The sequence below is a fragment of the Methylophaga lonarensis MPL genome, from assembly GCF_000349205.1.
GTDB lineage: Bacteria > Pseudomonadota > Gammaproteobacteria > Nitrosococcales > Methylophagaceae > Methylophaga > Methylophaga lonarensis.
Genome location: NZ_APHR01000031.1, coordinates 1 through 42885, shown reverse-complemented (window position 1 = coordinate 42885; position 42885 = coordinate 1). Strand labels below are relative to the sequence as shown.

41 protein-coding genes, 1 tRNA gene and 1 pseudogene are annotated in these 42885 nt (G+C 49.8%); 10 read left to right on the top strand and 33 right to left on the bottom strand.

Features of this window, described 5'->3' with window-relative positions; genetic code table 11:
* Positions 1-128 precede the first annotated feature (128 nt).
* From MPL1_RS06280 to mutM, 6 genes are read left to right on the top strand one after another with little or no spacing between them, the layout of a single operon-like run.
* Entirely contained in the window at positions 129-659 is a 531-nt protein-coding gene (locus MPL1_RS06280; RefSeq protein ID WP_235045542.1) for an EAL and HDOD domain-containing protein, read from the top strand.
* A 5-nt stretch (positions 660-664) separates the two neighbouring features.
* Positions 665-1603 carry an ABC transporter ATP-binding protein gene (locus MPL1_RS06275; RefSeq protein WP_009726283.1) on the top strand — a complete coding sequence of 313 codons (939 nt, stop codon included), beginning with the start codon at positions 665-667 and terminating at the stop codon, positions 1601-1603.
* Positions 1596-2345, top strand: coding sequence for an ABC transporter permease (locus tag MPL1_RS06270; RefSeq protein ID WP_009726282.1), 750 nt, complete (start codon positions 1596-1598; stop codon positions 2343-2345). Before MPL1_RS06275 ends, MPL1_RS06270 begins: the two co-directional genes overlap by 8 nt.
* Positions 2342-3706 (top strand): GldG family protein, encoded by a 1365-nt coding sequence (locus MPL1_RS06265; protein ID WP_009726281.1) that lies wholly within the window; start codon positions 2342-2344, stop codon positions 3704-3706. Before MPL1_RS06270 ends, MPL1_RS06265 begins: the two co-directional genes overlap by 4 nt.
* Positions 3703-4593, top strand: coding sequence for a DUF4340 domain-containing protein (locus MPL1_RS06260; protein WP_009726280.1), 891 nt, complete (start codon positions 3703-3705; stop codon positions 4591-4593). The genes MPL1_RS06265 and MPL1_RS06260 overlap by 4 nt, the downstream gene beginning before the upstream one ends.
* The gene (gene mutM, locus MPL1_RS06255) at positions 4586-5410 is read left to right on the top strand and encodes a bifunctional DNA-formamidopyrimidine glycosylase/DNA-(apurinic or apyrimidinic site) lyase (protein ID WP_009726279.1); all 825 of its coding nucleotides are present in this window, start codon (positions 4586-4588) and stop codon (positions 5408-5410) included. Before MPL1_RS06260 ends, mutM begins: the two co-directional genes overlap by 8 nt.
* A 52-nt stretch (positions 5411-5462) precedes the next feature.
* Here the strand turns inward: mutM and MPL1_RS06250 are convergent, their stop codons facing one another.
* Entirely contained in the window at positions 5463-5753 is a 291-nt protein-coding gene (locus tag MPL1_RS06250) for a c-type cytochrome (protein WP_009726278.1), read from the bottom strand.
* A 78-nt stretch (positions 5754-5831) separates the two neighbouring features.
* On the opposite strand from MPL1_RS06250, the gene rluD reads away from it, so the two are divergent.
* The 3 genes from rluD to MPL1_RS06235 all read left to right on the top strand — a co-directional run bounded on the left by rluD (position 5832) and on the right by MPL1_RS06235 (position 8747).
* On the top strand, positions 5832-6797 hold the full coding sequence (gene rluD, locus MPL1_RS06245) for a 23S rRNA pseudouridine(1911/1915/1917) synthase RluD (protein WP_009726277.1): 966 nt from the start codon (positions 5832-5834) through the stop codon (positions 6795-6797).
* 42 nt (positions 6798-6839) lie between these two features.
* Positions 6840-8021, top strand: a complete 1182-nt coding sequence (gene chrA / locus MPL1_RS06240) for a chromate efflux transporter (protein ID WP_009726276.1) — start codon at positions 6840-6842, stop codon at positions 8019-8021.
* Between the two features lie 207 nt (positions 8022-8228).
* Complete coding sequence (locus tag MPL1_RS06235) at positions 8229-8747, top strand: sigma-70 family RNA polymerase sigma factor (protein ID WP_009726275.1); 519 nt, start codon at positions 8229-8231, stop codon at positions 8745-8747.
* 9 nt (positions 8748-8756) lie between these two features.
* Here the strand turns inward: MPL1_RS06235 and MPL1_RS06230 are convergent, their stop codons facing one another.
* The 28 genes and pseudogenes from MPL1_RS06230 to MPL1_RS06100 all read right to left on the bottom strand — a co-directional run bounded on the left by MPL1_RS06230 (position 8757) and on the right by MPL1_RS06100 (position 37449).
* Positions 8757-9326 carry an energy transducer TonB family protein gene (locus MPL1_RS06230; RefSeq protein ID WP_009726274.1) on the bottom strand — a complete coding sequence of 190 codons (570 nt, stop codon included), beginning with the start codon at positions 9324-9326 and terminating at the stop codon, positions 8757-8759.
* The gene (locus MPL1_RS06225) at positions 9271-9660 is read right to left on the bottom strand and encodes a hypothetical protein (protein ID WP_009726273.1); all 390 of its coding nucleotides are present in this window, start codon (positions 9658-9660) and stop codon (positions 9271-9273) included. The genes MPL1_RS06230 and MPL1_RS06225 overlap by 56 nt, the downstream gene beginning before the upstream one ends.
* Before the next feature lies 1 nt (position 9661).
* On the bottom strand, positions 9662-10093 hold the full coding sequence (locus MPL1_RS06220; RefSeq protein WP_009726272.1) for a biopolymer transporter ExbD: 432 nt from the start codon (positions 10091-10093) through the stop codon (positions 9662-9664).
* Complete coding sequence (gene exbB / locus MPL1_RS06215) at positions 10090-11073, bottom strand: tonB-system energizer ExbB (RefSeq protein WP_009726271.1); 984 nt, start codon at positions 11071-11073, stop codon at positions 10090-10092. The genes MPL1_RS06220 and exbB overlap by 4 nt, the downstream gene beginning before the upstream one ends.
* 3 nt (positions 11074-11076) lie before the next feature.
* Positions 11077-11463, bottom strand: a complete 387-nt coding sequence (locus MPL1_RS06210) for a YbaN family protein (protein WP_009726270.1) — start codon at positions 11461-11463, stop codon at positions 11077-11079.
* The gene (locus tag MPL1_RS06205; protein ID WP_009726269.1) at positions 11463-12086 is read right to left on the bottom strand and encodes a biliverdin-producing heme oxygenase; all 624 of its coding nucleotides are present in this window, start codon (positions 12084-12086) and stop codon (positions 11463-11465) included. Before MPL1_RS06205 ends, MPL1_RS06210 begins: the two co-directional genes overlap by 1 nt.
* An 85-nt stretch (positions 12087-12171) precedes the next feature.
* Entirely contained in the window at positions 12172-13497 is a 1326-nt protein-coding gene (locus tag MPL1_RS06200; RefSeq protein WP_009726268.1) for a tetratricopeptide repeat protein, read from the bottom strand.
* 12 nt (positions 13498-13509) lie between these two features.
* The gene (locus MPL1_RS06195; protein ID WP_009726267.1) at positions 13510-14895 is read right to left on the bottom strand and encodes a surface lipoprotein assembly modifier; all 1386 of its coding nucleotides are present in this window, start codon (positions 14893-14895) and stop codon (positions 13510-13512) included.
* A gap of 225 nt (positions 14896-15120) precedes the next feature.
* Positions 15121-15951, bottom strand: coding sequence for a Slam-dependent surface lipoprotein (locus MPL1_RS06190; protein WP_009726266.1), 831 nt, complete (start codon positions 15949-15951; stop codon positions 15121-15123).
* Between the two features lie 91 nt (positions 15952-16042).
* A complete protein-coding gene (locus MPL1_RS14105) occupies positions 16043-17845 on the bottom strand; it encodes a TonB-dependent receptor domain-containing protein (RefSeq protein WP_051057023.1) in 1803 nt (600 codons plus the stop codon).
* 71 nt (positions 17846-17916) lie between these two features.
* On the bottom strand, positions 17917-19179 hold the full coding sequence (locus tag MPL1_RS14100; protein ID WP_051057021.1) for a TonB-dependent receptor: 1263 nt from the start codon (positions 19177-19179) through the stop codon (positions 17917-17919).
* A 139-nt stretch (positions 19180-19318) separates the two neighbouring features.
* Entirely contained in the window at positions 19319-20275 is a 957-nt protein-coding gene (locus tag MPL1_RS06180; protein WP_051057019.1) for a FecR domain-containing protein, read from the bottom strand.
* A gap of 212 nt (positions 20276-20487) precedes the next feature.
* Positions 20488-22584, bottom strand: coding sequence for an elongation factor G (gene fusA / locus MPL1_RS06175; protein ID WP_009726264.1), 2097 nt, complete (start codon positions 22582-22584; stop codon positions 20488-20490).
* 187 nt (positions 22585-22771) lie between these two features.
* Positions 22772-23077: a DUF2818 family protein gene (locus MPL1_RS06170; protein WP_009726263.1), complete on the bottom strand. Its 306-nt coding sequence runs from the start codon at positions 23075-23077 to the stop codon at positions 22772-22774.
* A gap of 2 nt (positions 23078-23079) precedes the next feature.
* Entirely contained in the window at positions 23080-24513 is a 1434-nt protein-coding gene (nuoN, locus tag MPL1_RS06165; protein WP_009726262.1) for an NADH-quinone oxidoreductase subunit NuoN, read from the bottom strand.
* A gap of 10 nt (positions 24514-24523) precedes the next feature.
* Positions 24524-26038 carry an NADH-quinone oxidoreductase subunit M gene (locus tag MPL1_RS06160; RefSeq protein WP_009726261.1) on the bottom strand — a complete coding sequence of 505 codons (1515 nt, stop codon included), beginning with the start codon at positions 26036-26038 and terminating at the stop codon, positions 24524-24526.
* A 7-nt stretch (positions 26039-26045) separates the two neighbouring features.
* Positions 26046-27986, bottom strand: a complete 1941-nt coding sequence (nuoL, locus tag MPL1_RS06155) for an NADH-quinone oxidoreductase subunit L (protein WP_009726260.1) — start codon at positions 27984-27986, stop codon at positions 26046-26048.
* A 3-nt stretch (positions 27987-27989) separates the two neighbouring features.
* The gene (nuoK, locus tag MPL1_RS06150; RefSeq protein ID WP_009726259.1) at positions 27990-28295 is read right to left on the bottom strand and encodes an NADH-quinone oxidoreductase subunit NuoK; all 306 of its coding nucleotides are present in this window, start codon (positions 28293-28295) and stop codon (positions 27990-27992) included.
* Positions 28292-28906, bottom strand: coding sequence for an NADH-quinone oxidoreductase subunit J (locus MPL1_RS06145; protein WP_009726258.1), 615 nt, complete (start codon positions 28904-28906; stop codon positions 28292-28294). The genes nuoK and MPL1_RS06145 overlap by 4 nt, the downstream gene beginning before the upstream one ends.
* 14 nt (positions 28907-28920) lie before the next feature.
* Positions 28921-29409: an NADH-quinone oxidoreductase subunit NuoI gene (nuoI, locus tag MPL1_RS06140; RefSeq protein WP_009726257.1), complete on the bottom strand. Its 489-nt coding sequence runs from the start codon at positions 29407-29409 to the stop codon at positions 28921-28923.
* Positions 29409-30449 (bottom strand): NADH-quinone oxidoreductase subunit NuoH, encoded by a 1041-nt coding sequence (gene nuoH, locus MPL1_RS06135; protein WP_009726256.1) that lies wholly within the window; start codon positions 30447-30449, stop codon positions 29409-29411. The genes nuoI and nuoH overlap by 1 nt, the downstream gene beginning before the upstream one ends.
* Positions 30446-32803 (bottom strand): NADH-quinone oxidoreductase subunit NuoG, encoded by a 2358-nt coding sequence (gene nuoG, locus MPL1_RS06130; protein WP_009726255.1) that lies wholly within the window; start codon positions 32801-32803, stop codon positions 30446-30448. The genes nuoH and nuoG overlap by 4 nt, the downstream gene beginning before the upstream one ends.
* Positions 32797-34101 carry an NADH-quinone oxidoreductase subunit NuoF gene (gene nuoF, locus MPL1_RS06125; protein WP_009726254.1) on the bottom strand — a complete coding sequence of 435 codons (1305 nt, stop codon included), beginning with the start codon at positions 34099-34101 and terminating at the stop codon, positions 32797-32799. Before nuoF ends, nuoG begins: the two co-directional genes overlap by 7 nt.
* The gene (nuoE, locus tag MPL1_RS06120) at positions 34098-34607 is read right to left on the bottom strand and encodes an NADH-quinone oxidoreductase subunit NuoE (RefSeq protein ID WP_009726253.1); all 510 of its coding nucleotides are present in this window, start codon (positions 34605-34607) and stop codon (positions 34098-34100) included. The genes nuoF and nuoE overlap by 4 nt, the downstream gene beginning before the upstream one ends.
* A pseudogene (locus MPL1_RS06115) lies at positions 34604-35858 on the bottom strand (NADH-quinone oxidoreductase subunit D). The gene nuoE and the pseudogene MPL1_RS06115 overlap by 4 nt, the downstream one beginning before the upstream one ends.
* 86 nt (positions 35859-35944) lie before the next feature.
* The gene (locus tag MPL1_RS06110; RefSeq protein WP_009726252.1) at positions 35945-36604 is read right to left on the bottom strand and encodes an NADH-quinone oxidoreductase subunit C; all 660 of its coding nucleotides are present in this window, start codon (positions 36602-36604) and stop codon (positions 35945-35947) included.
* Positions 36605-36610: 6 nt separating this feature from the next.
* Positions 36611-37102, bottom strand: coding sequence for a NuoB/complex I 20 kDa subunit family protein (locus tag MPL1_RS06105; protein WP_009726251.1), 492 nt, complete (start codon positions 37100-37102; stop codon positions 36611-36613).
* The gene (locus MPL1_RS06100) at positions 37093-37449 is read right to left on the bottom strand and encodes an NADH-quinone oxidoreductase subunit A (protein ID WP_009726250.1); all 357 of its coding nucleotides are present in this window, start codon (positions 37447-37449) and stop codon (positions 37093-37095) included. Before MPL1_RS06100 ends, MPL1_RS06105 begins: the two co-directional genes overlap by 10 nt.
* Before the next feature lie 312 nt (positions 37450-37761).
* On the opposite strand from MPL1_RS06100, the gene MPL1_RS13235 reads away from it, so the two are divergent.
* Entirely contained in the window at positions 37762-39960 is a 2199-nt protein-coding gene (locus MPL1_RS13235; RefSeq protein WP_009726249.1) for an ATP-binding protein, read from the top strand.
* On the opposite strand, the gene MPL1_RS06090 is transcribed toward MPL1_RS13235, so the two are convergent.
* The 4 genes from MPL1_RS06090 to MPL1_RS06075 form a co-directional block, all read right to left on the bottom strand.
* Positions 39957-41930: a putative bifunctional diguanylate cyclase/phosphodiesterase gene (locus MPL1_RS06090; protein ID WP_009726248.1), complete on the bottom strand. Its 1974-nt coding sequence runs from the start codon at positions 41928-41930 to the stop codon at positions 39957-39959. The two genes, MPL1_RS13235 and MPL1_RS06090, sit on opposite strands and share 4 nt — an antisense overlap.
* A 187-nt stretch (positions 41931-42117) precedes the next feature.
* Positions 42118-42202: transfer RNA gene (locus MPL1_RS06085), tRNA-Leu, on the bottom strand.
* Positions 42203-42219: 17 nt separating this feature from the next.
* Positions 42220-42528 (bottom strand): preprotein translocase subunit SecG, encoded by a 309-nt coding sequence (gene secG / locus MPL1_RS06080; protein WP_009726247.1) that lies wholly within the window; start codon positions 42526-42528, stop codon positions 42220-42222.
* Positions 42529-42536: 8 nt separating this feature from the next.
* The coding region (locus MPL1_RS06075) for a triose-phosphate isomerase (RefSeq protein ID WP_009726246.1) at positions 42537-42885 on the bottom strand (349 nt) is incomplete at its 5' end.

The window sequence follows — 42885 nt, the reverse complement described above, 5'->3', positions numbered from 1 at the left end:
TTCGAGCTGTTCCAGGGCTATTACTTCAGCCGGCCAATATCATCGAAGACAAGCCTGTTCCTGTGATCACGAAAAACTGTTTCAAATCATAGAAAAGCTGCAAGATCAGGATGTTGAGTTTCGCGAAGTTGAAGGCCCTGATTATTCAGGATGTCACACTCAGTTATAAACTGCTGAGACTACTCAACTCAGCCGCCATGGGATTGCGACGTAAAGTTGAATCCATTCAACAGGCCCTGGTGATTCTTGGCTTGGGCGCGATTCGAACCTGGACAACGCTGATTGCAATGAATGCCATCGAATCTGTCCCTCCTGAATTAATGATGAACGCGCTGATACGCGCCAAGATGTGTGAAAAACTGGCTTCTGAGTATGGCTTTCAAGAACAAACCGGTTTTCTGACCGGCATGCTGTCCAATCTGGACGTCATGATGGGAATTTCCATGGAAAACTTGATGACAAGCTTACCGCTCAGTGGCGAGATCAAGCTCGCATTAACACATGGCGGAGGCCCACTTGGCAGTCTGCTCAAAGCAGTGGCGCTTTACGAACAGGGTGAGTGGGATAAAATACAGGACTCTCATTTGACTCTATCGCAGATGAGCGATGCATATGTAGAAGCAACCGATTGGGCAATTCAGGCTAAATCCGTTCTGTAGACATCATGACAAAACTGCTGGAAGCAAATAATCTCGGCAAGAGATTCGGCCAACAAACCGCTGTCAGTGATATCAATATTCACCTGTCCCGCGGTGAAGTACTGGGATTTTTAGGTCCTAACGGTGCCGGCAAGTCGACCACGATGAAAATGTTAAGTGGCAATCTTGCGCCCACGAATGGGCAAATTCTCATTAACGGTGTTGATCTGCTTGAACAGCCCAAACAAGCCAAAGCACATATCGGTTATCTGCCTGAAACCCCGCCGCTTTATCGTGAACTGACTGTCAGGGAGTTTCTGGTTTTTTGTGGTCGGCTGAACCTGCTGGCCGGAAAGCCACTGCGGATCGCCGTTGATAGAGTAATAGAGCGTTGTGGACTTGGCGATGTACAGCATCGTTTGATAGGCCAGTTATCAAAAGGCTTTCAGCAGCGAGTCGGCATTGCCCAGGCGATTGTTCATCATCCTGCTGTGGTGATTCTTGATGAGCCAACTTCGGGCCTTGATCCCATCCAGATCCGCGACATTCGTCACCTTATCCGCGAAGTTGCCAACGAACACAGCGTCATACTATCGACTCATATTCTGCCGGAAGTGCAAATGCTGTGTGACAGAGTACAAATCATCGCTCATGGGCAATTACTGTTCAGCGACAGTATTGATGCGTTGAGCAAACAAATGCATGCATCATCATTGCAAGTCCAGTTAGCCAATGCCCCGTCAGTGAGTGAATTGTCAGCAATAGCCGGCGTGGTCTCCGTACAAACGATTGCCGACTCGACTTTTCGCCTGCACTATCAACCCGACAATGATCCTACCGAGCGACTGGTCAGCCTGGCAGTTGCAAACGGCTGGCAACTGCGCCAACTGGTCGCGGAACAGCATAGCCTCGAAGATGTGTTCATGAAAATTGTGCAGAGAGAGGAAAACAGCAAAGATGCTTAATCTTGCCCGCAATGAACTCTATCGACTGTTTCTATCACCGCTTGCCTGGGTCATTCTCGCGTTGAGTCAGGCTTTACTGGCTTACTTGTTTTTGAGTCATCTCGATTATTTTATGCAGATTCAGTCACAAATCGCAGCCATTCCTGGCGCGCCTGGTGTCACCGAAATGATCGTTGCCCCCTTGCTTGGCAATGCCGCCATTGTCCTGCTGCTGATCAGTCCGCTAATCACCATGCGTTTACTGGCTGAGGAACGTCGTAACGAGAGTTTACCGCTGCTGACATCGGCACCATTGACTGCTGCCGGTGTCGTCATGGGTAAGTTTCTCGGCAGTTTTGCTTTTTTACTGATACTGCTGTTCATGGTGTTACTGATGCCACTGAGCCTGCTGCTTGGCAGTCATATTGACCTCATGCAACTTGCTTCTGGTGCCTTGGGTCTGCTGCTGCTAATCGCAAGTTTTATGGCCATTGGCTTGTTCCTGTCTTCGCTGACCCGGCAACCTGCCATCGCTGCGGTAGCCACTTTCAGCCTGTTATTTTTTCTGTGGATCGTCGACTGGGCCGGTCAATCTGGTCATGATGATGCCGGCTGGCTTGGTTGGCTGTCACTGCTCAAACATTTTGAACCTATGCTGCAGGGAGAGCTTTATACCGCAGATGTTGCCTACTATTTAATTGTGACATTAACATTTCTGTTGTTCGCGATTCGAAAACTCGACAATGAGCGACTGACGGGATGAAGCTGAATCGACAATACATCCGCATGTTTACAGTGCAAAAGTGGCTGTTTTGGGCATTATTGGTTGTCGCCGTCATTGTACTGGCACAACTGGCAGAACATACCAATACACGCTTTGATCTGACCGCCAGCCAGCGTCACAGTCTAAGCCCGACCACGCTGAGCTTACTGCAAAGTCTTGAGCAGCCCGTCGATGTCGAAATTTTTATCAGCCACAATCATGAATTTCGCGATCTGGCCAGCAGTATTCTCAAGCGCTATCAAACCGCCAGTTCGCAACTAAATGTGCGTTTCACTGATCCAGAGCAAGCACCTCAGCGTGTTCGTGAACTGAATATTCGTCAGCAGGGTGAAATCGTGATCAGCACGGGCATTCGCAGGCAGCATGTGCTGGACTTTTCCGAGCAATCCATCACCAACGCACTGCTCAGTGTTGCCAGACAGCAGCAGCCGCTGATTCTGTTTGTGGAAGGACACGGTGAACGCAGTCCCTTTAGCGATGCCAATTTTGGTCTGTCACTATGGTCGGATTATCTGCAAGCAACCGGGGTACAGATTGAATCTTTAAATCTAGCCGCCAGCCCCGTCATTCCCGAAAATACCAGTGTCATTGTCATTGCCAGCCCCCAACGCGCATGGCTTGAAGGTGAGATCACGCTGATACAGCGTTATATCGATAATGGCGGTAACCTGCTGTGGATGGCAGAACCGGAACAACACTTGCTGCTCAGCCCTGTTGCAGAACAACTGGGACTGTATTTCAACAGTGGCCGGGTATTGGATGTCAATGCTCAACTGCTGGGGATTCAGGATCCCGGATTTGTGGTCATCGCAGACTATGCCAATCATCCGGTAGCGGCGGCGACACCCTCGGTCACATTATTTCCTGATGCCGTCGCCATTGAGCAAAATACGGCGGTCGCCACTGATTGGAACTACACAAGTCTGCTGCATACGGGTGCTCAAAGCTGGATTCAAATGAACACTGATGCAGATGACACATTGGTGCCCGAGTTCAACGCCAATACCGACATGACTGGGCCATTCTCTATCGGCTATTTGTTGGAGCGCTGGCCTGACAGCGACGATAATCCCCAGCGTATCGCAGTACTGGGTGATGGTGACTTTGCCTCTAATACCTATGTTGGTAATGCCGCCAATCTTGATTTTGCCAATGCCCTCATCAACTGGCTGACCGAGGATGATGCCTTAATTGAGATACCGCTCAGAACAACACCGGACAATCAGCTAAAACTTTCCGATGTTCAATCGATGTTACTTGGCATCGGTTTTCTATTTGTATTACCGCTGTTATTGGCTGGAACCGGCTTATTACTCTGGTGGCTGAGGCGCAGACGATGAAACGTCAGCTGCTGACCAATCTGTTGTTGTTGATTGTCATCTTACTGGCGTTCTGGGCGTTGCGCGTCGCAATGCAAGGTCCCAGTTACAACACTCTGGCTGATGTCACTGGCAAGCACACTGTCTCCAGCATCATCATTCGACGGCCAGACAGTCCACCGGTAGGCTTGATTGAAAAATCAGGGCAATGGCATATGCAACAACCTCGACCGGCACGCGCCAGTGATCATCGCGCCGCGCTGATTCTGAACTTGCTTTCCAGCCCGGTTTACAGTGAGTTCTACCCTTTTGACAGCAGTGGGCTTCAGGCTTTCGGTCTGGCACAGCCCAGATTGACCCTTCAGCTTGATGACGCCTTGTTATTGTTCGGTGATACCGAATCGCTCAGTGGTCGACGCTATGTCATGCACAAAGGCGTGATTTATCTCATCGACGATGATATTTCTCCGCTACTGCAAGCAGCTGCGGGCAGTTTTGTTGAACCTCGTATACTGCCAGAAGGTGCGCAGCTACAACGTATGACCTTGCCCATGCTCAATGAAGGGCAACCTGATCCGCGACAAACCATTAGCCTGATTCAACAACAAGGCAGCTGGCGCAGCGATATCAAAAACCCGTCTTTTAGCAGTGATGACCTGGTTCAATTAATACAAAACTGGTCAAATGCCTACGCTATGCAAGTGGCGATTATGCTAGACAACGCTGTCCCTGAAAATGCAGTACCTGTTCGAATCTGGCTACGCCATGAAGATCAACCGGTAGTTTTGTGGGTAGAAGTTTCAGCCAATGGACTGCTGATCAGTCATCCCGAAGCGGGCCTGCGCTACCTTTTTCCTTCGGGCATGCTGCAACAACTGTTTTTACAGGGCTCATCAACGGATGCCTGAATTACCTGAAGTCGAAACCAGCCGACGCGGCATAGCGCCCTTTCTGGAACAACAAAATATTGCTGAAGTCATCGTTAGAGACCACCGCCTGCGCTGGCCGGTGAACCCTGACCTGCCACAGATATTAGCTGAGCAGCGAGTGCATCAAATACGTCGTCGCGCCAAATATCTGCTGTTTGACTGTGATAGCGGCACCTTACTCATACATCTGGGCATGTCCGGGCGTTTACGAGTGCTTGATGCCAGTCAGCCGTTGCAACCTGACAAACATGATCATGTTGATATTGTCTTTGAAAATGGCTATCGACTGCGTTATACCGACCCAAGGCGATTTGGCGCTGTTATCTGGACGCACGAACCTGTAGAACTGCATCCCTTATTGTCGCATCTTGGGCCGGAACCACTGGAAGCTGATTTTGACGCTGACTACCTGCTTGATAAGGCGTCCAAACGCCAAGTTGCCATCAAAACATTCATTATGAATGCTGAGATCGTGGTCGGTGTTGGCAATATTTACGCCAGCGAAGCTCTGTTCATGGCGGGCATTCATCCCAAAATGATCACCGCCCAACTCAAAAGAAATCAGGCATTCAAACTGGTTGAGGCCATCAAGGCAGTGCTTGGCAAAGCGATTGCTGCAGGAGGCACTACCTTGAGAGATTTTCGTGACTCCGAGGGAAACCCCGGATATTTTGCTCAGGAATTACAGGTCTACAACAGGGCGGGACTGGGCTGCAGGCAATGTGGTCATCCGATAGAGCTTTTCCGGCAGGCAAACCGCGCCACCTATTTTTGTCCCGCTTGCCAGGGGCTCTGATCAAAGCCCGCTTAACCCTTCATAGCCAGAGGCCATGAGCGATCAACTGTGCCTATTCCTGCTCAGAAAAATATCTGGCTAGTTTGGCAATTTCTTCTGCGGTATATCCGGTGGCATGATGCATCATCACGGTAGCAGGCCGCTGTCCTGTCTGAAACTGCAACATCTGCTCAATGAAGTAGCTTTGCTCAAGGCCTGCCAGTCGCGGCATGCCGCCGACACTACGTCCCTCGGTTCCGTGGCAAGCAGCGCAGGTTGACGCCAATAACACCACATTTTGCTCAGCCTGCACCGCTGGCATTGCTAGAAATATGATCATGGCTACCAATAGCTGCTTTTGCATTATCACTCCCCAGATACATGAAGGTCATCTCAGGCGCATAGGCTATAATGCTGCTCTGATTTCATTAAATGATACCCCATGTCCGAAACAATAAAACTCCATTGCGAAATTCCTGATGAACTGACCGGCATGCGCCTGGATCAGGCGCTGGCACAATTATTCCCCGATTATTCCCGTGGTCAGTTAACCAAATGGATCAAAGCCGGTGAGGTAATGGTTGATAACACGCAACGCCGCCCCCGAGACAAAGTACACAGTGGTGAACAAATTCAGATTCGCGCCACGCTTCAAGTGCAGGATGACCATTGGCAGGCTGAAGCACTGCATCTGGACATTGTCTACGAAGATGAAGAAGTACTCATCCTCAACAAACCGGCCGGCATGGTGGTGCATCCAGGCGCGGGTAATCATCAGGGTACTTTGGTTAATGCCCTGCTCAACCATGCACCATCACTGATACATATACCCCGTGCAGGTATCGTGCATCGTATCGACAAACAAACCACCGGTTTGTTGATGGTTGCCAAAACGCTCAGAGCTCACAACTCACTTATCGGCCAGCTTCAAGAACGCACTGTATTACGCGAATATCAAGCGGTCGTTGGTGGTGTGTTGACCGCAGGCGGAACGGTGGATGCTCCGCTGGGTCGGCACCATATTGATCGTAAACGCATGGCGGTGACTGACAGTGGCAAACCCGCGGTGACCCATTACCGGGTGATTGAGCGCTTCCGAGCGCATACTCACATTCGCTGTAAACTGGAAACGGGGCGAACCCATCAAATCCGGGTTCACATGGCCTACATTCGTCACCCTTTGGTCGGCGATCCTGTCTATGGCGGTCGAATGCATGGCAAAGGCCTGAGCGAGGCCTGTCGCGAGGCAGTGACCGGGTTCAGGCGCCAGGCTTTACATGCAGGTGTATTAGGATTTGAACATCCCGCCAGCGGTGAACTGGTCAGTTGGGAAGTGCCCATTCCGGATGATATGCAACAACTGATTCATGCTTTGCAGACCGATATGACAATCACAGAATCGTCATAATGCCATGACAGAATAGCCATACATGATTTAGGAAACACGTTGATGTCTGCCGCAATCGAAGTCTGGAAGTCCTTTATCAAACTGGGTTTTACCGCCTTTGGTGGACCAGTGGCGCATATCGGTTTCTTTCGTCAGGAGTTTGTCGAACGTCAACGCTGGCTCACTGACAACCAGTTTTCACAACTACTGGCCATTTGCCAGTTTTTGCCTGGTCCCGCCAGCAGTCAAATGGGCATGGCAATCGGTTTGATACGTGCAGGTTGGGCAGGTGCATTTGCCGCTTTTATTGCCTTTACATTACCGTCAGCCATCGTTCTGTTTGGCTTTGCCGGCCTTGCCATGTATCTGGATAACGCAACCGGTATTGCCATCATCAACGGGCTCAAACTAGTGGCTGTGGCCGTGGTTGCCCATGCACTTTTAGGCATGAGTAAAACACTGACGCCCGACTGGACACGTCGTGGCATCGCATTTGCCGCCGTTATTATTCTGCTGCTGGCAACTTCGACATGGATGCAGTTACTGGTGATACTGCTCGGCGGCATTGTCGGTATTTGGCTTTGCCAAGCCAGACATCTGGAAAGTAGCGAAATCAAAGTGCCCTATTCACAACGCAGCGCCGTAGTGCTTGGCATGCTGTTCACAGCCCTGCTGTTGGCCAGCTTTTTAAGCACCACCAGCTCGGAAAGCACTCCCTTCAACCTGTTTGCCAATTTTTATCAGGCCGGCGCACTGGTGTTTGGTGGCGGCCATGTCGTACTGCCTTTGCTGGAACAAGGCACAGTCGGCAATGGCTGGATGACCACAGACACCTTTCTGGCCGGCTATGGCGCTGCACAAGCGGTGCCCGGACCATTGTTTACCCTGTCTACCTATCTTGGTGCCAATATCGATACCGGCCTCGCCTCAGGCTGGTCAGCACTGATCGCCACACTGGCAATTTTTCTGCCCGGTTTTTTGTTATTGCTGGCCTTACTGCCTTTCTGGGGAAAGCTGACCGCCACCCCGAAAGCAGCTGCCGCGGTGGCCGGTGTCAATGCCGCAGTTGTCGGCCTGCTGGCGGCTGCCTGGTATGACCCGGTGATCACCTCAAGCATCAAAAGCTGGGCCGATATCATCATTGCCATTGCTGGATTTATGATCCTCGCCGTACTGAAAAAATCAGCGCTGTGGACCGTGTTGTTTTGCGTGCTGGCCTCGCTGTTGTTCAGTGTTCTGATGTGAGCATTGTTTCGTCGGGTTCATCGTTTAATCGATCTGACAAAACCACTAAATCTCCACTGTTCCTAAGCCTTAGCTGAAGCATGTTTTAAAGGGACTTTTTCTTTTATACGACTCAATTGATCAACAAGCTTATTTGCATAAACCTGCCCTTTTAATGATAATGATACGCATTATCATTAATGAGTAACGATCATCAGGAGTTTGTTCATGACTGCAATCAGCAATCAACATGCCAGACAGGTTGAACAACTGTACCTTGAAAATCACAGCTGGTTGTCCATGTTCATTCAGAAACGGCTGGGCTGCCCTGAAGATACCGCCGACATGATCCATGACACCTATATGCGCATCATGGTCAGTGGTCGCTTGCCTGAAAAGCAAGAATCCAGACGTTTTCTGACGCACATCGCTAAAGGTCTATTAGTAGACAAATTTCGCCGCAAACAGCTCGAAAAAGCCTATCAGGAATATCTGCAAGATCTTCCAGAGTCTCATGCGCCCTCGGCTGAGCAACATGCACAAATGATTGAGTCGCTGGTAGAGCTTGATGCCATGTTGCACCGATTACCCGCGAAAGTCCGTGAAGCCTTGCTGCTCAGACAACTGGATAACCTGAGTTATAAGGAAATTGCACAACGCATGAATATCTCGGTTTCCTCCGTGGAAAAATATATTGCCAAAGGTCTGCAGGCCTGTCTCGAAGCGGCATTTGAAGATCGCGTTTAGTCAGCCTGTTCACAGCGAATAGTTAATTGGCACTGTCAATGTCAGCTGTGAACCCGTTATTTCTTCAGGCAAGGCAGGCAAAGGCTCTGCCTGGCGGATAAGTTCCAAAGCCGCCAAATCCAATGATTCCGTACCACTGCTTTGCACCAGCCAGACATCAATAACGGCACCGTTTCTGTTCATGATAAAAGCGACTCTCGGCACCCCTTGATGTCCTCGACGACGCGCATGTGCCGGATATTGTTTAAATTGATCCAGATGCGCATGCAAACGAAATTGCCAGTTATCTCGTGCCTGTAATACACGTTGTTCACTGAATCTGCCTACCCTGGGGGCTGCCGCTTCCGCATGATTCTCTGCCTCTACCACTCTTGGTGCCGCAGTCTCTGGCGCTGAATAGTCACTACTACTCTCCGTTACTCGAGGATTCACTGGTTCTTGCACGAGTTCTGGCTCTGCAGATTCAGGTTCCTGCTCAGGCTCAGGCTCAGGCTCAGGCTCAGGCTCAGGCTCAGGCTCAGGCTCAGGTCTCRGGGTTCGGGTTCGGGTTCGGGTTCGGGTTCGGCGGTTCAACTGCATTGTGCAGATCAGCCTCATCTTCAGTGGCAAAGGCCTGAATCTCGCTTTTTTCCGATCTTGTATGATCAGGCGTGACAGGTGGCGAAACCGACCTTTCGACACTGGCTTCTGACAGCTGAGTATCATCAGGCAAGTCAGGCATGATTGGTTGGTCAGGCACGGCAATAAATGGCGCAACCATGGCAATTTCTATTGGAATCGCATCAGGTATAAGCAGAGGTCTGGACACTGGTTGCCATAAAAAAAACCACAACAAGGCAAGATGCGCCAGGATGCTGAACGCAACACCAACCGAAAATGACATTCGCCATGAACAGCGTTTCAAAGCTGGCATTTCAGACTCCGCTGGATTGCTCTAGTCCGACCAATGCAATCTTCACATATCCGGCATTTCCCAAGGCAGTAATGACCTTCATTAGCTCTTCATAACTAAGGCTTTTATCGGCACGCAGAAAAATTCGGGTGTCTTGATCCGGCACCAATCTCTCAAACTGCTGCTGCAAATCGTCCAGCGTGATCCGCTCATCATCATTAAGCGTCAACGTCATATCAGCTTCCACAGACAGAAACACGGGCTGCTGTTCAACTGAAGGCGGCTGCACAGAGGTTGTCGGCAAATCAATTGGAATACTGGCTGTGGCTAGCGGCGCCGCCACCATAAAGATAATTAATAGCACCAGCATCACATCAATAAATGGCGTGACATTGATTTCATGTGTTTCGGTCAGATCCTGCTCTGCCGGATTATTTGAAAATCCTGTTTTCACTCGCCCACCGCCGCTTTTTTGATCATTGAGACATCAGCGATATCCGCTTGACTAAAGCTACTCTGCCGGTCCAGATCACGGCTAACCAGAATCAACAAACTGGTAGAAAGATTGCCGAGCATTGAACGATATGCCGAAATCTTTCGGGTGAAATGGTTATAGATAACCACTGCCGGGATCGCCGCAACCAGCCCCATGGCAGTCGCCAGCAGGGCTTCAGCGATACCGGGAGCAACCACTGCCAGATTGGTTGTTTGTGACTGGGCAATGCCGATAAAGGCATTCATGATTCCCCAAACAGTGCCAAACAAACCTACAAAAGGCGCAACCGAGCCCACCGTTGCCAGCACGCCCATGCCTGTCGTCATTGAAGTGGCTTCGGCGTTTTGAATAGATTCTAATCGGCTGCTAATCCGTTGCTTAATCCCCTCATCCACCCAGGCACTCTCGTCGCGGGACATCTTGAGTTCCTGTTCCGTAGCCTCAATCAATGATCTACCAGCACTTGCCTCACCAAATTGCAGCTGACTTGCCTCATCAAACCGATGTTGTGTTATCACCTGTGCCAAAAGCTTGTTGAGCTGCTTTCTGGCAGATGCCAGCTGCAACCATTTCGCCATCCAGATAGCCCAGGTCACGATGGATGCCGCCAGCAGCAGTATCATCACTGACTTCACCACCCAATCCGCAGCTTGATACATGCCATAGGGCGAAAGATCGTGCGCCAATGTCCCCATGATCGACCCAGCTGAGGCTTCAGGACTTTCCAGCAGCTGTTCAGACTCAGCAGCAATTGACGCCTCACCGTCTTCTATATTGAAAAGCCTATTGTCGGCGCTGGATGATTCCTCCAGCACTGCTGTATCAGATGACCGTGATGCATCATCAGTGACTAGCGGATTTATGTCTTCCTCTGCCATCACTGCAACAGTGATAGTCAGTCCCAGACACAAGGCAAACACTTGTTTCCATAACTTCATCTATTACTTCTCACTTTCACATGCCAGTGTTGGCATCTCGGGTCTGCGCACCAGCCAGATCATCACGAGCGCCATCACGACTGGCACGGAATATTTCACCCACATGGGCGCATTGCTGGTAATCAGCAAAGCGGCACTCACCAACATGCTCAGCAAGGCAATCCATTTGGCTCGACGCGGAATAGCTCGATGTGTCTGCCATTGTGTGATCATGGGTCCAAACCGGGGATGCGCCAACAGCCAGCGATGCAATCTCGGCCAGCCATTAGCTGACGCCCAAACCGCCAACAGTACAAACTCAGTGGTAGGAATACCTGGCAGGATCAGCCCGATAAAAGCTAAGCCAAGAAAAAACAGTGCCAGCAAGCGCCATAAAGCTGTTTTCAACATCAGCCAGTCACTTCTTTTTTTTCCGTGCCCATCAGTTCTTCGACTGCTTCAGTCACAAAATAAAATGCCTGTTTGGCAGCATCCAGTGCTTGTTTTCGTTGCAGATCATTCAGATCCAGGTTATCCAGAATTGCCTTGAACTCACGCCAGTGCGTTGCCCGACCATCGCTGTGAGCAGCCATATGACTGGCGCCAAAAGTCTCGGACAGGTTTAGTGAATTTTTAACGTGCTTGAGCAACATGGCAGCGCCCAATGTTGAACCTTCAATCGTGTACAACCAGCCAAGGCCGGCATAACTATCTGTAATCGTGAACTGCTGACCAAGCTGCTGATCATGCTGTTGCAGCTCCGTTGCAATATTCAAATCAACACAATCCTGTAACACGGCATTGAGACGACTGCGTTGTTTGAGTTCAGGAATAAGCGTATTTAATTGCGCATTCTGATACACCTGCTCTCCCGCCGCATGCAGGCGAAGTTGCATTCTCAAAAAGCCCTGATAATGCGCATTATCAGCAAAAGGATTGAGCTGCATAATGCGTTTATCCAGTTGCTCGTGGATCGCACTGGTTCCATTTTTGAGATAGAGCGAGAATGTTTCTGAATCTGTTGTTTGAGGCATGACAGTATCCGTTAATTGTGTGGGGATACTTCATATACCGAATGAGATGACGATTTCCGTAAAAAATAATAGCTAAGATTCGTATTTATTGATTTCTAAGCGCTCTGGCACGATTGCTATAGAGCCTTGCTTTACCGGTTTTCCCCCAGGCGTTATAGAGTGTTGCCAGGTTATCCAGTGCAATCAAAAGACTCTCTTCATTCACATCAGCCACGCTGTCCAATAACGCCAATGCCTCCAAAAACAAAGGTTCAGCTTGTGCATACTGGCGTTGATTGTAATAAATCGTTGCCGCATAGCCCGCGATTCTGGATGCATCCAGAGGCCGTTGATTAAGCTGCTGATGCAAAGCGAAACTCTGCTCAAACAACGCTAACGCTGTGCGAGTTTCTCTCTGCAATAATTTGAGACTTGCCCGATTACCCAAAATCAGCGCCTGCTCAATCGACTCGTTTTGATCTAGCTCAGCCAGCAAACCCAGTGCCTGCTGGTAGAAATCATCGGCCTCGGCAAAGTTTTCATCCTGCTGAAAGCGCATGGCCAGTTCGTTAAGATGCATCACACTGGCCAAACTTGGCGTGGTTTGCTGTTGGCGGATTTTCAGTGCCTGCTCACGCAATGGCAAGGCTTTACTGGCTTGCTGAGTGTCTTCATAAGCCGTCGCCAGCAGTTCCAGCAGCCATAATTTTTGTTCCTCATTCTGCGTTGTTTGCTGCTGTAGCAACTGCCTGCCTTGTTCAAGCACGGCAATCGCCTGCTGTGTCTGCTGCTGTGCCAAGTGTGTTTGTGCCAGCAGCACACGTAAGTCGATTAAATCTTCAATAGCGTCAGGCTGATGCGTAAATTGATCCTGGCCGGGAAATCCGTTCAAGGCGTTTTTAAGCAATTGCTCGGCTTCGACAAACTGATGACCGGCCATCAAAAGCTGTGCCTGTGCCAGGACGGCCTGCCACAAAGTGCCATCACCCTCACTGTTAAATGCAAGATGGCTCTGTATCGACTGCTGATACGCTGCAGAGGCCAGCTCCAATTGATTAGCCTGTTGCAATAACTGCCCCTGATTGAACAACAGGATCCCCAACTGTTCCTGGTGTTGTTCAGATGCCTGTCTGCTTAGTTGCACCGCTTGTTCAATCGCATCCAGCGCCTGATCAGTTTGCCCCTGGGCGGCATATATGTAAGCCAGCATATTCAAACTGCTTGCCTGATAAGCATCGCCATTGTCAGCTTTTTCGGCCAAAGCAATGGCCTGCTGAATCAGTTGTTGTGCCAGCAGATAATCACTGTCGTGATAAGCCTGCGTCGCCTGCGTCTGAAGCTGCTGCCAGTCATCTGAACCCCTGGCCTCAGATTGACTGAACGCTGATGTAGACAGCAGCAATAAATACACTGAAATCAGTCTCAGCATCATGATCTTTAATCCTCAGAAGTTTTTTTGCAGTTTCAGGCTGACACTGTTGCGTTCATAGGCATACAGCCAGTCAATGTTGCTATCGACCTTGCGGTGCTTGAAAGTCAGATTGGGTTCCATGCCATACATGGCAAGACCGGGGAAGCGCACAATCAAGGTATAGTTTTGTTCTCGATCCTTGCGTTGTTCACCAAACAATGGGCTAAACGCATCATGTTCACGCTCACGATACGAAGCAAACAACACGGCATTGACGTACTGATTAAAGGTTTTGGCCACACCCGCTCTGACCCCCAGCTGTTCGTAGGCGAGTTGTTTGATTTGGGCTTTTTTCCGGGTCCAGTCCAGGCCACCAAACACTGTCCAGTTATTCGGTAAGACATACCAGGCGGTCGCAAACGCAGACCAGATATCGCCATCATACTGATCGGCAAGTACGCTTTTCCGGTACTGCTGATCCTTATAACTTGTCTCCAGTTTGAACATCACTTTATCGCTGAAATAGTGCTGCCACTCTGCATTCAGACCCCAGGCACCATAAAGCGAATCATTGCCGTAACGAGAAAACTCAAAGGTGGGAGCCAACGAATACTGGTTACGCATATTGTGGTAGCTGTAACCGAACTGCGTACTGATTTGGCTTTCGTTATAAATAGAATGCTCTTTATAACTTTGCCCAAACAACAGCCCGCGAAAAAACACACCATGATGCCCCGACAATGCAAAGCGCCTGTTCAAGGTCATCTCATAATCAAGCCCATGCGCTTTGATAGCATCTGGCGTCTGGCGTTCAAACAGACACACTGAACCGTAATAGAGCAGACAGGTATAACTCTCGGATGTCTGATTCAGGTTATCTGACCAGACCGCACCCATCGCAACAGAGCCCTGCCAGGATTGGCGTCTGTCAACCGCCTGCAAAAAACTGTCTACCGTTGTCAACACGCCCTGATGACGAGCATCAGCGGGATCCAGAGTCACGGCAATCTGCTGAAACATGGCTTCGGAATCGGCATCTTTACGGTTTTCAAATAACACCCGCGCCAACTCCAGCTGTCCGAGCAGAAAATCAGGCTGAATATCAAGCAGTTTTCTGAACTCGCTTTCCGCCAGCTTCATCTCGCCTCGTAATCTGGCCAGCGAACCTTGTGCATAGGCAATCAGCATCGGATCTGCATCAGGGAATGTCAGATATTCATCCAGAAAATACAGCACCGCTGGCCATTGCCGCTGTTGAATAGACAAATACAACGCCCGTCCAACATCATTGACGTTGTGTTCGATGGTATGGGTCGTACCGTCAATGGTCAGGGTGGGCCGCTGCCCTCGCAGATACTCTTCATCCTTGAGAATTTGCCTTTCCTGCTGGCTGGATTGCAGCTCAATACTTTGATTCAATCGTAGCGAAGTATCCTTATCATTAGCCCAACCACTCAGGCTAATGAACTGACAGCAAAAAAATGCGGCGAGAAGCATCCGTTTGCAACGAGATGCAACTAATAATCGTGATTCAGGTGACATAGTCCGGTGGCTTTCAGCAGAAAAAGGAAGCAAGCGCCTGAACACAGGCGCTTGCTTGTTGAAGCACTACTTAACTGATTTCCCTATCAGTCAGGCAGTGTATTACTGTGCTTGACCACCAAAGGCAGTGTCGTACTGTGTACCAGCGAAGTCGATAATCCCCGCTACAGCATCATGGTTATTGAAGAAATTGCCTGATATGGCACCACCAGTCGCCAGAGTACCGCTGTTATCAGACGCAACCGCACCAGAACCGGAAATCGCGGCTGAAGATGAAATCTCAGCAGTCCCAATATCAATTATGAATCCGGCAGTATCCTGGATATCACCAGTCAATGTGCCGTAAACACCATAGAAGTTGGCCTCAAACTCACCAGCCATCACACCTACTGTGCTGAACTGGTTGTTAATGCCAGTTACGTTATATTTAATTTGTACCGGCGAAGAGAATGAACCTGGAATTGACTGATCTGCATTATCGCCATGGTAGTAAACCTGACGCCCGTTGTAGGTGGTGCCACCAGAAACAGTATTACCATTTTCTGACCATTCACCAAACCAGACATCGCCATCACCCGCCCGAGCAAAACTAAATACACCCAACTCGTCATGCGTTTCTGGCGCTTCGGTGATTGCAAAGTCCAGATGATAGATTGGACCTGTTAAATCATTGGTCAGTCCCTCAAAGTCAACTCTTGCTGTGACACCCAGCAAAGGAAAGTTGGATATACCAATACCTGCATTACCCCAGGAGTGAGGACCAAAAGGTACATTTGAAACACCAACCTGAATATATTGATAGCCACTCACCGCTGCGCTCTGGGTACCGGCCCAGGGGGCTGCCTGCACTTGGGCAGCTGCCATTAGCAGGCTGCTAGCCAGCGCGATATTGCCAGCCAGTTTGGCGTGTTTGAAAAAATCTTTTGTTTGCATGGTGAAACTCCTTGTTATCAACATTGAAAGTTGGCATGCAGAAAACCTCCGCTTGCCGTCTATTGGAGCGTTGCCCCAATTCGTAAATGCTTTAAAAATTCATGGTCAGGCTCAGCTTAATTACTCTGCCCGGTGCCGCCATCATTGAACGGGTAGCCGGGTCAACGTAATACTGATCGGTCAGATTGGTACCCAGCAGTTCAATGCTGATATCGTTGTTAATCCGGTAGTTGGCATAAGCATCAACCGTCAGCAGGTTTCCCCAGGTATATGGGCTGTTAACACCGAAATTACGGTAGTACTGCACATACTCCTCAAGGTCCTTATTGCTGTGACCTTTGTAGTAGCTGAGTCGAGTACCCAACTCGAGTTTTCTCTCCAGAAATCGGCCGCCCAACGTCAGTGTGCCGGACAGTTCGGGAATGGCTTGTGTCAACAAGTAACTGCCAATAAAACCATCCTGAACACAGCGGGAAATGGGCAAACTTGCTGTTCCTGCTGCGCCACTTATTCGACTAAGAGAATCTGAAGTGGCTTTATCACAAACCTCATTTTCGAAGGTATAAGACAGACCCAGGTTGGTAAAAAAGCGTCCAGTATCAAAACGGGCCTGTATTTCAGCTCCGCGAATGGTTTGCTGGTCGATATTGCTAAACCGCCACCACTGATCGCGTTCGATAAGATTTTTAGTCTTATGCTGAAAGTAGGCGACTTTGAAATCGGCATATTCCGCATTTAGCCAGGGCGTTAGATCTTGGACAAAGGCCAGTTCGTAGTTAAAGGCATGTTCCGGCTCAATATCGTAGTAAGGGTTTTGGTTGGCAGAAAAACCGATGGTACTTTCAAACATGCTGGGATAACGTTTTGCCTGACTATGCCGAAAGTAAATACGGCTGGCCTCAGTCAGTTGATAAGTCGCAGAGAAAAACGGCACCCAGGCACGGCCACGCTTGGTTTTGGCAGTGGTATCGGCTTCATAGGCCAACTCTTCGCGCAAAGCCGTGACTTCGGCTGACTCTCCTCCAGTCTGTGTCTCTTGCCATGCTGTGCAATCGTCGATATTGGATAATTCGCCATTTTCACAAGGGTTATTGGCTGACAAATAATTGCCTTTGCCATCGTGATACCAAACGGCAAGCTGTTCCAATTGAATGACCTGACCAACCGGAGCTTGGTTGTTAGCTGAAACTGTGGCTAACAACTCTGCTATGAAAGGAGTCGCACCTTCACTGATAAAGTAATTGTATTGTTCCTGATAGACGTTATCCCAATCATCTTGAGTTGATGTGTAATTGGTATAACCGGATACCACCCGACCATGATAAGCCGTGACACTGGTCGGCATATTGCCCGCTTTTTGCTGTTCATCCAGATAATCATCAAAGGCCCAGTAGGAGGAATAACGCGCACCGGCGCTAAAGCTCAGACGATTGGTTGGCCGCCAGTCAAAATTGAAGTTGCCCTCCCATTCCTGTCGGCGGCCAGCGCGGGGTAAACTGAAACTGCCGTTCCAATTATCCGGGTCATATTCAAGCCCTTCGGAACGAAGTTTTTCGTATTGCCAATTACCTCCCAGCGTGAGATCAAGTGAATCCAATAAGGCCAGCTTGTTACTGAGGGTGACACCGGTTCGCTCGTTATTCTGACTACGAAGTCCGGCATCAAAAATAATCGGATCACTAGCTGAGAAGGCAAAATTTGGTGGTCCACCAGCCGTGTAGGTATCACTACGGGTATCGGTAAACCAGATATTGGAATAAAAATCCAGCCAGGGGTTGGCTTGTGGATTCAATTTGTATTCGAGGTTAAACGCCCGAGCATCCACCTGGCTCAGTGGCCACTGAATTCTGCCTGAATCTTCACCGTAACCACTTGCACGAATTCGTGATGGCATCACTTCGCCATACAGACTGTCTGATCGGCGGGCAGTAAAACTCAGGCTTTGCTCATCACTGATTTTCCAGGTCAGTTTGCCCAGCAGGATTCCATTTCACTGGATGTATTCAACACTTCGGTACCGGGAGGAAAAGCAACCGCCAGGCCTTGAATTGGATTGAGCTCCGCCAGTGAGCTGCCAGCACTGTTATAAGGGGTTGAATAATAGCCGGCATTACTTTTGCCGGAATAATGATTACCTTTTTCCCGATAGGCGTAGGCCACCATGGCATCAAAGTATTCATGACGTTTGCCCACTGCCAGACGTAATGCATAGTCTTCGCCAGAAAACGGATTGTAGTCGCGGCTGTTTTTCGGCTCGACCCGCAGTGTTGGATCGCTAAAAGAATTAATTGCCCCTGGTGTGAATCCTGGGACATCTCGGTAATCCATACCGGTTGATAATCTGGGCACTCGCGGCCCGACTGAGCCGCTACTGCCTTCGATCTTCAGCTCGGCACCAAAGTCCTCACCCGGTTTGACGATGTCATCAACATCAATGGTTCTGGCGACAATAGCGCCACCCACACCACTATAGACATTGCGTTCCAGGTTAGGCCCTTTAATGATCTGAATATTGCCAATCAGATTTGGGTCAATGTAGCTACGATTGGAAGCCCCGTTATACCCCCGCCAGACAGTAATGGCCTGTTCTGTCCCATCAATGGTCAATGGCACCCGACCAGGACCTTGAATGCCGCGGATATTGGGATCTATCGCACCACTATTGCGGGAATCACCACTAAACACGCCGGCAACGCCATTCAGCAAATCTGCCGGGCTGGCACCCTTGTAACGTTCAATTTCTGTTTTGCCGATGTAGCTGGTTGAGATATCCCGATCAAACACTTCGTTATACCCCTGCTCATCCCGAGTCAGGGCAAACTGATTACCGACAACATCGATAGTCTCCAGGTGGATGGACTCTGCCAGATCATTGTCCTGATACAGGATTTCCGGCGAGCTGATCCGATAAGCACCATCCGCCTGCTGGATAGCGACAAGGCCGGTATCACGCAACAGCGTACGTAAGCCATGCAGTGCCCCGTACTCACCATTCAAGCCACTGCTGCTGTGGCCTTGCAATAAGGCACCATCAACATATAGCTCCAGTCCGGCTTCCAAGCCAAACTGATTCAATACCTGATCAAGACTACCGCCGGGAATATTGAAGGTGTGTGTTTGATATAACTCTATTTCTGCACTAACAGAAGTGCTGTGCAACGGACTAAAACTCGCCAGACACAGGCTGACAAAGAGTGGTTTAAGTCGTAAAACTGAACGCGACGACATGTGGATCTTAACCTCATTTAACAGTATGTAATCTGTATACCGAATGAGATCGCAAAATCCGTAATCTAATTGCTAATCATTTTTATTTACATAAATCGTGCCGGGCAAGCCAAGCATGAATTGAACACATCTCGAGTTGTCAGCCTGGTAGAACGTTCACCCAGAATGAAGAGTAGCTTTGCAGTTTTACAGGCAAAATATCAGTCAGTTGAGCCAGTACACGATCAGTATCTTTCAAGGAAAACACGCCGGTGACAGTTAACGATGCAAGCTCGGGACTGGCCCGTAATCGACCAGAACGATACCGTGATAACTCGTCGATAAACTCGGTTAATGGCATATTTGCCACCGCCAGCTTATGAGCTGTCCAGGCCATGCCAGACGCATTAACCGCATAGTCAGCCAAAAAACCATTGCGACTGAAATTGGCACCAAGCCCTGACTCTATCACTCTGCTTTCCGTCGATTGTGCTGGCTGAATCTGTACCCTGCCCTCATACACCGCCAGTCGGGCGTGCTGCTCCAGCAATCGAACCGAAAAGCGAGTGCCCAGTGGTACCAGACTGCCCTGACGGGAAATGACAGTCAGCGGTAACGGATGTGGCGCAGTTTCAATATAAATTTCACCGGCATGCAACAGGATTTCACGTTTATGCTGATTAAAATCTATATCTACCCGGCTGCCAGTATTGAGAAACAGCCGTGTACCATCCGCCAGTGTTGTATTTTGTATTTCGCCGGTTTTCGTAGCGTAGTCAGTCGAATACAAATAGTTCGAACCGAGATGACCTGCCGAGAGCAAACCTACACCAAGCCCCAGCCCACCAAGAGACAGGAATTGACGACGTGAAATCTGTGTACGCTGCCGTAACAGTTTGCTACCAATTTGCGGTTCGGGTAGTTGATTGAATCGTTGTTGGAGCTGTGAGACCTGCTGCCAGGCTTGTTCGTGTTCTGGCGCAGTTTGCCGCCATGCAAGACAGGCCGCATGATCTTTGTCGGTAGCATCATCCGCCCATAACCTCGCCATCCAGGCACACGCCTGCTGGATGGCGTTTCCCCCCGAAGCCGATTGACTGTGTTTTATCTTGTCCATGACTGTCTCAAAATCTCACTTGCCACAACTATTTTCACCAATCATGTCGCCAATGACAAATAATTATCATTTAGATTAAGTTGTGACCGCTATCAAATGCTCAGTCAATTCATGACTTGAATACAGTGATATGAAGGGTTAAGGACAATTTTCAGCCACAAAAAAAGGGGCGATAAATCGCCCCTTTTTTTACAAGCTTTAACGCTGACTGCTTATTTCTTGGCAGCGGCTTCGCGCTCTTTGGTTTCCTTGATAACTTCTTCTGACACGTTACGTGGGCATGGCAGATAGTGCAGGAATTCCATTGAGAACTGACCACGACCAGAAGTCATGGTACGCAGCGTACCGATATAACCGAACATTTCGCTCAGTGGCACTTCAGCTTTGATACGAACGCCAGTAGCGCCAGCATCTTGAGATTTGATCATGCCGCGACGACGATTCAAGTCACCGATAACATCACCGACGTTGTCATCTGGCGTGAACACGTCAACTTTCATGATTGGCTCAAGCAGTTGCGGACCGGCTTTAGGAATGGATTGACGGAAACCGCCCATCGCTGCCAGTTCAAACGCGATTGCTGATGAGTCAACGGCGTGGAAAGCACCATCAAACAGGTTAACTTTAACGTCCAGCAGCGGGAAGCCAGCCAGAACACCACGCCCCATCATCTTCTTGAAACCGCCTTCAACTGCAGGCCAGTATTCACGAGGCACGGTACCGCCGGTAACAGTGGATTCAAATTGGAAACCGCTGCCTGGCTCACCTGGTTCGATGATGTAATCAATACGACCGAACTGACCAGAACCACCCGATTGTTTCTTGTGGGTGTAGCTGTCTTCAACTCGCTGTGTGATGGTTTCACGGTAGGCCACTTGTGGCTCACCGACAATAACGTCGATGCCATGAGTACGCTTGAGGATGTCGACTTTGATATCCAAATGCAGCTCACCCATGCCTTTCATGATGGTTTCGCCACTGTCTTCGTCAGTTTCAACACGGAACGAAGGATCTTCTTTGATCATTTTGCCCAGCGCGATGCCCAGTTTTTCGGCAGAGCCTTTATCTTTAGGCGCGATGGCGATAGAGATAACGGGATCCGGAAAGACCATTGGTTCCAGTGTGGCCGGGTTTTTCGGGTCACACAGGGTGTGACCGGTTTGCACATCTTTCATACCAACGATAGCGATGATGTCACCGGCGTGCGCATAATCCAGTTCGTTACGATCGTTTGCGTGCATTTCCACCATACGACCTACACGCTCAGTCTTGCCTGTGAAGGTGTTAAGAATGGTGTCGCCTTTACGCAGTTCGCCCGAGTAAACACGGACGAAAGTCAGCGCGCCGAAACGGTCATCCATGATTTTGAATGCCAGTGCGCGCAGTGGTGCATTGATTTCAACTTTGGCGACATTACCGGTTTCGTTGCCTTCCAGATCAACTTCTGGTTGTGGATCGACTTCAGTCGGGTCAGGCAGGTAATCAACAACGGCGTCCAGCACCAGTTGCAGACCTTTGTTTTTGAACGAGCTACCGCAGTAGGTCGGGAAGAAGGCCAGTTCCAATGTACCTTTACGGATGCATTTTTTCAGCTCTTCGATTGAAGGCTCATCACCTTCCAGGTAGCGTTCCATCAGATCGTCATCCTGCTCAACCGCAGTCTCGATCAGTTTTTCACGCCATTCTTCGATCTGATCAGCCATCTCTGCTGGTGGCTCTTCAATGCTGAAGTTTTCAGCATCTTTTTCATCAGGCCAGTACCAGGCTTTACGGGTCAGCAGGTCAACCACACCTTTGAACTCATCTTCGATACCGATAGGCAGCACCATCACCAGTGGCGTGGCAGCCAAAACATCTTCGACCTGCTTCACAACACGGAAGAAATCAGCACCCATACGATCCAGCTTGTTGACATAGATCAGACGCGATACTTCAGAGTCGTTGGCATAACGCCAGTTGGTTTCTGATTGAGGCTCTACACCACCGCTACCGCAGAATACGCCGATACCGCCGTCGAGTACTTTCAGTGAACGATAAACTTCAATGGTGAAGTCAACGTGACCCGGAGTATCGATAACGTTCAGGCGATGGCCTTTCCAGGCACAAGTGGTAGCAGCAGACTGAATGGTAATGCCGCGCTCTGCTTCCTGTTCCATGAAGTCCATGGTGGATTCACCTTCATGAACCTCACCAGTCTTGTGGATTTTACCGGTCAGTTTAAGAATACGTTCAGTCGTGGTGGTCTTACCGGCATCAACGTGGGCGAAGATACCGATATTGCGGTATTTGGATAGATCGGAAGCAGCCATAAATCCTGTTCTCTGTAGATTGTCAAAAAGCGATGATTGTCATCAGCAAGGAGTTAAACCCGCCAATTCTAAACCAGAATGACGGTCTGTGCATCCCCCAATCCATGAGTGCGCTAACAGGCTAGTCAGGATGGGAGTGTATCGGCTCTGGGCGATAGTTTTGCTTCGCCTGGCCCTGAGAAATGCGCTAACGTTGTTTCTGTTGTTCGGGCAACCATTGATGACGGTAGACCACGGCAGGAACTGCCAACACCAGAAACAGACACAGAGTCGTCACAAAAAACTCCCAGTCTTGTTGGTAGATATTGCCGGAAAAACGTTGCTCAAAACCTGCTGCGACCATCAAGGCCACAAAATAATAAACCACTACCTCGCCAAGACGAATCCAGGCGGACTTGGGCGTGTTGACTTTGATGACAACAAAGGTTCGCTCATTGACCCAAGGCAAACTGGCCAGCACGAACCACAACAACAATAACGCAGCTACAGACATGATTAACTCAAAACAGTGACACAAATTGCCAGAAGCGACCCCGGGAACAGGCCCAGTCCCAGCACCAATAAAACATTCGAGCTGAACATGATACGCGCTGGGGCCGAAACCTGCACGGTAAGCTGTTGTTCTGGTGCATCAAAATACATGACTTTGATGACTCTCAGGTAATAGTAGGCACCAATGACCGACATCAGTACTGCAATTACCGCGACCGTGATCAGGTTGACATCGACCACGGCCTTAATCACCGTCAGCTTGGCATAGAAACCTGCCAGTGGCGGGATGCCGGCCATGGAAAACATCAAGATCAACATCATCAGTGCATACCAGGGTTGTGTCTTGCCCAGTCCTTTGTAATCGGCAATTTCCTCAGCTTCAAAACCCTGCTTGCTGAGCAGCAGAATCATGCCAAAACCACCCAGCGTCATCAGCGCGTAGATCAAGGTGTAGAACATTGAGGCTGCATATCCCTCAGCTGTTCCGGACAGTACCCCCAGCAATAAAAAACCAACATGCGAAATGGTTGAATAAGCCAGCATTCGCTTCAGATTGGTCTGCGCAATTGCAACCAGATTACCGACAATCATCGACAGTACCGCCAGCATGATCAACATGTCCTGCCAGGCATCCTGCACGCCGCCCAAGCCATCAACCATCAGTCGAATCAACATCGCAAAAGCGGCGACTTTTGGGGCTGCGGCCAAAAACAGTGTCACCGCTGTCGGTGCGCCCTGATAGACATCTGGCAACCACATATGAAAAGGCACCGCGCCAAACTTGAATGCCACGCCGATGACAATAAACACCAGACCAAAACTGAGCACGGTGTTGTTGAGCATGCCGCTATCAATTGCCACAGCAATATCTGCCAGCGCCAGGCTGCCTGTCACGCCATAGATAATCGACATGCCATACAGCAGCATGCCCGAGGCAATCGCACCGAGAATGAAGTATTTCATCGCTGCTTCTGTGGCAATAAACGAGTCACGGTGCATCGCGACCAATGCATAGAGACACAACGACATCAGCTCCAGCCCCAGATACAAGGTCAGAAAATGTGATGCGGACACCAATACCATCATGCCCAGCGTGGCAAACAATACCAGCACATAAAACTCGCCCTGCTGCAGACCACGATCTTTGAGGTAATCGTGGCTATATAGCAGTACCAGCATATTGATCAGACAGATGCTGAGTTTGAGTACGTCAGAAAGTGAATCTTTGATGTAGGTGTCACTGAAGGCCAGCCCCTGCTCGCCCATGGATAGAACAATCACCAGTGCCGTCGCAAAAAGTGACAATTGAGTCAGCGCGAAGGTCCAGTTCATTTTTTCTTTGCCGGTGAAGGCAATAAACAACAACAAGCCCAAGGCAAAGCCCAACATCAGCATTTCGGGCAAGGCATAAGATGGATTGGTGAGCGAAAATGGCATTATCAGTCCTCTACAGCTTGCTTTGTGCCAGTTGGGTCAGCAAATTTTCTACTGAGGCATGCATCACCGACAACAAGGGATCTGGCCAGACACCTATCAACAGCACAATGGCCGCCAGCGTAGCCAGCATTAAGAACTCTCGTCGATTCACATCTTGCAAAGCCGCGACCTGTTCATTTGCAATCTCACCAAAAAATACTCGCTTGATCATCCACAGCGTATAAGCGGCCCCGATGATCAATGTGGTTGCTGCCAGGAAGGCATACCAGAAGTTAGCCTGAAACGCCGCCAGAATGACCATAAATTCGCCGACAAAACCAGAAGTGCCAGGTAACCCTGCATTGGCCATGGCAAAAAATACGGCAAATGCGGTAAATACAGGCATGCGATTGGCTACGCCGCCATAGGCATAGATATCACGGCTGTGCATGCGGTCATACAACACGCCCACACTGAGGAACATGGCAGCAGCAATAAAGCCGTGAGAAATCATCTGAACCATGGCGCCTTCAATCGCCAGCACTTCACCATAGCCATTATTGGTGTTGGCAAAAATGCGAAACACGATAAACAGGCCCAGTGTGACAAAGCCCATATGGGCAATACTCGAATAGGCAATCAGCTTTTTCATATCGGTTTGAGCCAAGGCAACAAAGCCGATATAAACCACGGCAATCAGAGACAGCATGATGACCAACCAGTCGAGCGTCATGCTGGCATCCGGTGTGATTGGCAAGGCAAAACGCAATAAGCCATAGCCGCCAATTTTCAGCGTGATGGCAGCCAGAATGATCGAACCACCGGTAGGTGCTTCAACGTGAGCATCAGGCAGCCAGGTATGCACTGGCCACATCGGTATTTTTACGGCAAAAGCAATCAAAAATGCCAAAAACAACCAGATTTGCTGGTTCAGCGTCAGTGGCACCGCGTGAAAATCAGGAATGGCAAAACTGCCTGTCTGAAATTGCAAATACAACAATGCCAACAGCAAAAACACCGAGCCAAGGAAGGTATACAGAAAAAACTTGATGGTGGCATAGACCCGGTTGGGGCCGCCCCAAATACCGATGACCAGAAACAGTGGTATCAACATCGCTTCAAAGAACACGTAAAACAGGATGGCATCCAGCGCCGAAAAGACGCCAATCATCATGCCTTCCATGATCAAGAAAGCAGCCAGATAGTAATGCAGCCGATCCTTGATAACCTCCCAGGCCGCGATCACTACCAGCAAGGTTGAGAATGTGGTCAAGACAATCAATGGCATGGAAAAACCATCGATGCCCAGGTAATACTCGATATTGAATGCCCGCACCCAGGACAGTCGCTCAACAAACTGCATTTCATAGGTTTGGCTGTCAAAACCGGCAATCAGCAACAATGACAATACAAACGTCAGTAGCGCCGTGAGCAGTCCGACAGTTCGGATTCCTCGATGCTCGCCGGGCATCATCAGCAATATCAAGCCACCGAAGATTGGCAACCAGATCAGCAGGCTTAGCATTGGTAAATCTGTTAAGGTCATGGCCCCGCTACCCTTTCACAAACCAGGTGAGCAGCAGCCACACCCCCAGGATCATGGCAAACGCATAGTGGTATAGATAGCCGGTTTGTATGTGCCGACCCAGCCGGGCGATCAGGTTGATCAGCCTAGCAGTGCCGTTCACCACCACCCCGTCAATCATTACCCGGTCACCCGCATTGGACAGCAGCCTGCCTAGTCCACGCGAACCACCCGCAAAAACACGATCATTAAAACTGTCAAAACCGTATTTGTTTTCCAGAACCTTATGAATGCCTGAGAAACGTTGCTGGATCTGTGCTGGAAGCTCTGGTCGCTTGATATACAACCACCAGGACGTCAACACACCAGCCAGTGCCAGCCAGACTGGCAAGGCTGTCAAACCATGCAGCACAAAACCGAGCAGTCCGTGATAACCCGCCGTAGCCAACACATCGTTGTGTGGCATCACCGTAATCACGCCATTGAAAAAGTCACCATAAACAATTTCGCCAATCAAATAACCCGCCAGCACGGATGGAATCGCCAGCAGGATCAGCGGCACGGTAATCGATTGAGGTGACTCATGGGGTGGATGCCCATGCGCGTCAAAGCGTGGTTTGCCATGAAACACCAGGAAGAACAGACGGAAACTGTATAAAGCCGTGACAAACACACCAATCATCACCGCCCACAAAGCAAAGCCAGCACCCGGAATGGTTGAGGCATGGACCGCTTCAATAATCGCATCCTTGGAGAAAAAGCCTGACAAGCCCGGAAAGCCAATCAATGCCAGCGTGCCTATCAAGCTGGTCCAATAAGTGATGGGTAAATATTGTTTAAGTCCGCCCATCTTGCGAATGTCCTGCTCATGATGCAAAGCGACAATCACTGAACCTGCGGCCAGAAACAGCAGTGCCTTGAAAAAGGCGTGGGTAAACAAATGGAAAATACCGGCGGCATAGGCTGAAACACCCAAAGCCACTGTCATGTAACCGAGTTGAGACAGCGTTGAATAAGCAATGACACGCTTGATATCGTTTTGCACCAAACCAAGCAAGCCCATAAACAAAGCCGTCACCGCACCCACCACCAGCACAAAGGATAATGCGGTGCTTGACCACTCAAATAAGGGTGACATTCTTGCCACCATGAATATGCCGGCCGTGACCATGGTCGCAGCGTGAATCAGTGCAGAAATCGGTGTCGGACCTTCCATCGAATCAGGCAGCCAGACATGCAAAGGTACCTGTGCTGATTTACCCATGGCGCCGATGAACAACAAAATGCACACCACCGTCATCAGTGACCACTGACTGCTGCCCCAGATATTGATCTGCTGATCCGCCAACATCGGCGCCTGGTTGAATACAGTCTGATAATCAAGACTGCCGAAATACATCAACACCGCGGCAATGCCCAATAAGAAACCGAAGTCACCCACACGATTGACCAGAAATGCTTTCATGTTGGCGTAAATAGCAGTGGGCTTTTTGAACCAGAACCCAATCAGCAGATAGGACACCAGGCCAACCGCTTCCCAGCCGAAGAACAGTTGCAGGAAATTGTTGGCCATCACCAGCATCAGCATTGAAAAGGTGAACAGCGACAGATAACTGAAGAAGCGGCAATAGCCGTCATCGTCCTGCATGTAGGCGATGGTGTAGATATGCACCATCAGCGAAACAAACGTCACCACCACCATCATGATGGCGGACAAGGTATCAATCAAAAAGCCGATTTCCAACGTCAGCGGCCCGGCCTGCAACCAGCGATAAATCGAGGCATTGAAGTAGGCACCGTCGACTACTACCAGTTTGAGCACCCATAGTGACAACAAGAAGGCAATCGCCACACCGGCAATGGTCACGCGATGTGACCATTCACGACCAATTTGCTTGCCAAACACTCCCGCCAGAATACTGCCGAACAGTGGTGCCAGAACAATCGATAATAGCAGGCTGGAATGCATCCCTTACCCCTTTAACCGGCCAATTTCATCGACATTGATAGTGCTGAGATTTCTGAATAACACCACCAGAATCGCCAAGCCGATCGCAGCTTCCGCAGCTGCCACGGTAAGTATGAAAAAGACAAACACCTGACCGGCAGCATCATCCAGAAAATAGGCAAAGGCCAGAAAATTGAGATTGACTGCCAGCAGCATCAACTCGATGCACATCAGCAATATGATGATGTTTTTACGGTTAAGGAAAATTCCGGCCACCGACAGACTGAACAGTAACGCCCCGAGGATCAGGAAATCCGACAAGGCGATCATTGCTCAGACTCCTTGCTCGATTTTGTCTGCTCAGAGGCCATTTTGACCACTCGCAAACGATCGGCTTTTTGTACTTTTACCTGCTGACCGGCATCCTGTTTTTTACGCGTACCGCTGCGCAAGGTCAGCATGATGGCGGCGACAATGGCTACGGTCAAAATCACCGCAGCCAACTGGAACGGATAGACATATTCGGTATAGAGCAGCAAACCCAATCGCCGGGTGTTGCTGACAGATTCATCGATTTGCGGTGCAGCGACCTGCTCCAGGCCGAAGTTGCTGACACCCAATACTGCGATCATCTCAACCACAATCAACAGCGCCACCAAAATGCCCAGCGGTAAATAGCGGGTAAAGCCTTCCTTGAGTGGCACCAGATCAATATCCAGCATCATGACCACAAACAAGAACAGTACAAGTACCGCTCCGACATAGACCAGGACCAGCGCAATCGCCAAAAACTCGGCATGCAACATCAGCCAGATCGCCGCACTGGTAAAGAAGGCCAATACCAGAAACAAGGCAGCACGCACCGGATTACGCACAGTGATCACCATGGTGGCGGCAAACAGTAAAATTGCGGCAAAACAGTAAAACAGCAGTTTTTCCATCTTATAGTTCCGGCCTAACGATAAGGCGCATCGGCCTCCCTGTCCGCAGCGATCTGTGACTCATACTTGTCACCGATTGCCAGTAATTGTTGTTTGCTCATGATGTTCTCGCCTCGGTTTTCGAAGTGATAATCAAACACTCGCGTTTCGACGATTGAATCCACCGGGCACGACTCTTCACAAAAACCGCAGTAAATGCATTTGAACAAATCAATGTCATAACGGGTTGTGCGGCGAGAGCCATCTTCCCGCGGCTCGGTTTCGATGGTGATCGCCAAGGCCGGACAGACGGCTTCGCACAATTTGCAGCCAATACAACGCTCTTCTCCATTGGGATATCGGCGCAAGGCGTGCAGACCACGAAATCTTGGCGATTGAGGCGTTTTTTCTTCTGGATATTGCACTGTGACTTTACGGGAAAACAGATAACGCCCCGTTAGACGCAGACCCTGTAGTAACTCCCACAGCAGAAAACTTTTAAAGAAATGTTTTACAGAACGCATCAAATTCCCCCCGATTGACTGAACCAGGGGCCCCATTCAAATACCTTGGCGGTTGCCACCACTACAATCCACACCAGGGTCACAGGAATAAAAATCTTCCAGCCAAGACGCATGATTTGATCATAGCGATAGCGTGGAAAAGTCGCTCGAAGCCACAGATAGATAAACAGGAACATGGCTGTTTTCAACAACAACCAAACGATGCCCGGTACCCAGGAAAACATGGACTCGAGGACAGGTATGCCTTCAAAAGGCGATAACCAGCCGCCCATAAACAGCAAAGCAGCAAGCATGGATATCAGGATCATGTCGGCATATTCGGCCAGGAAAAACAGCGCAAACGCCATGCCCGAGTATTCAACATGGAAACCGGCGACGATTTCCGACTCCCCCTCCGCCATATCAAAAGGCGCACGATTGGTTTCGGCCACACCGGAAATAAAGTAGATGACAAATAACGGCAGTAAAGGCAGCCAGTACCAATAGAGAAAACCGCCTTGCTGAGCCATAACGATCTCGCCAAGGTTCAGGCTACCGGCTGCGACCAGCACGCCTACCAGCGCAAAACCCATGGCGATTTCGTAAGAAACCACCTGCGCGGCACTACGCATTGCGCCAAGAAAGGCATAACGGGAATTGGAGGCCCAGCCAGCAATCACCACGCCGTAAACACTGACCGAGGTAATGGCAAGAATGTACAGTAGACCGGCGTTGATATTCGCCAGCACCATGCCATCGTCAAATGGAATAACTGCCCAGGCGGCCAATGCCGGTGCAATTGCCATGACCGGTGCAAGTACAAACAAATACAGATTGGATCTGGCCGGGAAAATCACTTCTTTCATTGCCAGTTTCAAACCGTCAGCTAACGGTTGCAGCAGGCCCCTCGGCCCTACCCTGTTGGGTCCAATGCGTTGCTGTATGTAGCCAATGACTTTTCTCTCTGCCAAGGTCAAATAGGCCACTGCCATCATCAGGATGATCACAATCAGCAAAATCTTGCCGATGATGGGAGCCAGATACAGCAAGCCTTCCATCATGTCAGGCTCCCGGCCGATTTGATTTCAACGCCTGTCATACCAGCCCCTAGCCGGGCACTGACCGAGGTAGTCGCTGGCAGGTAAACACAATCGTGAGCTATCGTTTCATCCAGTCTGAGTTCAAGGGCATGCTGTTGGTCATTTTGTGAAAGCAGCACTTGCTGTCCGTCTTGCAGACTCAGTTTTTCCGCAAGCTCGGGATGAATTTTAACGGTGGTCAGATCCTGCATTTCCGGCGTTTGTTGCAGGGCGATACTGCGACGCACTAGCGGATCACAACGATAGGAAGGCACCTCGGAAATATAGGTCAAACCTTTGTCGAGCAGCAGATCCTCTGGCAGATAGGTTTGCTGTTCTCCATGCGGCTGAATTCTCAGTTCGGTTTTCAGTGTACTGAGGACTTCTTCTGATGACACATATTCAAAATCTGAAAGTCGACTCAAATTGCCCAGCACCCGTAATATCTTCCAACCGGGACGGCTGTCACCCTTGGCAGCCACGGCGCCTGTGAAAGTCTGCCATTCCTTGTTGATGCTGATAAATGTGCCGGATGTCTCGGTAAAAGCCGCCAGTGGCAAGATTACATCGGCGTAGGACTGCATCTGTTCTGTGACAAAGTTGTTGATTTGCACTACAAAGCTGGCATGTTGCAGTGAAGACATCGCCAAAGAAGGGTTGATGCAATCCAGCTCGGGTTCAACATTAAACAACACATAGGCACGACAGGATTGTTGCCACATACTCAAAGCATTAAGCGGTACGGCTTCACTGGCTTTAGGTCTGGGGATTGCGCCGGCCTGCCAATGCCCCACACTGTTTGCCGTGGGTAGCCAGACCAGTTTTGCACCGGTCAAGCGACAGATCAAACTGACCAGCTTGCGAAATTTTGCACCTTGAGGATGTTGTTCCAGCAGTTCGCCGAGCAAGATCACCGATTCATCGGCGTTACTTAACTGCATCGCAACATTCTGTTCGGCAGCCGTTGGGCTTCTATCAGGCAGCAAAGGTAACCAGTCGCTGGTATCAATGTCCTTGGCCAGCGGCAACAAGGACTTCACGATGCCAGACAGCATTTGCATCATGGCCTTGGGGGACACGGCGTGCTGATGCACGTCTGGCATAAACAGTTCGTGACGAACAAAGTTGATATCAAAAACCGCAGCGCCTCGCAGATTTGCCTGGCGAATACGGTGGGCAATAATCGGCTGTTCACTGCGTACCGAACAGCCCAGCATCACAATGGCATCACTGCGGCTCAGAGCTGACAGATCCCAATCCTGCAAACTGTAGTCACAGGCATCATCTGCAAAGTCCTGCTGACGCAGGCGATGATCAATATTGTCGGTTCCCAGTCCACGCAGCCATTTCTGGAACAAATAAGCTTCTTCTGTGGTGGCTGTTGGCGATATTAGTCCGGCGATCTGATCGGCACCATTTTTTGCCTTGACTGATTTTAATCCTTCCACGGCATATTCAAGTGCCGTCTGCCAGTCGGTCTCTTGCCATTGACCTTGTATTTTTATCAGCGGTTTTAGACAACGCTCAGGATGGTTCAGCCCTAGATAACTGAACCTGTCACGGTCGGAAATCCAGGATTCGTTCAAGTCTTCATTATCACGAGGCACCACACGCATGACTTCATTACGTCGGACATGCACTTCGATATTGGAGCCCACTGCATCATGTGGCGCCACCGACGGATGGGCCGTCATTTCCCAGGCGCGGGCCTTATAGCGGAACGGTTTGGAAGTCAGCGCCCCTACAGGACACAAATCAATGATGTTGCCTGACAGTTCCGATACCAGGCTGTGTTCGACATAGGTGCCAATCTCCATATGCTCACCACGGCCGGTGGCTCCCAGCTCTTTGATGCCGGCAATTTCCTGACCAAAACGTACGCAGCGGGTGCAATGAATGCAGCGGGTCATATCGGTCTGGATCAAAGGGCCGATATTTTTATCCGGCACCACGCGTTTGCGTTCACTGAAGCGGCTGACACCCGCGCCGTAGCCCATCGACATGTCCTGCAGCTCGCACTCACCGCCTTGATCACAAATCGGGCAATCCAGCGGATGATTGATCAGCAAAAACTCCATGACCGCGCGTTGCGCATCACGGGCAATTTTTGACTGAGTGCGAATCTGCATGCCTTCTGAAACCAGCGTGGCACAGGCTGGCAATGCCTTACGCGAGCCATCGACTTCAACCAGACACATCCGGCAGTTCGCCGCTACGGACAACTTCTTGTGGTAACAGAAACGAGGAATATCCACCCCGGCCTCATCAGCGGCCTGGATGATCATCTTGCTGGAGTCAACGCTCAGCGGAATACCGTCAATTTCAATATTTACCATGTGCTTGCTTTCTGGAACATGGGGCTGTCTGTCATACAGCGTTTATGGTCGATGTGATACTGAAACTCTTCCCTGAAGTGCTTGATAAAACTGATGACTGGCGCCGCTGCAGCCTCTCCGAGAGCACAGATGGTATTGCCGTTGATATTGCTGGCAACTTCCACCAGCCGATCCAGATCTTCCTGACGACCCTCACCGGCTTCAATACGCTTGACCACTCGATAAAGCCAGCCAGTGCCTTCTCGGCAGGGTGTGCACTGGCCACAGGACTCTTCGTAGTAAAAATAGGCAATGCGCTCCAGCGCTTTGACCATACAGGTACTGTCATCCATGACGATGACCGACCCTGCGCCCAACATGGAGCCGGCCTTACTGATGCCGTCGTAACTCATGGCAGCTTGCATCATGACATCCGCAGGCACAACAGGGGTTGAGCTGCCACCGGGGATGACGGCTTTTAATTGATGCCCATCTCGAACGCCTCCCGCCAACTCCAGCAGTGTGGCAAAAGGTGTTCCCAGGGGTACTTCATAGTTACCCGGCTTGTTGACATGGCCAGACATGCAGAAGATTTTACTGCCGCCATTATTGGGTGTTCCCAACTCATGAAACCAGTCCGCACCGTGTTGCAATATCACCGGGATAGAAGCCAATGTTTCCGTGTTGTTGATCGTGGTCGGACGGCCGTATAAACCATAGCCAGCCGGAAATGGCGGCTTGTAACGCGGCTGACCTTTTTTGCCTTCAAGTGATTCGAGCAAGGCTGTTTCTTCACCGCAGATATAAGCGCCAGCACCAGGATGGGTATAAAGTTCGAAATTGAAGCCACTGCCCAGTATATTTTTGCCGAGATATCCGGCACGGCGGGCTTCGGCGATGGCCTGTTCAAAACGTTCAATCGGCTCAAAAAACTCACCACGAATGTAGTTGTATCCGGTTTCTGCGCCAATCGCATAGCCTGCGATAATCATGCCTTCGATGACCTGATGCGGATTAAATCGCAAAATATCCCGATCCTTGCAGGTGCCCGGTTCTCCCTCGTCGGAGTTACAGACGATATATTTGGCACCAGGGACTTTGCGTGGCATAAAGCTCCACTTCAAGCCTGTCGGAAAACCCGCCCCGCCTCGGCCGCGAAGGGCAGAATTTTTAATCTGTTCGATAATGTGTTCAGGTCGAACTGCTTCCTTGAGAATATTTTCGAGCACGCTGTAGCCGCCCACCTTGCGGTAGGACTCGAACGACCAGGGTTGCTCCAGATGCAGTGTTCGAAAACACACCATATTCTGCTGGGTCATTTGATTCCCTCTAGCAGCTCGTCTACTTTTTCCGGTGTCAGAAATTCGTGGTATTGCTTGTCCAGCAACAACATCGGCGCACCACAGCATGCTCCCAGACACTCGACTTCTTTCAACGTGAACTTGCCATCCGCTGTGGTCTCGCCCAGCGTAACGCCCAAACGTTGCTGCAAGTGTTCAACAATTGCTTCAGAGCCACATAGCTGACAGGAAATATTGGTACACACACTGATTTTGTGTTGCCCGACTGGCGACAGTTCAAACATGGTGTAAAAAGTCGCCACTTCCATCACGCTGATGAAGGGCAAATCCAGATACACCGCCAGCGCTTTTAATAAGTCATCGCTGAGCCAGCCACCATTTGCATCCTGAATAAGATGCATACAAGGAATCAGGGCTGACTGAGTTTGGTTGACCGGATATTTGGCGATCCAGTTATCAAGACGATAACGCAGTTGCTCGTTAAACAACTGTTCTGCTGGTCCGGTCACTTGCATTTCGGTCATCGATCTATCTCACCAAACACAACATCCATGGTGCCGATGATCGCCACCACGTCTGCCAGCATATGACCTCGAGCCATCTCGTCCATCGCCGAGAGATGGGCAAAACCCGGAGCGCGAATCTTGACCCGATAGGGTTTATTGGCGCCATCAGAAACCAGATAGATACCAAACTCACCCTTGGGATGTTCTACCGCGCTGTAGACTTCGCCTTCGGGTACACAATAGCCTTCGGTAAACAATTTGAAGTGATGAATCAGTGCTTCCATATCATCTTTCATGGCCGCACGACTTGGCGGTGCGACTTTGGCATTGTCGATAATCACCGGGCCCGGGTTCACCCGCAGCCAGTCGATGCATTGCTGAACGATACGCGTTGACTGGCGCATTTCCTCAATCCTGACCAGATAGCGATCGTAACAATCGCCCTCGGTGCCTACCGGAATATCAAAATCCAGCCGGTCATATACTTCGTAAGGTTGCTTCTTGCGCAGATCCCATTCAATGCCACTGCCTCTGAGCATCGGCCCGGTAAAGCCCAATTGCAAAGCGCGTTCTGGTGACACGACGCCGATGCCGACAGTACGTTGTTTCCAGATACGATTATCGGTCAGCAGAGTTTCATATTCATCGATGCATTTGGGAAACCGCTGACAAAAATCCTCGATAAAGTCGAGCATCGAACCCTGTCGATTGGCATTCTTCCGATCAACTTCTTTTTGGCTGTGCCACTTGGATGCCTGATATTTGGGCATGCTTGCCGGTAAATCACGATAAACACCACCGGGACGATAGTAAGTGGCATGCATTCGAGCGCCTGAGACTGCCTACATAGCAATCCATCAAGTCTTCCCGCTCACGAAAACAGTAGAGGAAGATGGTCATGGCACCGATATCCAGACCATGCGCGCCCAGCCACATCAGATGGTTGAGAATGCGCGTGATCTCGTCAAACATGACCCGGATGTATTGCGCACGGATCGGTGGCTCGATTCCCATTAACTTTTCAATCGCCATCACATAGGCGTGTTCGTTACACATCATCGACACATAGTCGAGCCGATCCATATAGCCAATGCTTTGATTGAACGGTTTGGATTCGGCCAGTTTTTCAGTGCCACGATGTAGCAGGCCGATATGGGGATCGGCACGTTCGATCACCTCACCATCCATTTCCAGAATCAAGCGCAACACGCCATGCGCAGCTGGATGCTGTGGACCGAAATTGAGTGTGTAATTTTTAATTTCAGCCATGACCGTCAATTCCTCGGTCGGACAGCGACTGTGACACAGGTGCCTGACGGCATTTCAGCAGGAGTTTTGTGTCGATGCTGTTCACGCTATTTTTCACCTGTTGCGTAGCGATTATCATCACGAATCACTCGAGGCACCAGAATGCGAGGCTCTATCGAGACAGGCTCGTAAATCACGCGCTTTTGCTCAGGGTCGTAACGCATCTCAACATAGCCTGTTAACGGAAAATCCTTACGTAGCGGGTGACCGACAAAACCGTAATCAGTCAGAATACGGCGTAAATCTGGATGACCATCAAACAAAATCCCCAACAGGTCATAAGCTTCCCGCTCAAACCAGTCAGCACTTCGCCACACCGATATCACACTGTCGATAATCGGCAATTCAGCGGGCAAGTTAGCCTTGAGTCGTAACCGTAAATTTTTATCTATTGATAGCAGGTGGTAAACAACGGCAAAGCGCATGCCGCCCGTTTCACTCTCTGTAAATTCGTCGATCTGACTGGCCCGACTGAAACCATGTTCACTGGCTTGCGTGGTTTCCCAAGCGCTGCCACCGTAATCAGCGTAATCCACCGCACACAGATCGATTAGCTGACTAAAGCCAAATTCGTCCCGCAGTTTCAGACAAACCTCTTTTATCTGCGTCGCATCGACATAGAGTGTCAGCTCCTGACATGCCAGTTCTGCCTCAAGCAGTGCAGCTTCAAGCGTCTGATGCAGTTTGGATTTGAGACTCTCCAGCATGCCGGTTTAGCCCTGCCCTGCCGGTTTTGCGATAGTGCTGGTGCGCTGTATTTTCTTTTGAAGCTGAATGATGCCGTATAACAATGCTTCTGCTGTCGGTGGGCAACCCGGAACGTAAATATCAACCGGCACAATACGATCACAGCCACGTACTACCGAATAAGAGTAGTGATAGTAGCCGCCGCCATTGGCACAGGATCCCATTGAAATCACCCAGCGAGGTTCTGACATCTGGTCATAGACTTTGCGTAGCGCGGGTGCCATTTTGTTGACCAGTGTGCCGGCGACAATCATGACATCAGACTGTCTCGGGCTGGGACGAAACACCACGCCAAAGCGATCCAGATCATATCGGGATGCGCCTGCATGCATCATTTCTACCGCACAACAGGCAAGTCCAAAGGTCATTGGCCACAACGAGCCGGTGCGCGCCCAGTTAATCAACTGATCAGCGCTGGTGGTGATCACCCCTTTTTCAAGTACACCTTCTATTCCCATTCCAGTGCACCTTTCTTCCATTCATAGATGAAGCCAACCACCAGAATGCCTAGAAACAGGAACATCGCCAGCAGGCCAAACACGCCAATTTCATCCAGCACAATAGCCCAGGGGAAGAGAAATGCGATTTCCAGATCGAAAATGATGAACAGAATAGCTACCAGATAGTAGCGGACATCAAACTTGCCGTGAGTGTCTTCGAAAGGCTCAAAGCCGCATTCGTAGGCTGAGCGCTTTTCTTCATCGGGTCGGCGAGGCCCCAGAATATAACCGGCTAATAACGGCACAACACCAAACGCAGTGCCCAGAATGATAAACAACAGAATGGGGAGATAACTCTCCAGCATGTCCGTTCCTGCCAGCCTTTCAAGAAGTTAGAAATTTAAGTTTCATCAATGGAGTCGGATGCACCAGAACAGTTCATCGTCCACAGCGGTTGATGGTACACGCTCAGGCCATTAAATAGAAGGCGCAATACAGCTTATTTTCAGATTATTTCGCACAACACGGCCCTATGATGCCAATCGACATAGCCATATGAAATATGGGAAAATTTCACTTATTTGTTTTTACCCGCATGTGGCACACACGCCATCACTCCCGAGCCGGTACAGACACCCACCATTCTGCTCAGGCTGAGTGCTTTCGGATTTCTCATCATGAAGAAACTGTTCAGATTTTTTGGCAGTCCCGCAGGGCTTGCGGTACTTGTCATTGTTGCAGCAATTACTTGCGCAAGCATTGCTGCGACCTATCTGTTCAAGCTGATTCAAACCGATGTTGAAGATCGTCTGGTCGCTACACTGGAAGCCTCGATACATCAGGCCCGGCAATCGCTGGAAAAACATCAAACCCTCGCCCGTTACTGGGCAGAAAATCCATTGATCCAGGCCGCTGCGTTGGCTGCCAGCAATCAGCAATCTTCAGACAGCAAGACGCAGATCAGCAACGCTCAAGCCAGTTTATCGGCTGTCAGCGGTATCGAAAACTATCGCGACTATCGCTTGATTGATCGCCATGGCAACGTCATATTGTCACGCCCGGGGCACGATGTCAGAAGACAGGCAAGAATTCGCTTACCCGACAATCTACTGAGTCAGGCATGGCATGGCAGAACAGTAGTCACGCCACCATTCAAATCCGGAAGGCCCTGGCCAGACAAGCGTGGCCGGCTGACTGAAAACATAGCCACGATGATGATTCTGTCTCCTGTGCGTGATGAACATGGCAGAACAGTGGCTCTGTTAAGTTTTGAACTGGATCCTGATCTGATATTTCTACCTGCCTTTCATCACAATCAAATCGGTAAAACAGGTCACACCTACGCTATTAATAGCGATGGGCTTCTGTTAACGGCCAGCAAATATGATCAACAACTTCGTAATAGTGGTTTGCTGAATCCTCGGCAGCCACACGCAGCACTGAACCTTGTGGTCAATGATCCGAAGTGGGCTGACACAGATGCACAGAATGCGCTCACCGAAATGGCTGTCTCCCTGAGTCAGGGCCAGTCTGGCATCAACTTGCAGGGCTACCGTGATTATCGAGGTGTTGATGTTATTGGTGCGTGGCGTTGGGATAACTCATTAGGCATGGGCGTTGTCACAGAAACCGAGGCGGCTGAAGTCTATCAACTCTATCGCTCGATATTGCTTAGCGTGACCATCAGCATCGTGTTTGTGATTGCCATTACCTTGATTGCCCTGTTTTTTTATCGACGCAAACATCAACACCAGATGTCCTCGTTGCATCAACGTGACGCCATTATCAATCAAACTGACGATGGCTTTGTGACTATCGACAATCGCGGCATGATTGTCATGACAAACCCAGCCATTACTCGATTGTTTGGATACGCCAGCGATGAGTTGATCGGCAATAATGTCTCAATATTGCTGCCACCTGATGAGCGCGTGGAACACGATCATTACGTGCGCCACTCGGAAATTCATGAGCGTAAAATCATTCACAAAGTCCGTAGCTTGCAAGGTTGTCATAAAGACGGACACTTGTTTCCCATCGAGCTTAACGTCACGCCGATGACTTTTAGTCATCAAAAATATTTCATCGGCGTGATTCGTGACATATCAGAACGTCACAGCTATCAACAAGCACTCATTGCCGCCAAGGAGGCTGCGGAAGAAGCCAATCAGGCAAAAAGTGATTTTCTGGCCAAGATGAGTCATGAACTCAGAACCCCGCTGAATGCGATTATTGGTTTCTCTCAATTATTGAAAATGGACAAGCTTGATGCTAATCAGCGTGAATCTGTTGAGATGATTCATGATGCCGGTGAACATCTGCTGGCACTGATTAACGACGTGCTGGATCTGGCTCGTATCGAGAGTGGCAGAATGTTACTGTCACTCGAGGCTGTCAGCCCACAAGAACTGCTGGGAAGCCTGTATCCAATGCTGAATGTGCAGATTCAAACGCTGGGACTAAGTTTTACTACTGAAATTGATGTCGCTGATGATTGTCATGTCTATGCTGATTACACAAAACTCAAGCAAGTGTTACTCAATCTGCTTTCCAACGCCTGTAAATACAACCGTCCTGGCGGAACAATCACCCTCAGGGTGACAACTCAACCAGATGGCAAGGTCAGGATATCAGTGCAAGACAGCGGTGATGGTATCAGTGAGAAAATGCAAAAGCGGATTTTTGAACCTTTTAACCGCCTCGACAAAACAAACAGCAAGATTGAGGGTACCGGCATTGGTCTTGCCATCAGCGCTGAACTGGTCAAGCTGATGGGCGGTGAATTAGGCTTTTCAAGCCGATTGGGAGAGGGGTCGACCTTTTGGGTAATGCTTTCCGCTTGTCAGCCAAGCGGACATCAAACTGACAGCGACTAAACTTCCGTGAGCATCATTTCAGCTTGAACCATCAGTTTTGACAGTTTTTCAGCATCAACCGCTTTGCTAAATAAATAACCTTGCGCCGCATCACAACCAATCTGCCGCAACTGCCGTAGCTGTGAGCGACTTTCAACCCCTTCGGCAATGACTTGAAGTCCGAGGCTGTGGGCCATGGCGACAATGGCATTTACCAACTCCAGATCCGCTTTATCCCAGGTCATGTCCGCAATGAAACTACGATCGATTTTCAAGACCGAAAATGGATAGCGACGCAGATAGCTCAGCGATGAATAGCCTGTTCCGAAGTCATCCATGGCAATGCGAACCCCTATCTGACTCAACTCCTTGAGCAAACCGATAACCTCAGTGCTGGCGGTCAATAGCACGCCCTCGGTAAGTTCGAATTCCAGTGTTCCGGGTGCCAGCTGATAGCGTTCGATGCATGATTTAATGAAACCAGTCAGCCCACGATCCCGGAACTGTGAAGGTGACAAATTCAGCGCCAGCCGAAACTCCGGCTTGATTTGCTGAAACTTTGCAGCATGCATCAACGCGTTATCAATCACAAAACGGCCAATCTCAATGATCAAGCCTGTCTGTTCAGCAACCTGAATAAACTCATCAGGTAACACAGAACCCAGCGATCTGGATTGCCAGCGTAACAGTGCCTCAGCACCTATCATGCGATTATTTGTCAGATCAACCTGAGGTTGAAACTGCAAGTGCAGCTCATTTTTTTCCAAAGCATTTTGCAAATGCTGTTCAATCAGCATTCTGCGTGCAGCCTGATCATTCATCTCAGCGGTGAAATAAACGAAGTTGTTCTTGCCTGCCTGTTTGGCATGAAACATGGCCATATCTGCATTGCGTAACAATTCGGAAGCTGAATCGGCGTCATCAGGATAAAGCGCAATCCCAATACTGGCACTCAGCTGTAATTCACAACCCTCAACCACAAATGGCTCTCGAATCGCATTCAACACCGTTTCAACGATATGCGTCACATCGGTGTATTGCCTGAGCCCACTGAGCAGAATAATGAACTCATCACCGCCCAACCTGCCCACGGTGTCAGCCTCTCGAAGACACTGCTGCAGTCGATTGGCTACCTCCACCAGTAATTTGTCGCCGGCCTCATGGCCAAATGAATCGTTGACCTTTTTGAAGTTATCCAAATCAAGAAACAACACCGCTATCACTTGCTCGCGCCGCCCTGTTTCCAACACCAACTGATTGATTCTATCGAGCGAAAGGAAACGATTGGGAAGTTTGGTAAGACTGTCGTATAGCGCCAACTCGAGAATTTTTTCTTCCTGATGCTTGCGCTCAGTCACATCAGACACCACGCAAATAAAGCCGCTCACAGCACCTTGTTGATCACGTGTGTAATCCCAGGTCAAACCCACCGTGAGTCGTTCACCTTGCTGGTTACGGATATCTACTTCAAACGGCCGTGGAATTGGTTGCTCAGCAATAGCCAATTTGAATTTGGCCCTGAGCGCATGCAATCCATCCTGGTCAGCAATAAAGTCCCACACTTCCCTGCCCACAAGAGAACCCGGGGGATAGCCGAGTAGTTGATGGTGTGTTTCATTTGCGTAGCCAATCACACCTGTCACACTGCATTCCTGGATGCCAGATGGTGCGGCATTGAGAATCAAGTCAACTCGTTGCTGCTTATCTCTAATCTGAGTAATCAGGCGATTTTTAGCATTCAGTAGCTGCTTGACCAAGCAGAAAACAAGCAGCATGGTGATGCTGACAAAAAACAGTCCTTTCCATGTCTGCATCATGGCCAGCCTGGCAATGTCATCGCCAGCTATCATCACCAACAGCCTGTCCGAATAAATTATCCAAAGACTGGCGAAGACGCCGTAAAGCAGTGCAATTCTCAAAGCCCCGGCAAAAGCGGTCGCGCTGATTTTTGTGTATTTATCCTCAAGCAATCGTTTAAGGGTGGTGAACATTGTTGAGTCCAGATCGATTTCAGCGAATCAGTGGCAACAAACTCCAGTGCCTGTTGAGCTTTGATAGCCACCCGTATTAGCGGCTCAAATACCCATGCACTATAGCAAATTTTTTGTCATGTCCTATTTGTCTGTTTTTCATGCATAAAAAAAACCCGCCCTGAAAAAACAGGGCGGGTTTATATTTTGGTGCCGACGGCCGGAGTCGAACCGGCACACCATAAGGCACTACCCCCTCAAGATAGCGTGTCTACCAATTTCACCACGTCGGCAATTACTTAAGATTTTATCAAGGAAATTCAGGCAAATCAGCTGGAGCTGTTTCTTCAATCGTCACAGACTCTGTGATGCTTCGATCTGGTCGATCACCTGCACCGGCAAAATACGCCAGAGTCAGGCTGGTAATAAAAAATACAGTGGCCAGAACGGCGCTGCTGCGACTTAGAAAAGACGCAGAGCCACGGCTGCCAAACAGGCTAGCACTACCACCGCCCAATGCTGCTGCACCGGCGTCTGCGCCTTTACCGTGTTGAATCAGAATCAAACCAACTAAAATCACTGATACAGCCATATGTACCAGCAGAATCAAAGCATCCATTTATTTTGTTAACCTGTATGTGTTGATGCTGCAGCCTCGCATATTGTGACAAACTGATCGGGGTCAAGTGATGCCCCACCGATTAATCCGCCATCAATATCGGGTTTTGCAAATAATGGTGCAGCATTATTACCTTTTACGCTGCCCCCGTAAAGTATTCTCAGCATTTCTGCGGTTTCGCGGTCATGTTTGGCGACTCGCTGGCGCATAAATGCGTGAACATCCTGTGCCCATTCCGGACTGGCTGTCTTACCCGTTCCAATTGCCCATACCGGCTCGTATGCCAATACTGCTTTTTGCAGAGTCTTGACGCCTTGATGGCAATGACCGTGTCTAACAGCYTTGCCACATTCTTCG

What these genes read in the sequence shown, in the direction of transcription:
- MPL1_RS06275 (WP_009726283.1), top strand. Translation starts at nt 665, where the DNA reads ATGACAAAACTGCTGGAAGCAAATAATCTCGGCAAGAGATTCGGCCAA.
- MPL1_RS06270 (WP_009726282.1), top strand. Translation starts at nt 1,596, where the DNA reads ATGCTTAATCTTGCCCGCAATGAACTCTATCGACTGTTTCTATCACCG.
- MPL1_RS06265 (WP_009726281.1), top strand. Translation starts at nt 2,342, where the DNA reads ATGAAGCTGAATCGACAATACATCCGCATGTTTACAGTGCAAAAGTGG.
- MPL1_RS06260 (WP_009726280.1), top strand. Translation starts at nt 3,703, where the DNA reads ATGAAACGTCAGCTGCTGACCAATCTGTTGTTGTTGATTGTCATCTTA.
- mutM (WP_009726279.1), top strand. Translation starts at nt 4,586, where the DNA reads ATGCCTGAATTACCTGAAGTCGAAACCAGCCGACGCGGCATAGCGCCC.
- MPL1_RS06250 (WP_009726278.1), bottom strand. Translation starts at nt 5,753, where the DNA reads ATGCAAAAGCAGCTATTGGTAGCCATGATCATATTTCTAGCAATGCCA.
- rluD (WP_009726277.1), top strand. Translation starts at nt 5,832, where the DNA reads ATGTCCGAAACAATAAAACTCCATTGCGAAATTCCTGATGAACTGACC.
- chrA (WP_009726276.1), top strand. Translation starts at nt 6,840, where the DNA reads ATGTCTGCCGCAATCGAAGTCTGGAAGTCCTTTATCAAACTGGGTTTT.
- MPL1_RS06235 (WP_009726275.1), top strand. Translation starts at nt 8,229, where the DNA reads ATGACTGCAATCAGCAATCAACATGCCAGACAGGTTGAACAACTGTAC.
- exbB (WP_009726271.1), bottom strand. Translation starts at nt 11,073, where the DNA reads ATGAAGTTATGGAAACAAGTGTTTGCCTTGTGTCTGGGACTGACTATC.
- MPL1_RS06210 (WP_009726270.1), bottom strand. Translation starts at nt 11,463, where the DNA reads ATGTTGAAAACAGCTTTATGGCGCTTGCTGGCACTGTTTTTTCTTGGC.
- MPL1_RS06205 (WP_009726269.1), bottom strand. Translation starts at nt 12,086, where the DNA reads ATGCCTCAAACAACAGATTCAGAAACATTCTCGCTCTATCTCAAAAAT.
- MPL1_RS06200 (WP_009726268.1), bottom strand. Translation starts at nt 13,497, where the DNA reads ATGATGCTGAGACTGATTTCAGTGTATTTATTGCTGCTGTCTACATCA.
- MPL1_RS06190 (WP_009726266.1), bottom strand. Translation starts at nt 15,951, where the DNA reads ATGCAAACAAAAGATTTTTTCAAACACGCCAAACTGGCTGGCAATATC.
- MPL1_RS14105 (WP_051057023.1), bottom strand. Translation starts at nt 17,845, where the DNA reads ATGCCATCACGAATTCGTGCAAGTGGTTACGGTGAAGATTCAGGCAGA.
- MPL1_RS14100 (WP_051057021.1), bottom strand. Translation starts at nt 19,179, where the DNA reads ATGTCGTCGCGTTCAGTTTTACGACTTAAACCACTCTTTGTCAGCCTG.
- MPL1_RS06180 (WP_051057019.1), bottom strand. Translation starts at nt 20,275, where the DNA reads ATGGACAAGATAAAACACAGTCAATCGGCTTCGGGGGGAAACGCCATC.
- fusA (WP_009726264.1), bottom strand. Translation starts at nt 22,584, where the DNA reads ATGGCTGCTTCCGATCTATCCAAATACCGCAATATCGGTATCTTCGCC.
- MPL1_RS06170 (WP_009726263.1), bottom strand. Translation starts at nt 23,077, where the DNA reads ATGTCTGTAGCTGCGTTATTGTTGTTGTGGTTCGTGCTGGCCAGTTTG.
- nuoN (WP_009726262.1), bottom strand. Translation starts at nt 24,513, where the DNA reads ATGCCATTTTCGCTCACCAATCCATCTTATGCCTTGCCCGAAATGCTG.
- MPL1_RS06160 (WP_009726261.1), bottom strand. Translation starts at nt 26,038, where the DNA reads ATGACCTTAACAGATTTACCAATGCTAAGCCTGCTGATCTGGTTGCCA.
- nuoL (WP_009726260.1), bottom strand. Translation starts at nt 27,986, where the DNA reads ATGCATTCCAGCCTGCTATTATCGATTGTTCTGGCACCACTGTTCGGC.
- nuoK (WP_009726259.1), bottom strand. Translation starts at nt 28,295, where the DNA reads ATGATCGCCTTGTCGGATTTCCTGATCCTCGGGGCGTTACTGTTCAGT.
- MPL1_RS06145 (WP_009726258.1), bottom strand. Translation starts at nt 28,906, where the DNA reads ATGGAAAAACTGCTGTTTTACTGTTTTGCCGCAATTTTACTGTTTGCC.
- nuoI (WP_009726257.1), bottom strand. Translation starts at nt 29,409, where the DNA reads ATGCGTTCTGTAAAACATTTCTTTAAAAGTTTTCTGCTGTGGGAGTTA.
- nuoH (WP_009726256.1), bottom strand. Translation starts at nt 30,449, where the DNA reads ATGATGGAAGGCTTGCTGTATCTGGCTCCCATCATCGGCAAGATTTTG.
- nuoG (WP_009726255.1), bottom strand. Translation starts at nt 32,803, where the DNA reads ATGGTAAATATTGAAATTGACGGTATTCCGCTGAGCGTTGACTCCAGC.
- nuoF (WP_009726254.1), bottom strand. Translation starts at nt 34,101, where the DNA reads ATGACCCAGCAGAATATGGTGTGTTTTCGAACACTGCATCTGGAGCAA.
- nuoE (WP_009726253.1), bottom strand. Translation starts at nt 34,607, where the DNA reads ATGACCGAAATGCAAGTGACCGGACCAGCAGAACAGTTGTTTAACGAG.
- MPL1_RS06110 (WP_009726252.1), bottom strand. Translation starts at nt 36,604, where the DNA reads ATGCTGGAGAGTCTCAAATCCAAACTGCATCAGACGCTTGAAGCTGCA.
- MPL1_RS06105 (WP_009726251.1), bottom strand. Translation starts at nt 37,102, where the DNA reads ATGGGAATAGAAGGTGTACTTGAAAAAGGGGTGATCACCACCAGCGCT.
- MPL1_RS06100 (WP_009726250.1), bottom strand. Translation starts at nt 37,449, where the DNA reads ATGCTGGAGAGTTATCTCCCCATTCTGTTGTTTATCATTCTGGGCACT.
- MPL1_RS13235 (WP_009726249.1), top strand. Translation starts at nt 37,762, where the DNA reads ATGAAGAAACTGTTCAGATTTTTTGGCAGTCCCGCAGGGCTTGCGGTA.
- MPL1_RS06090 (WP_009726248.1), bottom strand. Translation starts at nt 41,930, where the DNA reads ATGTTCACCACCCTTAAACGATTGCTTGAGGATAAATACACAAAAATC.
- secG (WP_009726247.1), bottom strand. Translation starts at nt 42,528, where the DNA reads ATGGATGCTTTGATTCTGCTGGTACATATGGCTGTATCAGTGATTTTA.